The 46,621-nt window shown below is 64.0% G+C and carries 44 protein-coding genes and 1 pseudogene; 34 read left to right on the forward strand and 11 right to left on the reverse strand.

Annotation, left to right across the window (positions count from 1 at the left end):
- Both Q8R73_RS04040 and Q8R73_RS04045 read left to right on the forward strand, forming a co-directional pair.
- Positions 1 to 181, forward strand: a 181-nt coding sequence (locus Q8R73_RS04040) for a hypothetical protein (RefSeq protein WP_305718248.1), incomplete at its 5' end; no start/stop codon positions are given.
- A gap of 151 nt (positions 182 to 332) precedes the next feature.
- Positions 333 to 1,073: a thermonuclease family protein gene (locus tag Q8R73_RS04045; protein ID WP_305718249.1), complete on the forward strand. Its 741-nt coding sequence runs from the start codon at positions 333 to 335 to the stop codon at positions 1,071 to 1,073.
- A 456-nt stretch (positions 1,074 to 1,529) separates the two neighbouring features.
- Here Q8R73_RS04045 and Q8R73_RS04050 read toward each other — a convergent pair whose 3' ends face one another.
- The 3 genes from Q8R73_RS04050 to Q8R73_RS04060 form a co-directional block, all read right to left on the reverse strand.
- A complete protein-coding gene (locus tag Q8R73_RS04050) occupies positions 1,530 to 4,250 on the reverse strand; it encodes an EAL domain-containing protein (RefSeq protein WP_305718250.1) in 2,721 nt (906 codons plus the stop codon).
- A gap of 731 nt (positions 4,251 to 4,981) precedes the next feature.
- Positions 4,982 to 5,293 carry a hypothetical protein gene (locus Q8R73_RS04055; RefSeq protein ID WP_305718251.1) on the reverse strand — a complete coding sequence of 104 codons (312 nt, stop codon included), beginning with the start codon at positions 5,291 to 5,293 and terminating at the stop codon, positions 4,982 to 4,984.
- Positions 5,294 to 5,431: 138 nt separating this feature from the next.
- Entirely contained in the window at positions 5,432 to 6,019 is a 588-nt protein-coding gene (locus Q8R73_RS04060; protein WP_305718252.1) for an N-acetyltransferase, read from the reverse strand.
- A 158-nt stretch (positions 6,020 to 6,177) separates the two neighbouring features.
- Between Q8R73_RS04060 and Q8R73_RS04065 the strand changes: the two genes are divergently transcribed.
- Positions 6,178 to 6,603 (forward strand): hypothetical protein, encoded by a 426-nt coding sequence (locus Q8R73_RS04065; protein ID WP_305718253.1) that lies wholly within the window; start codon positions 6,178 to 6,180, stop codon positions 6,601 to 6,603.
- Positions 6,604 to 6,813: 210 nt separating this feature from the next.
- Complete coding sequence (locus tag Q8R73_RS04070; RefSeq protein WP_305718254.1) at positions 6,814 to 7,203, forward strand: DUF1236 domain-containing protein; 390 nt, start codon at positions 6,814 to 6,816, stop codon at positions 7,201 to 7,203.
- 61 nt (positions 7,204 to 7,264) lie between these two features.
- Here the strand turns inward: Q8R73_RS04070 and Q8R73_RS04075 are convergent, their stop codons facing one another.
- The 3 genes from Q8R73_RS04075 to Q8R73_RS04085 form a co-directional block, all read right to left on the reverse strand.
- A complete protein-coding gene (locus Q8R73_RS04075) occupies positions 7,265 to 7,621 on the reverse strand; it encodes a VanZ family protein (protein WP_305718255.1) in 357 nt (118 codons plus the stop codon).
- 77 nt (positions 7,622 to 7,698) lie between these two features.
- The gene (locus tag Q8R73_RS04080; RefSeq protein ID WP_305718256.1) at positions 7,699 to 8,313 is read right to left on the reverse strand and encodes a thiamine pyrophosphate-dependent enzyme; all 615 of its coding nucleotides are present in this window, start codon (positions 8,311 to 8,313) and stop codon (positions 7,699 to 7,701) included.
- Between the two features lie 8 nt (positions 8,314 to 8,321).
- On the reverse strand, positions 8,322 to 8,879 hold the full coding sequence (locus Q8R73_RS04085) for a thiamine pyrophosphate-binding protein (protein WP_305718257.1): 558 nt from the start codon (positions 8,877 to 8,879) through the stop codon (positions 8,322 to 8,324).
- A gap of 145 nt (positions 8,880 to 9,024) precedes the next feature.
- Here Q8R73_RS04085 and Q8R73_RS04090 point away from each other — a divergent pair, with 145 nt between their 5' ends.
- Positions 9,025 to 10,074: a hydroxyacid dehydrogenase gene (locus tag Q8R73_RS04090; protein ID WP_305718258.1), complete on the forward strand. Its 1,050-nt coding sequence runs from the start codon at positions 9,025 to 9,027 to the stop codon at positions 10,072 to 10,074.
- Here the strand turns inward: Q8R73_RS04090 and Q8R73_RS04095 are convergent.
- Positions 10,029 to 10,358: a hypothetical protein gene (locus Q8R73_RS04095; RefSeq protein ID WP_305718259.1), complete on the reverse strand. Its 330-nt coding sequence runs from the start codon at positions 10,356 to 10,358 to the stop codon at positions 10,029 to 10,031. The two genes, Q8R73_RS04090 and Q8R73_RS04095, sit on opposite strands and share 46 nt — an antisense overlap.
- 140 nt (positions 10,359 to 10,498) lie before the next feature.
- On the opposite strand from Q8R73_RS04095, the gene Q8R73_RS04100 reads away from it, so the two are divergent.
- Positions 10,499 to 10,711 (forward strand): hypothetical protein, encoded by a 213-nt coding sequence (locus tag Q8R73_RS04100; protein ID WP_305718260.1) that lies wholly within the window; start codon positions 10,499 to 10,501, stop codon positions 10,709 to 10,711.
- Here the strand turns inward: Q8R73_RS04100 and Q8R73_RS04105 are convergent, their stop codons facing one another.
- Both Q8R73_RS04105 and Q8R73_RS04110 read right to left on the reverse strand, forming a co-directional pair.
- Entirely contained in the window at positions 10,712 to 12,418 is a 1,707-nt protein-coding gene (locus Q8R73_RS04105) for a thiamine pyrophosphate-binding protein (protein ID WP_305718261.1), read from the reverse strand.
- A 95-nt stretch (positions 12,419 to 12,513) separates the two neighbouring features.
- Positions 12,514 to 13,338, reverse strand: coding sequence for an IclR family transcriptional regulator (locus Q8R73_RS04110; RefSeq protein WP_305718262.1), 825 nt, complete (start codon positions 13,336 to 13,338; stop codon positions 12,514 to 12,516).
- A gap of 182 nt (positions 13,339 to 13,520) precedes the next feature.
- On the opposite strand from Q8R73_RS04110, the gene Q8R73_RS04115 reads away from it, so the two are divergent.
- The 11 genes from Q8R73_RS04115 (at position 13,521) to Q8R73_RS04165 (ending at position 24,248) form a co-directional block, all read left to right on the forward strand.
- The gene (locus Q8R73_RS04115; RefSeq protein ID WP_305718263.1) at positions 13,521 to 14,885 is read left to right on the forward strand and encodes an ABC transporter substrate-binding protein; all 1,365 of its coding nucleotides are present in this window, start codon (positions 13,521 to 13,523) and stop codon (positions 14,883 to 14,885) included.
- Positions 14,886 to 14,993: 108 nt separating this feature from the next.
- Entirely contained in the window at positions 14,994 to 15,866 is an 873-nt protein-coding gene (locus Q8R73_RS04120) for a carbohydrate ABC transporter permease (RefSeq protein WP_305718264.1), read from the forward strand.
- Positions 15,863 to 16,696, forward strand: a complete 834-nt coding sequence (locus Q8R73_RS04125) for a carbohydrate ABC transporter permease (protein ID WP_305718265.1) — start codon at positions 15,863 to 15,865, stop codon at positions 16,694 to 16,696. The genes Q8R73_RS04120 and Q8R73_RS04125 overlap by 4 nt, the downstream gene beginning before the upstream one ends.
- Positions 16,697 to 16,711: 15 nt before the next feature.
- Positions 16,712 to 17,851, forward strand: coding sequence for an ABC transporter ATP-binding protein (locus Q8R73_RS04130; RefSeq protein WP_305718266.1), 1,140 nt, complete (start codon positions 16,712 to 16,714; stop codon positions 17,849 to 17,851).
- An 18-nt stretch (positions 17,852 to 17,869) separates the two neighbouring features.
- Positions 17,870 to 18,193 carry an NIPSNAP family protein gene (locus Q8R73_RS04135; protein ID WP_305718267.1) on the forward strand — a complete coding sequence of 108 codons (324 nt, stop codon included), beginning with the start codon at positions 17,870 to 17,872 and terminating at the stop codon, positions 18,191 to 18,193.
- A 51-nt stretch (positions 18,194 to 18,244) separates the two neighbouring features.
- Entirely contained in the window at positions 18,245 to 19,000 is a 756-nt protein-coding gene (locus Q8R73_RS04140) for an SDR family NAD(P)-dependent oxidoreductase (RefSeq protein ID WP_305718268.1), read from the forward strand.
- A gap of 595 nt (positions 19,001 to 19,595) precedes the next feature.
- A complete protein-coding gene (locus Q8R73_RS04145) occupies positions 19,596 to 20,912 on the forward strand; it encodes an ABC transporter substrate-binding protein (RefSeq protein WP_305718269.1) in 1,317 nt (438 codons plus the stop codon).
- Between the two features lie 71 nt (positions 20,913 to 20,983).
- Positions 20,984 to 21,883 (forward strand): branched-chain amino acid ABC transporter permease, encoded by a 900-nt coding sequence (locus Q8R73_RS04150; RefSeq protein WP_305718270.1) that lies wholly within the window; start codon positions 20,984 to 20,986, stop codon positions 21,881 to 21,883.
- Positions 21,883 to 22,836 carry a branched-chain amino acid ABC transporter permease gene (locus Q8R73_RS04155; RefSeq protein ID WP_305718271.1) on the forward strand — a complete coding sequence of 318 codons (954 nt, stop codon included), beginning with the start codon at positions 21,883 to 21,885 and terminating at the stop codon, positions 22,834 to 22,836. The genes Q8R73_RS04150 and Q8R73_RS04155 overlap by 1 nt, the downstream gene beginning before the upstream one ends.
- Positions 22,833 to 23,579 (forward strand): ABC transporter ATP-binding protein, encoded by a 747-nt coding sequence (locus Q8R73_RS04160; protein WP_305718272.1) that lies wholly within the window; start codon positions 22,833 to 22,835, stop codon positions 23,577 to 23,579. The genes Q8R73_RS04155 and Q8R73_RS04160 overlap by 4 nt, the downstream gene beginning before the upstream one ends.
- A 3-nt stretch (positions 23,580 to 23,582) precedes the next feature.
- Complete coding sequence (locus Q8R73_RS04165) at positions 23,583 to 24,248, forward strand: ABC transporter ATP-binding protein (RefSeq protein ID WP_305718273.1); 666 nt, start codon at positions 23,583 to 23,585, stop codon at positions 24,246 to 24,248.
- Here the strand turns inward: Q8R73_RS04165 and Q8R73_RS04170 are convergent, their stop codons facing one another.
- Entirely contained in the window at positions 24,249 to 24,980 is a 732-nt protein-coding gene (locus Q8R73_RS04170) for a helix-turn-helix domain-containing protein (RefSeq protein ID WP_305718274.1), read from the reverse strand. It abuts the gene before it with no gap.
- Positions 24,981 to 25,321: 341 nt separating this feature from the next.
- On the opposite strand from Q8R73_RS04170, the gene Q8R73_RS04175 reads away from it, so the two are divergent.
- The 14 genes and pseudogenes from Q8R73_RS04175 (at position 25,322) to Q8R73_RS04240 (ending at position 41,830) form a co-directional block, all read left to right on the forward strand.
- Positions 25,322 to 26,548 carry an amino acid ABC transporter substrate-binding protein gene (locus Q8R73_RS04175; protein ID WP_305718275.1) on the forward strand — a complete coding sequence of 409 codons (1,227 nt, stop codon included), beginning with the start codon at positions 25,322 to 25,324 and terminating at the stop codon, positions 26,546 to 26,548.
- A gap of 30 nt (positions 26,549 to 26,578) precedes the next feature.
- Positions 26,579 to 27,448, forward strand: coding sequence for a branched-chain amino acid ABC transporter permease (locus tag Q8R73_RS04180; protein WP_305718276.1), 870 nt, complete (start codon positions 26,579 to 26,581; stop codon positions 27,446 to 27,448).
- A complete protein-coding gene (locus tag Q8R73_RS04185; protein ID WP_305718277.1) occupies positions 27,445 to 28,392 on the forward strand; it encodes a branched-chain amino acid ABC transporter permease in 948 nt (315 codons plus the stop codon). The genes Q8R73_RS04180 and Q8R73_RS04185 overlap by 4 nt, the downstream gene beginning before the upstream one ends.
- Entirely contained in the window at positions 28,389 to 29,135 is a 747-nt protein-coding gene (locus tag Q8R73_RS04190; RefSeq protein ID WP_305718278.1) for an ABC transporter ATP-binding protein, read from the forward strand. The genes Q8R73_RS04185 and Q8R73_RS04190 overlap by 4 nt, the downstream gene beginning before the upstream one ends.
- Positions 29,128 to 29,604 (forward strand): annotated as a pseudogene (locus Q8R73_RS04195) (ABC transporter ATP-binding protein); the annotation flags it as partial. The gene Q8R73_RS04190 and the pseudogene Q8R73_RS04195, both read left to right, overlap by 8 nt.
- Positions 29,605 to 29,877: 273 nt before the next feature.
- Positions 29,878 to 31,329 (forward strand): aldehyde dehydrogenase, encoded by a 1,452-nt coding sequence (locus tag Q8R73_RS04200; protein WP_305718290.1) that lies wholly within the window; start codon positions 29,878 to 29,880, stop codon positions 31,327 to 31,329.
- A 389-nt stretch (positions 31,330 to 31,718) separates the two neighbouring features.
- Complete coding sequence (locus Q8R73_RS04205) at positions 31,719 to 32,792, forward strand: efflux RND transporter periplasmic adaptor subunit (protein WP_305718279.1); 1,074 nt, start codon at positions 31,719 to 31,721, stop codon at positions 32,790 to 32,792.
- A gap of 39 nt (positions 32,793 to 32,831) precedes the next feature.
- Entirely contained in the window at positions 32,832 to 33,512 is a 681-nt protein-coding gene (locus Q8R73_RS04210; RefSeq protein WP_305718280.1) for an ABC transporter ATP-binding protein, read from the forward strand.
- Complete coding sequence (locus Q8R73_RS04215) at positions 33,509 to 34,669, forward strand: FtsX-like permease family protein (protein ID WP_305718281.1); 1,161 nt, start codon at positions 33,509 to 33,511, stop codon at positions 34,667 to 34,669. Before Q8R73_RS04210 ends, Q8R73_RS04215 begins: the two co-directional genes overlap by 4 nt.
- 2 nt (positions 34,670 to 34,671) lie before the next feature.
- On the forward strand, positions 34,672 to 35,859 hold the full coding sequence (locus tag Q8R73_RS04220) for an ABC transporter permease (protein WP_305718282.1): 1,188 nt from the start codon (positions 34,672 to 34,674) through the stop codon (positions 35,857 to 35,859).
- A 349-nt stretch (positions 35,860 to 36,208) separates the two neighbouring features.
- Positions 36,209 to 38,242, forward strand: a complete 2,034-nt coding sequence (locus Q8R73_RS04225) for an ABC transporter ATP-binding protein (RefSeq protein WP_305718283.1) — start codon at positions 36,209 to 36,211, stop codon at positions 38,240 to 38,242.
- Positions 38,243 to 38,336: 94 nt separating this feature from the next.
- The gene (locus Q8R73_RS04230; protein ID WP_305718284.1) at positions 38,337 to 39,926 is read left to right on the forward strand and encodes an ABC transporter substrate-binding protein; all 1,590 of its coding nucleotides are present in this window, start codon (positions 38,337 to 38,339) and stop codon (positions 39,924 to 39,926) included.
- A gap of 57 nt (positions 39,927 to 39,983) precedes the next feature.
- The gene (locus Q8R73_RS04235; RefSeq protein ID WP_305718285.1) at positions 39,984 to 40,940 is read left to right on the forward strand and encodes an ABC transporter permease; all 957 of its coding nucleotides are present in this window, start codon (positions 39,984 to 39,986) and stop codon (positions 40,938 to 40,940) included.
- Complete coding sequence (locus Q8R73_RS04240) at positions 40,937 to 41,830, forward strand: ABC transporter permease (RefSeq protein ID WP_305718286.1); 894 nt, start codon at positions 40,937 to 40,939, stop codon at positions 41,828 to 41,830. The genes Q8R73_RS04235 and Q8R73_RS04240 overlap by 4 nt, the downstream gene beginning before the upstream one ends.
- A 32-nt stretch (positions 41,831 to 41,862) precedes the next feature.
- On the opposite strand, the gene Q8R73_RS04245 is transcribed toward Q8R73_RS04240, so the two are convergent.
- Positions 41,863 to 42,411, reverse strand: a complete 549-nt coding sequence (locus Q8R73_RS04245) for a cupin domain-containing protein (RefSeq protein WP_305718287.1) — start codon at positions 42,409 to 42,411, stop codon at positions 41,863 to 41,865.
- 211 nt (positions 42,412 to 42,622) lie between these two features.
- Between Q8R73_RS04245 and Q8R73_RS04250 the strand changes: the two genes are divergently transcribed.
- The 3 genes from Q8R73_RS04250 to Q8R73_RS04260 all read left to right on the forward strand — a co-directional run bounded on the left by Q8R73_RS04250 (position 42,623) and on the right by Q8R73_RS04260 (position 46,344).
- On the forward strand, positions 42,623 to 43,903 hold the full coding sequence (locus tag Q8R73_RS04250) for an aspartate aminotransferase family protein (protein WP_305718291.1): 1,281 nt from the start codon (positions 42,623 to 42,625) through the stop codon (positions 43,901 to 43,903).
- Between the two features lie 73 nt (positions 43,904 to 43,976).
- Positions 43,977 to 45,242: a D-amino acid dehydrogenase gene (locus tag Q8R73_RS04255; RefSeq protein ID WP_305718288.1), complete on the forward strand. Its 1,266-nt coding sequence runs from the start codon at positions 43,977 to 43,979 to the stop codon at positions 45,240 to 45,242.
- 76 nt (positions 45,243 to 45,318) lie between these two features.
- The gene (locus Q8R73_RS04260) at positions 45,319 to 46,344 is read left to right on the forward strand and encodes a histone deacetylase family protein (protein ID WP_305718289.1); all 1,026 of its coding nucleotides are present in this window, start codon (positions 45,319 to 45,321) and stop codon (positions 46,342 to 46,344) included.
- Positions 46,345 to 46,621: the final 277 nt, after the last annotated feature.

A 46,621-nucleotide genomic window follows, 5' to 3' on the forward strand; every position in this document is an offset into this window, starting at 1 on the left:
TCTCGCCGCGATTGGCGATCAGAATTCGTTTGAACATGGGGCTATTTACTTGCAACCGAAGGGCGGGGTCCAGCCCGGCGGGCCGGCTGTCGAGGGGACGTTTTCTCAGTTCCGTCGTACAGCAAAACTGAACGGAGGCAACGGTTTATGCGCTCCAATTCTGCTTCAGGGAGAGATTTAGCGCGCCGTCCCCGCCGGTCGCCGCTGCCTGGGTTCACCAAGCACCTGGACCGCCCGAAGCTTTCGACGATCAACAGGCCCCTCGATCAACGTGCGAACTTCCCGTAACGTTGCCCGAAATATCGCAAAACCGAACAGAGGCAATGGGCTGGATGCGTTTCCTGATCCTGATACTGGCAGTTCTCTGGGCTGGCCAAAGCTGGGCTGCCGGCGCGGTCGTCAAGGACGGCGGCACCGTCGAGACGGCCGGCGTGACCTACCGGCTCGACGGCATCGATGCGCCGGAACTCGACCAGATGTGCATCGACGAGCACGCCGATCCCTGGGCCTGCGGCGTCGAGGCGCGCGACCATCTGAAAAAACTGATAGGCGACCGCGCCGTACGTTGTGAGGATCTCGGGCTGGCGCCTTACAGGAGCCGGCATATCGGGATCTGCACCGTCGAGGGCGAGCCGGTCACGCTCAACCAACTCCTTGTCCGACAGGGGTTTGCCCTGAATTTCGAACCCTATGCCAGAGGCCGATACAAGGACGACGAGGCGGGCGCCAGGGACAAGCGACTTGGACTCTGGAAGGGATGCTTCGCATCGCCCTACGAATTCCGCCGCGCCCGCAAGGACGGCAAGCTGCTGGGCGATGCCTGCAGGCCGGACAAGGATCAAGAGATCCGTGCGGTGCTGTTTCCCGAGCATCCCGTGATGCCGCCGGGCTGCAACATCAAGGGCAAGCTGGCGGTGCGCGCCCGCGTGACCGGGAATGTCGGCCTTTATCACCTGCAGGGATGTCGAAGCTACCCCGGCACGACGGAGCCGGATCGCTGGTTCTGCACCGAGGAAGATGCCCAGGCCGCGGGATTTCGAAAGGCGTATAACTGCCAGGCCAAGCGCAAATAGCGACCACATTCAGGTTCAAGACCGGCGCGCGTTCTCCGGCCGGGGACCCCTCGCCTTGCGCCCGGGACCGGCGCGCGGAAGCTTCGTCCATGGGGATTTTCGCGCGATCTTCTTCTTGATCTGGGTCCGCTTCTTCGGCGGTTTCTTGCGGCCGCTTTTGGCCGGCCCGATTGCTGCCATCGTCGTCTCCCCGCCTTGAATGTCCGGCTAAACCCGCTTGGGTCTCGGTTGACCCGGCTCCTTGACCGGCTCCGGTTCCGGTGAAGGCGGCTCGATCGGGGGCGGCGGCGGGTCCAGATTGGGGACATCGGGGCCCTTCTCGGGTTCGGGGCCTGATCCTTCGATTGCCATCAGATGATCTCCCTCACTCCGTTTCCGTGAGGGACAATGGCGGTTTCGACGGAATGTTCCAGCAAAGGTCCGGGCTGCAACGCCTTCAGTGCGGGACCGCCGCCCTCACGCCACCTCGGCGGCAGCCTCGCGGCCGCACGCCAGCATGTCGCGGATTTCTTGCGCCGGGCGCGCGGCGCTGAACAGGTATCCCTGCATCTGCGTGCATCCGAGCGACTGCACGGTCTCGCGCTGCTGCTCCGTCTCTACCCCTTCCGCGGTCGTGATCATGTCGCGGTCGGCGGCGATGCTGACGACGGCCCTGATGATGGAGGCCGAACCGGTGCCGTGCGTCAGTTCCTTGACGAAGCTGCGGTCGATCTTGATCTTGTCGAAGGGAAACCGCTGCAGGTAGCTCAGCGACGAATAGCCGGTCCCGAAATCGTCCAGCGCGATGTGGACCCCGAGCGCACGAAGCTGGTTGAGCGCCACCAGCGCCGCGTCGTCATCGGCAATCAGCACCGCTTCCGTGATCTCGAGTTCCAGCCGGCGCGGGTCGAGACCGGCATCGGCGAGCGCGGTGGCAACCTTCAGGGACAGCGTCGGCGACCTGAACTGGACGGGAGACACGTTGACGGCAACGCGGATATCGGCAGGCCAGGCCGCGGCTTCGGCGCAGGCGGTGCGCAGCACCCACTGCCCGATCTCCTCGATCAGGCCGGTTTCCTCTGCCACCGGAATGAAATCGGCCGGCGAGACCATGCCGCGCACCGGATGCCGCCACCGCAGCAGCGCCTCGCATCCGGTGATCGCATTGCTGCGCAGATCGACAATCGGCTGGTAGTGGATCTCGAAGCCGCCTCTGGCGATCGCGGTCCGCAGATCCCGCTCGAGTTCGCGACGGAGGTTGGCGTGCGCTTCCATCGACGGCTCGAAGAAGCGATGGGTCCGGCGGCCGGCCGCTTTCGCCGCATACATCGCGAGATCGGCGCTTTTCAGCAGCCCGAACAAATCGGTACCGTGGCGCGGCGCGATCGAAACGCCGATGCTGGCGTCACCGCCGAGGCTGTGGCCGAGGCAATCGAACGGCGTTCGCAGCGCCTGATAGACCTTCGCGATCAGCGCCTCGACGTCGTCGTCGGAGTCGACGTCGCGCTGCAGGATGGCGAATTCATCCCCGCCAAGCCGGGCGACGAAGTCGCTCGGTCCGACGGATTCGAGCAGGCGTCCCGACACGCCCCTCAGGAACTCGTCGCCGATCAGGTGGCCAAGCGAGTCGTTGATCCGCTTGAACTCGTCGATGTCGATGTAGAGGATGGCGAACTGAACGTCGGCGGTCTGCAACAGCAACCCCTCCGCATGCCGCTGGAACAGCGTGCGGTTCGGCAGGTTGGTCAAGGCGTCGTAATGGGCGAGATGCTCGATCTTGGCCGCGACACGGCGCCGCTCGGTGACGTCTTCCAGCGTGGTGGCCCAGCCACCGTCCGGCGACCGCTTGTAGACCAGCCGGATCATGCGGCCGTCAGGGACCGAAATCACGGTGTCGTTGATCAGGTCATCCTTCGGGTCGAGAAATCTCGCGCAATAGGCGTCGACGTCGCCGACGAAGGAACCCAGATCCTGGCGATGACGGATGAGGTCGCGCAGATGGCAGCCGGGCTTGGCGACGTCAGGCGATACGCCGAACATGTCGATATAGCGCTGGTTGCAGATGACGAGGCGGCCCGAAGCGTCGAACAGCAGCAGTCCCTGGGTCATGTTGTTGATGGCCTGGTCGAGATGCTGGCTCTTCTCGCCAAGCAGCCGCTGGGCGGCTTCGTGCTGACGTTTCAGCTGGCGAACGATCAGGTAGATCGTGGCGACGACGACGATCACGGCGAGAAGGGCGGCGGAAAACTGCAGCTTGCTCTGGGCCCGCCAGTCGGCGAGCGCCGACGAAACGTCGGTTGAGGCCACGATCAGGATCGGGAAATTCGTCAGGGACCGGATCGAACCGATTCTTTCCTCGCTGTGGGCGGTATGCTTGAAGCGCCCGGACGAATTGCCGCCCACCGCCAGCGCCTTCTGGAACGACGGCGATGTGCTGACATTCTTGCCGATCAGACTGTCGTCATGCGGATAGCGGGCAATGACCGTGCCATCGCGGTGGATCATCGAGATCGTGGTGTCGCCTCCCAGCGCCAGGGAAGCGACGAAACTCTGAAAATGCGAGGGTTCGACACCCCGGGTCGCAAAGCCGATCAGTTCGCCGTGGCGGCCGGTAATCTTGCGCGCGAAGATCGTCGTCCATTTTTTCGTCACCTTGCTGACGGCCGGCTCGACGATCACGTCGGGAACCGGCTCGCCCGAGGTAAATTCGCGGAAATAGCGCCGGTCCCTGATATTCACATCCTCCACCGGCCACATCTCCGATGTGTTGATCAATTGTCCCCTGGCATTGAACACGTTCAGACCGCCGACATGCGGAAGTGCCGCGAGCTTGGTGCGCAGCATCTCATGCGCGGCCTGGGTCGACATCTGCCGTTCGAAGCCCTCGGCGGTAGTCGCGCTGCCTGCCTGCATATGTCCGACGACGACGCCATGAACATGCTGGAGATCGGCGAGTTGCTGGTCGAAATGACGGGACAGCAGCAGCGCGCTGTTGGTCAGTTCGCGCTCGCTGACCTCGAGCGCGCGCTCGCGGAATTCGAGGGCGAGATACCCGGTGCCGAGCGCGATCGCGACCACGAGCGCGGCACCGCACAGGATGAGCCACCGGATCGCGCCCGGTCTTGCGCTGGAGCGCGCACCATCGCGCGACAGCGGTCGGCCGTCCGAACTGACACTATCCGATGAACCGCTCGACATGTTCCCGTCCCTGCTCACCCGCATCTTTAGCGGGGCCGGTAACAAGAGGCGGTTAGGAAAACGAGTTATCGGGAGGTTAACAGGCTGACGCAATCCGGCGCCGGCGGCAGCAGATTACCGGGCAGCCTGCGCCCGCGCGGAAAAGGTGACGTCGCCGTCCAGGCTGCGACCCGGCCATCCGACGGGCAAATCACTTCCGGTAATCAGAATTAATGTCAAGCCCTTCACGCAAAAATATTTCTGTTTATCAGAATCTACAACCAGGCTATATCAATGGCCATCCCGTCCCACTCCGAGGGGCGTTGCGCAAGGTCACCAGTGCGGGACGGGGATGCGGTGGACGCGGATGGCGCTCCTGACCCGAGTGCCTGAAACGGATGCGAAATCGTGCGGTCCTGACACCTCGGTGCTGGTGTCAAACTTGCGGTGAGACCCGCAGGTGACGGCGGCAAGAAAGCCGATCGCCGGGGAGACCACGTATAAGCAAAAACCATCGCGCGGGGAGTGCCGGGTGATTCCGGTGTGACCTGACAACGCGTGTGCACTCTACCTCTACCCATTGCACACGTGGCTATCGGGCGCATCGGGCGCCCGGCATTCCCCGCGCCCTCTGATTGCAGAGGGCGGGAAATTTCCGGCAAACCTCGGGCGAAAGCTGCCGCGAGATCGCGAAGGCATGTCTGGAGTTTGAGACATGTCCGGAGCTTGAACTTGCCGATGCCCGCCGTACCCTACAACCCGACAAACCCGCGCAGCTTTGACACGGTTTCGGCGGCATCCTGGGCTTCCTCGGTGGTCAGGACGGTGACTTCACCGCTGCGCCGGTGCAACACGCTGTGATGGATGATCGCGCCGGAAGCGCCGTCCTTTTCCGACTTCACCGCGATGTCGTCGATGTCGGAAAGCTCGAACTCGACCGGCTTCTTGTTCCACAGCAGCAGTTTTTTCTGCAGCGTCGCCTTGCCGTAGTCCTTGTCGAGCGTGAGTGTCGTGGAGCCGGCTTTCAAAACCAGCTTGCCGGGAATTTCCTCGATCTGTTTCATGGCACGTTCCCTCGCTACCTCGAAGTGAACTCGACCGGTCCCCCGCCGGTTGCACGCAGCCCCATGCTTTCTTTTGCCGCAGGCTACCTCCGCGCAGCCGGTGTGTCATCAGGACAATTGGTCTCGGCAGTGCGACACTCAGGGTCGGGGCCGCAGCATCGGCGTCAACACCGGAGACGAGCCGCTCTGAATCCTGCCGATGATCCGGAAGCCGTGGCGTTCGTACAGGGAAATATTGCGCGGGTTCGAGCTTTCGAGATAGGCGGCGATGCCCTGCGCGTCGCAGCGCCGCAGCGCGTGTTTCAGCAGCACGGCGCCGAGACCTCGTCCCATCCAGTTCGGATCGGCGGCGATCAGCGGAAGATACCAATGCGGCTCGCGGGGATGATATTCGGCCATGCCTTTCAGGACGGCGCCGATATCCCCGGCGATCTCGGGGCGCAGGGCTCCCTCCATGACGGCGCCCATTTCCGCATCGTCGGGCTCGACGCCCGGCGGCAGCCAAAGGGCGGCGGCCCGGGCCCCGTCGGTGATGTCCGCTGTGCCATGCTCGAAGGCCCGGCCGCCGAAGGCTTTGACAAATCGAGGCATTATTCTGAGATATTGCGACGAGTCCGGCCAGACCCAGCGAGTCATCGGGTCGGTTGCAAAGCCGAGCACGATGGTATCGATCGCGCTCGCCTGGAGGCTCGCGTCCGCGGATCTCACTTCCGGAACCGCCGACATCGTGTTGCCTCCTTGTTTCCGCTGTTGAACCGATGTTCATCAAGATTAAATTTGCTGGATGGACTTGCGCAACCTCCCTCCGCGGGAAACCTTGGGTTAGGTTACAAGTTGGAAGGCCCGGGAAAATTGGAAGGGTTTTGGACATGAAGAAAGCAATAATGGCGTTAGTGACCGCTGCCGTCGTCGGCTTCTCGGCCATGGCGGCGCCGTCTCCGGCGGAAGCGCATTGGCGGGGAAGGGGTTTTGGTCCCGGCCTGGCGGGCGGACTGATTGCGGCCGCGGTGGTTGGCGGCATCGCCTCCAGCGCCTACGCCTACGGTCCGCGTTATGGTTACGGTTACGGCTATGCGCCGGCCTATTACGGCGGCTATGCGCCGGCCTATTATGGCGGCTACGCGCCGGCCTATCGCTATGCCCCGGCCTATTACGGCGGATACCGGTCGACCTATTACGCTCCGGCCTATTACCCCCGGGTCCGTCGTGTCGTTCGTCCGGCCTACGTCTATTATGGCGGACCGCGATACTACGGAGCCCGCTACTACGGCGGCGGACCGCGGATCCATCGCGCCTATCGTCGTTGGTGATCGCCTGGCGCGACAGGACTGATAACTGATAACCAAAAGGTCGCAGATTTTCTGCGACCTTTTTCATGCATGGGTGCTTCCTGCATGGCGGCTTCCGATACGTGGAACTTCTTCCGCTGAGATACCGGTCCGCGCACTGGAACTGCGAAATGTCGGAACATCGCCGCGGTCCAACGGTTGATAGGCATCACCCATTTCATGGAGGTCAAGATGACCAATCGCCTTACCGCTTCAATCATTGCCGCGTCGCTGCTCGCATCCGGCGCCGCGTTCGCCCAATCCACCACCGTCGAGGGTGCGCGGGGTGGAGCTGCAGCCGGTGGTGCCGTAGCGGGTCCGGTCGGCCAGGCCGTCGGCGGCACGGTCGGTGCTGCGGTCGGTCTCGGGCTCGAAATCCCGAACGCCGTGATCACATCGATCGTGGGCGCGCAGGCGCCATCGGTAACCGTTCGCGAGAGAATCGTGGTCGGGGAGCCGCTGCCGGCCAGCGTGGAACTGCGCACTGTTCCAGATCACACCGAGTATCGCTACGCCGTGGTCAATGACCGCCGGGTGATCGTCGAGCCGCGCACGCGCAAGATCATCAAGATCATCGACTGACCGAGGCAACAGAGCATCCATCAATCCTCGCGGGGAAATTTCCCCGCGGGGTTTTTGCGTCTTACGACAATCCAGCGCGGCGCGATCGCACCATGATCCAGCCGACGCCCGCCGCGAGCAAGAGGCCTGCACAGGCCGCCAGCGCGTCGACGACGAAATCCGACCATCTCGCGTGCCGTCCCGGTGCCCAGAACTGCAGGACCTCGATCAGCCCGATCACCGCGATGGCGATCAGCGTGGTCAGCCAGCGGCGCTGCGGATAGGCCAGACCGAAGGCTAGCCCGATCAGCAGGAAGGCCAGCGCATGCTCGCCTTCCTGCCCAAGCTCGGAATGCGGCCGCAACCCCGGCGGTCCCAGTGTGGCGAAAGCCACAGCGGCGGCCAGCAGCCAGGCTAGTCCTTTGAGGAGAAAGGTCATCGCCACCGGATAACACGTTTGCCGGCCGGATATGCTGCAGATGCGAAGTCGCGAGGTCCCTTGGTTAATGCCTGATTCTACAGCGCTTCCCGGACGCCGAGACCGAGCATGAAGCGTTCCCTGATCTGCACGGGATCCCGGCGGGTGGCGCCGACGCCGGGCTTGTCGTCGATGCGAACCCCGATCAGCGTCGGGCCGGAAGCCGCCAGCGACTGGTCGACCAGACGCTCGAAGTCTTCCTCGTCGGCCGCCCAGGCGCTGTTGGCAAGACCGGAGGCCGCGGCGATGGCGACGATATCCGCCACCGCGGCGGCCGGGGTCGGTTGCGCGCCGGTGATCTGGTAGATGCCGTTGTCCATCACGATCAGGGTGAGGTTCTTCGGCGCCAGTGTCGCGATGGTCGCAAGGCAGCCCATCTGCATCAGCAGCGAGCCGTCACCCTCGAGCGCGAACACGCGGCGCTGCGGCTGCGCCAGTGCCACGCCGAGCGCGATCGGGAAACCAAGCCCCATGCTGCCGAGCATATAGAAGTTCTGCGGGCGATGGCCGGCGGCCCAAAGATCGAAATTGGTATTGCCGATGCCGCCGATCACGGCCTCCTCGTGCTTCAGCTTCGCGACCAGCCGCGAGGTGAGGTCGAACCGGTTCATCACCTTGGTGTTGCGAGCAGGGCTGTTGGCGGCCGTATTCATGGCTTCACTCACTTGTCGAAGACCTTGCCGCCGGTCAGCAGCGGCGACAGGATCAGCGCCACCGGCGCCTGCGTGGTGATGGCCTGCTTGATCGAGCGATCGGCGATGAACTCGAACTCGTCGAGCCGGGTGCAGGTGTGATGCTCCATCGCCAGCGAATCCAGCACCGGCCGCATGGTGCGGCAGACCAGCGCCTGGCCGTAGTTGAATTCGCCGAGCGTGCCGCGTTCCGAAACGAACATGATCAACGGAATCTGGTAGGGGACCGCCAGCGACGCAAGCACGTTGGCCAGCGTGGCGAACCCGGAGGTTTGCATCAGGACGGCGCCGCGCATGCCGGCCATCCAGGCGCCGGAAACGATCCCGACCGCTTCTTCCTCCCGCGCGGTGGGGAACGTGGTGAAGAATGGATCGGCGTGGAGGCCCTTGATCAGCGTCGTCAGGATGCGGTCGGGAACGTAGGGCACCAGCCGGATGTCGTTGCGCTTGAGTGTTTGCAGCACCACCTCTTGCCAGCCCGTCCCCTGAGAAGATGGGGATACTGTCTGTGCCTCGGCAGCCGCCATCGTGCTATCCCCTGTTTCTCGACGATTTTTCGATCGCGACATGTTCGCAGCCGCCCCGTCGTTGCGCCGAAACTTGACGCACTCTCCGGGATTGTCAACATGCGCCGCCGCGACGCTCCATGCTTCCCGAAACTGAAGGCTTACAATGTCCGTGAATAACAAGCGTGTGTTCTACGTGAAATATCTGGCGCATCCGATCTACGCCGAAATACTGGCGGCGCGGCCCGATGTGCGGCTGGACCGGCTGGAGAACGAAACGGCCGAAGACGCCTTCGCGCCGATTCTGGCCGCCGCGCATGCCTATCAGGTCGGCGCCGCGCGCGACGAACTCGCGGACCATTTTCACGTTCACGCCGACCTGCTGAAACGGGCACCGAACCTCCTGATCGTCTCCAGCAACGGCGCGGGCTACGATCCCGTCGATGTCGAGGCCTGCACGGCGGCGGGCGTACTGGTCGTCAACCAGACCGGCGGCAATGCCCACTCCGTCGCGGAGCATGCGCTCGGCATGCTGCTCACGCTGTCAAAACGCATCATCGAGGCCGATCGCGCGCTGCGGCGCGACCCCGATGTGAACCGCAATTCCCTGATCGGCACCGAGGCGCAGGGCAAGACCATCGGCATCGTCGGGCTCGGCAATGTCGGCCGCCGTATCGCCGAACTCTGCAGGGGCCTGCTCGGCATGAAGGTGCTGGCCTACGACCCTTATTTGTCGGCGACCGAGATGGCGGCGCGAGGCGGCGAAAAAGTCGAACTCGACGACCTCCTGCGGGCTTCCGACTATGTCTCGATCAATTGTCCGCTCGCCAGGGATACCCGCGGCATGATCGGTGCCCGCGAATTCGCGCTGATGCAGCCGCATGCCTATTTCATCACCACGGCGAGGGGCTTCATCCATGACGAGGCGGCGCTGTTCGAGGTGCTGCGCGACAAGCGCATCGCCGGCGCGGGCCTCGACGTCTGGGACAAGGAACCGCCGCAGCCGGACCATCCGCTGCTGCAGTTCGACAACGTGCTGGCCAGCCCGCATACCGCCGGGGTGACCAGGGAGGCGCGGGCCAATATGGGCAGGATTGCCGCCGAGCAGATGCTCGGCGCCCTCGACGGCAAGCGGCCGCCCCGCCTGATCAACCCCGAGGTCTGGCCCACCTATGCCAAACGCTTTGAGAGGGCCTTCGGGTTCGCGCCGGGCTGACGAGCGAATCCCGGATCGGATTTCGCGGAGAAGAATTCCATCGTCGGTGTCCAGATCGCGGCAATAAATCCATCGTGAATCGGGGCCCGGGCGATGGACACGTCGCTATTTTCGCCGAGCCCTCGACACGCTGCCAGGGTGCGGCCATTTTCCTTTGCAAGCGCTCGCTGCGGACCGTTGGTTCCATTGGCGCCGAAGGAACTGGCGATCATGCGACAGGTCAACTCATTCTTGCACTCGGCATCGTCCCGGATCGGGCGCCGGCTCAGGCTGATCGTCGCCATCGCAGCCGCCAGCCTGCCGTCGGCCGGCGCCTGAGGCCTTCCGGGCGCCCGATGTCGCCTTGTTGATGCCCGTCAAACCATCTTCCCATGATAGCGTTATATGGAATTGTCTTGGCGCGCGGGCGCGAGAGGAAGGTTCCATGGCGCGATTTGTCGTTCGGTTCATGAAGGACGTGCTCGGCGAGAACGGCCGGCAGGCCGAGATCTGCCAGAGCATCGTGGAAGTTGAAGCTTCCAGTGAAGGTCACGCCACGGAACTGGCCAAGCAGAAATTCTGCGAAAACCAGTCGCTTTGCGACTGGTCGCTGCATGCGGACAGGATTCAGGTCAAGCAGACCGAATTTCCGTCCTGATTACTCGCCCGTAACGCCTTGCGCTTGCCGCTTTTCGGCCGCCACCCGCAGGTTGGTGATGGTGGTGCGCGTCGAGATCTGCTCCGGATCGGTGCATAGTTCGAGCAGCGCCGGACGCCCCGCCGCGATGGCGCGCTCCAGCGCCGGCGCAAAATCCGCGGTGCGGGTGATGCGCTCGGCATGCGCGCCCATCGCCGCCGCCATCGCCACGAAGTCGGGATTGACGAGGTCGGTGCCGACGACGCGGGCAGGGTGCTCGCGCTCCTGATGCATCCGGATGGTGCCGTACATGTTGTTGTTGAACAGCAGGATGATCGGCTTGCCGCCGTGCTGCACGGCGGTCGATATTTCCTGCCCGCTCATCATGAAGCCGCCATCGCCGACGCAGCCGATCACCACCCGATCCGGATGGACCAATGATGCGGCCACCGCCGCCGGCACCGAATAGCCCATCGCGCCATTGGTCGGCCCGATCTGGCGGCCCGGCCGGGCGTAGCTCAGAAAGCGCTGCGGCCAGCCGGTGTGATTGCCGGCGTCGAGCGTGACGATGGCGTCGTCGCCGAGCCGCTTGCCGAGTTCGAGCATCGCGGCGGCGACATCCAGCGCCTGGGTGCAGTCGGGCGGAGCGACGGCGTTGATATAATCGGTACGGGCGGAATGGCGCCAGGCGCTCCAGCGGTCCGCGGCGAACCAGCCGGCATTGGCGAGCTCAGCCATGAAATTATCGGAGGACGACAGCACGGCGATGTCGGGCGTGAACACCTTGCCGAGTTCGTCGGCGTCGGCATGGACATGGATCAGTTTCGGCCGCGCCCTTGGCGAGGAAAGAATGCTGTAGCCCTGGGTGGTCATTTCGCCGAGACGCGCACCGATTACCAGCAGCAGGTCGGCTTCCTTGAAGCGCTGCACCAAAGCGGGCGGCCCCGAGGTGCCGAGGTCACCGGAAAAGCATGACGACCGGTTGTCCATGATATCCTGGCGGCGGAACGAGGTCGCGACCGGAATCCCGTTGGCTTCGGCAAAGCTTCGCAATTGGGCGCAGGCGCGGTCGCTCCAGCCGGGACCCCCGGCCAGGATGATCGGTTTCTTCGCCCCCTCGAGCAGTTCGCGAATCCCGGGGAAGACCTGCGCCGCGGGAGCCGGTTGTGTTGCATGATAGCAAACGGCGTCGCCGGACTGCGTGACCTCGGTCAGCATGTCCTCCGGGAGCGCCAGCACCACCGGGCCCGGGCGGCCCGAGGTCGCAATGTGGAACGCGCGCGCGATATATTCGGGGATCCGCGCGGTGACGTCGATCTGCGCCGCCCATTTGGCGACCGGGCCGAACATCTGGCGGTAATCGATTTCCTGAAAAGCCTCGCGATCCATCATGTCGCGGCCGACCTGGCCGATCAGCATGATCATCGGCGTCGAATCCTGGAAGGCGGTGTGGATGCCGACCGCCGCATGGCATGCGCCCGGTCCGCGCGTCACCATGCAGATGCCGGGCTTGCCGGTCAGTTTGCCATAGGCCTCGGCCATGTTGGCGGCGCCGGCCTCGTGGCGGGCGTTGACGAGCTTGAAGCGGTCGCGCACGTCGAACAGCGCATCCAGCACTTCCAGATAGCTCTCGCCCGGCACGCAGAAGGCCATGTCGGCGCCGTGGATCAGGAGCTGGTCGACCAGGATCTTGCCGCCGGTGCGCGCATTGGAAAAGGGCAGGGTCATCGGATTGTTCTCCAGGGAGAGCGAGGTTTGACATCGCCGTTTGTTGTTATCGCTATAGGCATCCATCTGTTGAGGATGCAAGAGTTCGATGTGATTTAACGCGCGGCGGATTTTGCCTTGCCCGCGACTGACGCGTTGGGCCGATATCCCAAAATGCGCGAGACGTTGGTGGTGGCCTCGAGCAGCGGCGCCACATACACCGTTTCAGCCATCGGACGCAGCCGGAAACGCGGAATGCTGATGCTGGCCGCGGCCACCGCGTTGCCGCGACGGTCCAGGATCGGGGCGCCGAAGCAGAAGATGTCGCGCTCGTTCTCTTCTTCGTCGGTGCTCCAGCCGCGCCGCGCCGCGTCCGCGATCTGCGCCCGCAAGGCGTCGCGCGAGGTGATGGAGTGTCCGGTGACGTCTTCGAGCTTCAGCCGCTGGAGCGCGCTCTCGCGCTGATCTTCCGGTGAGAAGGCAAGATAGGCCTTGCCGACGGCGGTCGTGTGTAGGGGGACCGAGACGCCGAGCGAGCACTTCATGCGGACCCGTTCGCGGCTCTCGATATTGTCGACATAGAGCATGGCGTCATTGCTGAACACAGCCAGATGGACGGTCTCGCCGGTGTCATCGCGCAGCTTCAGGAGATGTTCGTGGGCGATGTCGCGGATATCCATCTGGTCGAGCGCGCGGTGCGCGATCGTGACCAGCGTAGCGCCGAGTTGATAGGTGTGTCCCCCCGAGGATTGCCGCACCAATCCCGCTTCCGTCAACGCCGCCAGCAAGCGGTAGACCGTCGGCCGCGGCAGCATGGTCTGGTCGCTGAGGTCGCGCACCGACGGCGGTACTTCGGCGTCGGCGATCGCGGCGAGGAGCTTGATACCCTTGTTGAGTGCCGCGGCGCCTTTGATGCCATCCGGCGTGGGTTGATCATCCATCAAGAAAACGCTCCGCCCCTTCGGGTCTTTCATTGCGCGGGCGATGCAGCGGCGATCCGCCGCTGCCGCCGTTTCGGCATTGACAGGTCTACAACGCACCCACTAAATTATCAAAAATAGGCTGCGATGTCCACATAGTAATAAAAAATGACATCAGAGAGGTCGCCTTCGGGGAGGATAACATGAAAGCACAGACACTGCGATTGAGGATGACGGCGGGCTTGCTTGGCTGCGCCGTCGCGATGGCTCTCGCCGGAACGGCTACTGCCCAGCCGGTCAAGACGGTGCGGGTCTGGCACACCGAAACCAATCCGGCCTCGCAGAAGGCGGTGGCCGAAATCGTCAAGCGTTTCGAGGCGACCCGTCCGGGCGTCAAGATCGAAGCCGAGGCGCTGGCCTGGAACGATCTCGAGGGCAAGATCATGGCGGCGCTTGCCGCCGGCAGCCCGCCCGAATTATCCCACGGCCAGCCCGTGACTTGCGCAGCACTGCTGTCGCAGAAGCTGCTGCTGCCGATCGACGATGTCGTCAAGGCGATCGGCGAATCCAACATCTGGGAGCATTACAAGAAGCTCTGTTTTGCCGACGGCAAATGGTACGGCCTCGTGCATGCGTCCGGCACCTCGCTGATGATCTATCGCAAGGATCTGGCGAAGAAGCAGGGCATCGAGCCGCCGAAAACCTGGGACGATTTCGTCAAAATCGCGGAAAAGCTCACCATCGACGAGAACAAGGACGGCAAGCCCGAGATCTACGGCCTGACCATGCCGGGCGACAATCTGTTCATCAACATCCTGGTCGGCGAAATGATGGCGGCCAATGGCGGCAAGCTGTTCGACGCCAGGAACCGCCCGCTGTTCGAATCCAAGCAGATGCTGGAGACGCTGGAATACTGGAAGCGGCTGGCGAAGTTCATGCCGCCCGGCTGGGAAGGCCACGGTTATCTCGACACCTTTGCCAATCTGTACGGGCAGAAGGCGGCGATGATGTATGCCGGCTTTGGCCGCGGTGCTTCGCTGATCGAGCAGTATGCGCCGGAAAACATGCGCAATACCGATACCTATGACGTCTGGCGCAAGCCCCATGGTCCGAGCGGCACCGCACCGGCGTCGCAGGTCGATGAAGAAACCTGGATGCTGTTCAAGGGCTCGGCCAATCCGGAACTGGCCAAGGAATTCCTGGCGTTCTTCTACAAGGACGAGAACTACGTCGAGTACATCAAGTCGGTGCCGATCCATTTCTTCCCGATCACCAAGTCGCTGCGCAATTCCGCCGAATATCGCGACATTCCGATGGTGAAGCGCTGGGCCAGCTGGCTGCAGGTGCAGCAGGAAGATCTCGACAAGGATCAGGCGCGTCCGACCCTGATCATCGACTGGGAAGATCTGACCAACAAGCCGTATCTGCTGCAGATCCTCGGCTCCGGCGTGTTGCGCGACATGGTGCTGGACGTCGCGGTCGAAGGCAAGCCGGCGGCGGAGGCGGCCAAGCGCGGCCAGCAGCGCGCCGAGCAGATCGTTCGCCAGGCCGGCGCCGCGAAGTGGTGATGCAGGATTGAACCCGCGCCGGCGGTAATGCCGGCGCGGAATTTGCTTCACCCGATGAAGTTTTACAGTTGAACGTTGCGGATCGGCGCGGCGTGCGGATATCCTGATATGCAAACGCGCGGCCTTCCTGGCCTTCTCCTGGTGTTACCGGCGCTGTTGTTGCTGGTAACGCTGACCTTGTATCCGGTTGGATACGGCTTCTGGCTTAGCCTTCATGCCAAGCACTCGCTGTTTCCCACGCAGACCTTCGTCGGCCTGGATAATTACCTTTATCTGCTGAGCGACCCCGAATTCTGGGAAAGCCTTCGTATCGGCCTGATCTATTCGGTCTCCACCATCGTCCTACAGCTGGTGCTCGGGGTCGCGGCGGCGCTGCTGCTGCATCAGAGCTTTTTCGGCCGCAACATCGTCCGCGGCCTCGTGCTGTTTCCCTACATGATCCCGACCGTGGTCGCGGTGATCCTGTGGAAATGGATGCTCAACAACCAGTTCGGCCTGATCAATTTCGGGCTGGTCTCGCTGGGGATCTCGGACGAGCCGATCAACTGGTTTGGCCGCAGCTACATCATGATTTCGCTGATCCTGGTGTCGGTCTGGCAATTTTTTCCGTTCGTGCTGCTCGCCGTGCTGGCGCGGCTACAAAGCATTCCGACCGAACTCTACGACGCGGCGCGGGTCGATGGCGCGGGACCGGTGGCGCGATTCCTGTACGTCACATTGCCGCAACTGGCGTCGGTGCTGTTCATCACCATCCTCCTGCGCTCGATTTGGATGTTCACCAAGTTCGACACGGTATGGCTGATGACGCAGGGCGGCGGCGCCGAGCGTTATATACGCACCATGCCGGTCTACGCGTACTTGCGGACCTTCAACTACTACGAAGCCGGCATGGGGTCGGCGGTGGCGATCGTGATGTTTTTTATGCTGGTGGGGGCGGCCACCACCTATTTCTTCCTGTTCCGCGGCGAGGACCAGTCATGAGCCGCCGATCGGGATGGCAGCGGCTGGGCCTCGGCCTGGCGGTTGCCGTATTGCTCACCTTCGCGGCGTTTCCGCTGCTGTGGATGGGGCTGACCGCGCTAAAACCGTCCGCGGAAATATTCGCCTGGCCGCCGCGGCTGCTGCCGGAGGCGCCGACGCTCTCCAATATCGGGCGGCTGTTCGAACAAACCCACTTCGTTACCTACTTCAAGAACAGCGTGATCGTCTCCAGCGCCGCGGTGTTGCTCACGCTGTTGCTCGCGGTGCCCGGCGCCTACGGGCTGACGCGCTACCGCTTCTTCGGCCGCGAGATGATCGCAGCCACGGTGTTGTTCACCTACATGTTCGCGCCGATCATGATCATCATACCCTTTTATATCGTGATGCGGACGCTCGGTCTCGCCAACACCCACATGGCGCTGGTGCTGGCCTATTGCGCGTTCAGCCTGCCGTTCGCGCTGTGGATGCTACGCACCTTCTTCCAGTCGATCCCGATCGATCTGGAGGAAGCCGCGATGACCGACGGCGCCAGCCGTTTTCGCGCGGTGATCCATGTGGTGATTCCGATGGCGCTGCCGGGCATCATCGCCACCGGCATCCTGACCTTCATCCTGGCCTGGAACGACTACATCTTCGCGCGGATCCTGATCTCCTCCGACAATCTGAAGACGCTGCCGGTCGGCATCGCCGATCTCTACAATGCCAGCGTGGTCGACTGGGGCATGATCATGGCGAGTGGCTTGCTGGTCATCATTCCCGTCGTCATCGTCTTTTCCTATGTGCAGAAATTTCTGGTCGCCGGCTGGGGCAGCGGCGGCGTCAAGGGGTAATGGGAACCAAGACCAATGGCTGAAGTGAAACTGGTCGGACTGGAAAAGAAGTTCGGGGATGTCAGCGTCATCCACCGCATCAACCTCGATATCGCCGATGGCGAGTTCGCGGTGCTGGTCGGCCCGTCCGGCTGCGGCAAGACCACGACCTTGCGGATGATCGCGGGGCTCGAGGAGACCACTGGCGGCAGCATCCTGTTCGACGGCAAGTCGGTCGAGCGGCTTGAGCCAAAGGACCGCGATATCGCGATGGTGTTCCAGTCCTACGCGCTCTATCCGCACATGAGCGTGCGCGACAACATGGCGTTCAGCCTGCGCATGAAGGGTGTCTCGTCGGCAGAGAAAAAGCGGCTGGTGGGTGTCGCCGCCGAGATGCTCGGGATCACGGATCTCCTGGACCGGAAACCTAAGCAATTGTCCGGCGGCCAGCGCCAGCGTGTCGCGATGGGCCGGGCGCTGGTGCGCGAACCAAAAGTGTTTCTGTTCGACGAGCCCTTGTCGAATCTCGATGCCGCGCTGCGGGCGCAGATGCGGATCGAGATCAAGCGCATCCATCAGCGGCTGCGCACCACCATCATCTACGTGACCCATGACCAGGTCGAGGCCATGACGCTGGCCGACAAGATCGTGGTCATGAACGGTGGCAACATCGAGCAGGTCGGCGATCCCCTGACGCTGTACCGCCGGCCGGTGAGCCGCTTCGTGGCCGGCTTCATCGGTTCGCCGAAAATGAACTTCTTTCCGGCGAAGTTGCTATCCGACGAGAGCGGACTCCATGCCGATCTCGGCGACGGCATCCGGATCGAGATGCCGCGGGAGCGCGACGCCGCGTACCGGCCCTATGCCGGCCGCAGCGTCGAAATCGGAATCCGTCCCGAGCACCTGCTCGACGACGCGAGGCTGATCGACTCCGGCGCCATCGCCATGGACGTCACCATCGACGTGGTCGAACCCTTGGGCTCGACCAGCCTCATCACCTTCGTGCTGGGCGGTACCAGCTACACCGCGATCGGCGATATCGCCCTGATGCGCCGGCCCGGAGCCAAGGTGCGGCTCAAGGCGGCGGCGAAGGATATCTACCTGATCGATCCGGAAAGCGGCAGGGTGGTCCATTCCGCCGAACCTGATTCACCCATTGTCCGCCTCGCGGTCTAACCCAGGGAAATACCAGAGATGCTTTATGTCGATCACCGAACCTACACCTTCAAACCGCTGAAAATGGGCAAGTGGCTAGCGCTCTATGAAGAGTGCGCGCTGCCGGTGCAGCTGAAATATCTCGGTAACCTGATCGGATTCTTTCAGACCGAAATCGGCACGCTCAATCAGGTCGTGCATCTCTGGGGCTTTTCGGATCTCAACGACCGCGCCGCGCGCCGCGCCGAAATGGCCAAGGATCCGGCCTGGCACGATTTTCTGCGCAAGAACGAGGAACTCGCCGCGCTGCTACATCAGGAATCCAAGATCATCGTTCCCGTCAAGTTCTCGCCGCTGCAATAACGCGGCCTGAACGCAACCGAACGCAAAAAATCATAAGGGAAAGAATGAATCGTGGGTAGATTGGATGGCCGGTTTGCGCTGGTGACCGGAGGCGGCCGCGGCATCGGCGCCGCCACGGCAAAACTGTTCGCGCGCGAGGGCGCGACGGTGGGGATCATGGGCAAGGGACAGGAAAGCCTGAAGCGGACCAAGGCGGAATGCCGTTCGGAAAATCTAGACATCGAGACCTTTGTCGGCGACGTCGCGGTCAAGGAGGATGTCGTTCGCGCCATCGACGGCTTCGTCGAGCGCTTCGGCCGGATCGATATTCTCGTCAACAACGCCGGCATGACCATGCCGAGCGCTTTTCCGGACAAGACCGAAGAAGAATGGATGCGGGTGCTTCAGGTCAATCTGATCGGCCCGTTCCTGTGCAGCCAGGCGGCGACGCGGCACATGCGCAAGGCCGGTCGCGGCAAGATCGTCAACGTGACCTCCGTGCGGGCGATCGACCATTGCGGCCGCGCGCCTGTCATGGACTATTCGGCGGCAAAAGCCGGCGTCGTCAACATGACCAAGACGCTGGCAAAGGAGCTGGCGCCCAACATCAACGTCAACGCCGTCGCGCCCGGGCATACCGCCACCGATATTATCAGCGGCCTGCCGGAGGCGACGCGGCAGGGCATGCTGGCCGGCACCCCGCTGGAACGCTTCGCTAGCACGCAGGACATCGCCCATGCGATCCTGTTCCTCTCAAGCGCCGAAGCCGACTTCATCACCGGTCAGCAGATCGTCGTCGATGGCGGTTTTTCGCTGAAGGCGGGGTGAGTTCACGCGGCGCCGCCGCCGCGGCCGCTGAAACCACCCGACGAGACTGGGCAAGAACTCGTCATTTTCGAGAGTTGAATGTACGATTCGTTTTATGACGAATCGTACATTCAAGCCCGGCGAGAGTCGGCACCAGGCCTGTCTTCTTCCTCCGCGGGTTGAAGACTATGTGGGACCGGAGAATCCGGTGCGGGCGATCGAGAGCTTCGTTTGTGCTCTCGACCTTGCAAAGCTGGGCTTCCGGCATGCTGACCGGCTTGGATGAGGCGGGGCAGCCGCCGTATGGCGTAGTGGTCCAACAAGTTCGCTCATACCATCCACAATATTGACGGCACGGCGTATGGGTCCCTGCGTTCGCAGGGACGACGTTTCGAGTTGTTGCGACAGTAAATGGCATCATCTCTGCCCGCCGCCGTGTTGCGGACATCACAAGTTGCAAGTGCGCCCCTTTGATCCGATGAATCCCGCAGGCTGGCCGGCATGGCTTGCGTTTGTGTGCACGACTGGTGCAGAATATCATCCAATAAGTGCGTCGCCGGTGCGAGCCGGAGTTTCAACGAAAACAAGACGTCATAACAGTCTGGGAGAGTGAATAATGAAACGAACGGGCAAGACACTCACATTGCTGGCAGGGGTTTCGCTGCTGCTGGGGGTCCTCGGCGGGCCGGCGACGGCGCAGGACAAGCCGAAGGAACTGAAGATCGGCATCACCACGTTCCTGTCGGGTCCGGCGGCCGTGTTCGGCGAGCCCGGCAAGGCCGCCGCCGAGATGATCGCGGCCGATATCAACAAGAAGGGCGGGATCGGCGGGGTGCCGGTGGCGCTTTCCTTCGTCGACGAGGGCGCCGGCGGCGAAGCCCTGGTGTCGAACTATCGGCGCCTCGTGCAGGACGAAAAGGTCGACGCAACCTTCGCCTCGATCTCCTCGGGGTCGTGCAACCAGCTGGTGCCGCTCGCCGAAGACCTCAAAATGCTGAACTTCATGTGGGATTGCGGCGCCGCCTCGATCCTTGAGGCCAAGAAATACCGCTACAGCTTCCGCACCCAGGCCAACGCCACGCCGGAAATGCTGGCCGTGCTGGTCTATCTCCTCAAGACCAAGCCCAACTTCAAGACCATCGCGGTGGTGAACCAGGATTATGCGTGGGGCCGCGAGAGCTGGGAGATATTCTCGACCGCGCTCAAGCAGATGAAGCCGGACGTGCAGGTGGTCGCCGAACTGTTTCCGAAGTTCGGCGCTCCCGATTATTCGACCGAGGTTTCGCGCCTGATGGCGCTGCGTCCCGATGTGGTGTTCACGACGTCATGGGGCGGCGACCTCGACACCCTGGTGCGGCAGGCCGGGCAGCGCGGCTTGCTGCAACAGTCGACGTTCGTGCTGGCGATCGGCGAATCCTCGGTGCAACGGCTCGGCAAGGACCTGCCCGAGGGGCTGATCATCGGCGCTCGCGGCGATCACTGGTTCATGCATCCGGAGAAAAAGAACGACGCCGCCTTCAAGGCCTTCAACGAGGCGTTCAAGGCCAAGACCGGCAGCATGCCGATCTACCCAGTCTACCACATGGCGCAGGCCTTCGCGGCGCTGCAGGGCGCCTATGACAAGGCGATCAAGGCCAATGGCGGCAAGTGGCCGACCCGCGAGCAGGTGGTCGATGCGGCGCCGAATCTGGAGTTCGTCGGCTTCGGCCGGCCGGTCAAGCTCCGTGCCGAGGACAATCAGGGCCTCGAAGCGCAGCTTGTCGGCGTCACCAAGAAGGCCGACGGCTTCAATCACATGGTGCTCGACAACATGATGATCTTCGACGCCGCCAGCATCACCACGCCGGCGGGCCAGAAATCGGTGGAGTGGCTGAAGACCCTGAAGCCCGACTTTGTCAAGATGGACGTGCCGGTGTTCCAGCACGGCAAGTAAATCAGGATGCATCGTGCGGGGACAGGCATCGCTCGCCTGTCCCCGATCTCACCTCGAAACTCCGTGTCCTGATGAATTCCACGCTCTTCGTTCTCGCCAGCCTCGATGGCCTCTCTTATGCGGCGCTCGTGTTCCTGGTATCCGTCGGCCTCAGCCTGATCTTCGGCGTGCTGCGCATCGTCAATGTCGCGCATGGCAGCCTGTATGCGTTCGGCGCCTATCTCGCGGCGACGCTCAGCCTGCTGGTGACGCCGATTTCGCCGTGGCTCACCTATCCGGCGCTGCTGGTGGCCTCCCTGGTGATCGGCATCGTGGCGGGAGGATTGATCGAGCGGCTGCTGCTGAGCCGGGTCTATGGCCGCGAGGAGGTGCTGCAGCTCCTGATCACCTTCGCCGTCTTCATGATCATGGACAATCTGCAGCGAATGATCTGGGGCGTACAGCCGATCTATGCGGCCGAGCCGCTGAAACTCCTGCCGAACGTCTCGATCTTCGGCGTCAGCTATACGTCCTACCAGGTCATCGTGCTGCCTGTTGTCGCGGTGCTGGCGCTGTTCGGACTTCGCTATTTCCTGCGCAGGACGTTGATGGGATCGGTCATTCTGGCGGTCACCGAGGACCGTGAAGCCGCCACCGCCATCGGCATCAACGCGCAGAAAGTCTATCTGATCACCTTCATCATCGGCGCGACGCTGGCAGCGCTCGGCGGCGCGCTGGCGTCGCCGACCACGTCGCTGGTACCGGGCATGGGCACCGAGATGATCGTGCTGTCGTTCGCGGTCGCGGCCACCGCCGGCCTCGGCCAGATCGAGGGCACCGCGATCACGGCGCTGGCCATCGGCATGGCGCGCGCCTTCGTGATCTATCTGCAGCCGGAATTCGAGGTGCTGGTGCCCTATCTGATCATGGTGGCGGTGCTGCTGGTGCGGCCCGAAGGCCTGTTCGGCGCCACCAAGCTCAGGAAGATCTGATGGCCGGTCGATCATCCGCTCTGACCTGGACGCTGGCCGCGGTGGTCGTTGCCGCCGGCGTCATTCCCATCCTGATTCCGAGCATGGCCACGCTGGTGGTGCTGATTCTCGCCAAGGGCATCGTGGTGCTCGGCATCATCATCCTGCTGCAGGCGGGGCAGGTATCGTTCGGGCACGCCATGTTCTTCGCCGCCGGGGCCTATACCGCAGGCTTCTGGGGCAAGTATCTCGGCGTCGGCGATCTCGTCGTCTATCTCGTGGTCGGTACCGTCTTCGCGACCATCCTGGGTCTGCTGGTCGGATTGTTCGTGGTCCGTTACCGCGAGATATTCTTCGGCATGCTGAACCTGGCGTTCTCGATGGTGCTCTGGTCGCTGCTGGAAAAGATGTTTCATCTCACCAACGGGGCGGACGGCATGCGCGTGCCGCGCCCGACCGTGTTCGGCATGGCGTTTTCGCCGGAGAACTTCCAGTACGTCCTGCTCTATCTGACGCTGACGATCGCCATCGTGGCCACGTTCGTCGTTCAGCGTTTCCTGGAAAGTCCGACCGGCAATATGCTGCGCGCGATCAAGTCCAACGAGACGCGGCTGGAATACCTCGGCGTGTCGGCCCGCCGTATCCTGCTGATCGGCTACGTCATTTCGGCGGCGCTCGGCGGCATCGGTGGGGTGCTGGTGGCGGTCGCCCAGCAGATCGCGACGCCGGAATTCGCCTACTGGACCAAGTCGGGCGAGTTCGTCTTCATTGCGATACTCGGCGGCGTCGGCAATGCGATGGGAGCCTTCGCCGGATCGGCGGTGTTCGAACTCGTTCGCTTCTATGCGTCGGCCCAGCTGGCCAATTCGTGGCAATTGATCCTCGGCGTCGTGCTGATCGCCATCATTCTGTTCGCGCCGAACGGTCTGATCGGCCTGTGGAAGCGTCAACGCGCCGCGAGGGATGAGTCATGACAGCGATTGTGCTGCTCGAGGCGAGGGGGCTGGCGATTCGCTTTGGCGGCGTCGTCGCCGCCGATGGCGTCGACCTCGACGTGCTCGAAGGCGAGAAGCTCGCCATCATCGGGCCGAACGGCGCCGGCAAGACCACGTTCCTCAACATCGCCACCGGCTATCTGAAGCCGCAGGCCGGCACGGTAAAGTTCTTGGGTAAGGAAATCACCGCGCACCGGCCGCGCGACATCACCCGCTTCGGAATCGCGCGCGCCTTCCAGATTCCGCAATTGTTTCTCGACCACACCGTGATCGAGAACCTGCTGATCGCGGCGGCCGGGCACAGCGGGCGCACCACCCTGATGCGGTCGCTGCACGATCTGCCCGAGCGTTCCGAAATGGAGAGTCTGCTCGATCTGGTCAGCATCCGCGACGTCGCGGACCGCAAGGCCGGGGAACTGCCCGAGGGCAAGCGGAAGCTGGTCGATATCGCGGTGGCGTTGGCGCTGAAGCCGCGGCTCTTGCTGATGGACGAGCCGACCTCGGGGGTCGCCTCCTCGGAAAAATTCGCGATCATGGACATTCTGGTGGCGGCGCTGGAAAAACAGCGTGTCACCTCGGTGTTCGTCGAACACGACATGGACATGGTCACACGCTATGCGGATCGGGTCGCGGTATGGAGCGCCGGCAAGATCCAGATCAGCGGACCGCCGGCCGAGGTGCTCGCCGATCCTGTGGTCCGCGAGCAAGTGATCGGGATCTGAGACATGCTCAGTTTCAACAAGGTCAATGTATGGATCGCCGGCGTGCACGTGCTGCGCAACGTCACGTTCGACCTGCGCCCGGGCGCAACGGTGGCGCTGATCGGCCGCAATGGCGCCGGCAAGACCACCATTGCCCGCACCACCATGGGATTCACCGACATGGAAGGCGAGGTTCGGCTCGCCGAGGTCGATCTCGGCAAGGTCGCGCCGCACCAACGGCCGGGGCTGGGGATCGGTTATGCGCCGGAAGACCGCCGCTTGTTCTCCGCTTTCACCGTCGAGGAAAACATCCTGCTGCCGGCCCGCGTCGGCAAGCTCGATGCCGCCGAGACGAAGCGCCGGCTCGATCGCGCCTATACCGTGCTGCCGGAACTGGCAGAGCTGCGGGCGCGTCCGGCCGGCTCCTTGTCGGGCGGGCAGGGCAAGATGGCCGCGCTCGGCCGCGCGCTGATGCTCGGCACCAAGCTCGTCATTTTGGACGAGCCGTTTCAGGGCCTGGCGCCGGTGCTGGCGCAGCGCTACGCCGAGGCGCTGCGGCGCCTGCGCGCGCAGGATGCCGACATCACCCTGCTGATCACGGAATCAAATCCGAAACTGCTGGAGACCTTCGCCGACACCACCATCACGATCGAGCGCGGCGAAATCGAAGTGGCCAGCCAGGCTGCGTGATTACGGCCATGCCGCATAGAACGGTCCGCGCTTGGCCTGCTCGGCCCGGGCGCGACGTCGATAGGCGCCGGGCGGCATGCCCTGATGCTTTTGAAAGAACCGGCTGAAATAGCCTGAATCGCGAAAGCCGAGGCCATAGCCGATCTGCTCGACCGGCAGATCCAGTTGCTGCAGGCGGGTGCAGGCTTCGTGAAACAACCGTCCATGGACGATGGCGCGCGGGCTGCGCGCTTTCTCGCGCTTGCAATGCGCATGCAGCCGGTCCTCGGTGACCCCAAGCGCCGCCGCGTAGCGCGAGATCGGCCAGCCGTCGCGGTAATGCAGCTCGACCAGTTGCAGAAAATTCCCCACCAGCCGCGGTCCGTCGCCGCGCAACGTGTCGTCGCTGCCGGATTCGTCCGAAACGGCGGATCGCCACAGATGCAGGCAAAGCTGCAGCAGGTGGGATGCGATCATCGTCATGCTGCCGCGCTGCGGCACGCGCAGCTCCCGCACCAGCATGGAACAGGAATGGGTGACCGCGCCGAGCGCGCCATCGATTTGCGCGCCGCTCATCATCACCAGGCGATCGGTGGTCCGCCGCAGATGCAGCGCCTCGGCGCTGCCGGCTACGGTTCGGGTCAGCAGGTCCTCCGAAATGGCGATGAAATACCCCCGCGCTCCGGCCTCGACCTGAATGTCGCCCTCGAGCTCGCCTGGTAACCAGAGCAAGGCAGGGGCTTCGAATTTCACGGCTGTTCCGCGCAGGGCCGCCGAGCCGCTCCGTGTTTCGACAACGACCAGGTGCGCGCGCGGGATATGATCCTGCTCGACGACCCAGTGACGTGGCGAGAGACCGCCGGAAAAACCTTCCGCGTGCAGGGCCGAGCCCGCCTGTTCGACGAAGCTGGCAGGGCGAGAAAGCGGTATGGGGCTGTAGACCTGAGACAATCCGTCGCTCACATCCAAATGAGATTGACGAACTAGTACAATCTTTGCCCGGTTCCGTCCAATTTATTGTCGGAACTGCTCGACTAGTCTCCGCGCGTCGAACGCCATCCAAGGCGACGGACAGAATGCTCTGGGAGGAGAACATGTTTTCATCAGTCACACGCCTGGCAGCGGGATTGGTCGCGATCGCCGGGGTTGCCAGCTTTTCGGCGGTCGAGCCGGCCCTGGCTCAGACGTCCATCAAAATCGGTTACGCCCTGTCGCGCACCGGACCGAATGCCGGCGGCGCCGCGGTGACGACGCTGCCCAATTATGAAATGTGGGTGAAGGAAGTGAATGCCGCGGGCGGCCTGAAGCTCGGCGACAAGCGGGTGCCGATCGAGGTCGTGCAATATGACGATCGCTCCAGTGCGGAAGAAGCAGCCAAGGCGCTGGACCGGTTGATCACCCAGGACAAGGTCGACTTCATCCTGCCGCCCTGGGGCACCGGCCTCAATCTCGCGGTGGGGCCGATCCTGAACAAGGCCGGCTATCCGCATCTGGCTTCCACGGCGGTCACCGACCGCGCGCCCGAACTGGCGAAGCGCTGGCCCAATAGTTTCTGGTTGCTCGGCACCAGCGCGGGCGCATCCAATACGCTGGTCGAACTGCTGGTCAAGCTGCGTGGCGAAGGCAAGATCGGCGACACCGTCGCGATGGTCAGCGTCGCCGACGGCTTCGGTATCGACCTTTCGGCCGCGGCGCGGCCGGCGCTCGCCAAGGCCAATTTCAAGCTGGCCTATGACAAGACCTATCCGGTCGGCACCCAGGATTTGAGCCCGCTGGTGAACGAGGCCAAGGCGCTCAACCCCGACGTCTTCATCGCCTTCAGCTATCCGCCGGATACGCTCGGGATCACCGAACAGGCGAGGATCGCCGGTTTCAATCCAAAAATATTCTACACCGGCGTCGGCACCGCGTTCCCGCTCTACAAGGGCAAGTTCGGCGCCAACACCGAAGGCGTGATGGGGATCGGCGGCTGGAGCGGCGATAGCGCTGCGATCAAGGATTACCTGGCGCGCCACAAGGCGGCGTCGGCCAATGGCGCCGAGCCGGACCGCTGGGCCAGTGCCGTGACCTATGCCAGCCTGCAGATGCTGCAGCAGGCGATCGAACGTGTCGGCAAGATCGATCGCGCCGCGGTCATCAAGGACCTGCAGACCGGGACCTTCGACACCGTGATCGGCAAGGTCAAGCTCGAGAACAACCTGCCGACCAAATACTGGTGGGTCGGACAGTGGCAGGGCGGCGACTTCTACGGCGTCGGCCCGGCCAGCAACGAAGGTGCGCGTGCGCCTGTTGTTCCCAAGCCGGCATGGAAGGCGCCGTGATCTCGCGATTGCTGCGGCACACCTAACGGAATGACCAACGCCATCTTCACCGGCCTCATGCTCGGGGGCATGTATGCGCTGATCGCCATGGGCCTGACCCTGCAATATGGCGTGGCGCGCATCATGAACCTGTCCTACGGCGAGTTTCTCGTCGCAGCGTCCTTTGCCTCCTACTGGCTGTTCACGGGATGGGCATTGAATCCGCTGCTGGGGCTGGCGATCGTCGTTCCCATCGGCTTCGGCGTGAGCATGATCCTGTATCGCGTTCTGCTCACGCCGCTGGTGCGCCGCGCGCCGACGCGCGACGCCCTCGAAGTGGACAGCCTGCTGGCCACCTTCGGCATGATGTTCATCGTCCAGGGCATAATGCTGACGATGTTCGGCGGCGCCTATTTCAGCTATTCGTTCCTCGCCATTCCGGTCACGCTGTTCGGCGAGACCCTGGCGTTGAACCGGCTGATCGCGTTCGGTCTTGCGGTGGCGTTCGGGCTGGCCTTGTATCTCGCGCTGACCCGCACCCGGTTCGGCACGGCGATCCGCGCCGTGGCGGTCGATCCCTCGGCCGCGCGGCTGGTGGCGATCGACGTCACCGCGATATCGGCTTTCGCCTTTGCGCTCGGCGGCGCGATGGTGGCCGCCGCCGGCGTGCTGGTCAGCATGTTCCTCACCTTCAATGCGTCCTCGGGCGTCATCTTCACCATGAAGGCGCTGATGGTGGTGGTAATGGGCGGCGTCGGCAATCTGCTCGGCTGCCTGGTCGCGGGACTTGCCCTCGGCCTCAGTGAATCCCTGGTGGCGACCTTCGTCGATCCCGGGCTGACGCTGGCGGTGAATTTCGCGCTGTTTCTCGGCGTCCTGCTGGTCAAGCCGGCAGGCCTGTTCGGAAGGGCGCAGCGATGAGCCCGACGCAAATCGCGGCGCTGTTGGCCGCAGGCCTGGGCCTGGTGGTGCTGGCGCTGCTGCCGTACTACGCCGATGCCTATTATCTCTCGCTCGCGATCAGCCTGCTGCAATTCACCGTGCTCGCCACCGCGTGGGGAATGTTTTCCGGGCCGACACGTTACGTCTCGCTGGCGACCACCGCATTCTTCGGCGTCGGCGCCTATACCGTGGCGGTGCTCGGCGAGGTGCTGGCATGGCCGCTGGTGCTGCTGATCGCGACCGCGATCGGCGCGCTGATGGCGATGGTCGTTGGCATCTCCACGTTGCGGCTCAGCGGCCTGCATTTCGTCATTTTCACCTTCGGCCTCGCCGAACTCGTCCGCCAGCTCGTGATCTGGTACGAGGTCAACAAGACGCGGGTGCTCGGCCGCTACGTGTTCGTCGACATTACCCAGAACGACATCTACTGGCAGTTGCTCGCGCTCGCGGTCGCCGTGTTCGCGATCGGCTGGCTGATCGCCCGCTCGCGCCTCGGTTTTGCATTGCGCATCATCGGCGAGGACGAGACCGTTGCAAAACATTGCGGGATCAACGTCACGCTGGCCAAGGTGACGCTGTTTGCGATCAGCGCGGTATTCATTACTTTGGTCGGCGCGATCATGGCGCCGCGCTGGACCTATATCGAGCCGTCGATCGCGTTCAACCCGACGATTTCGTTTCAGGTCGTGATCATGGCGCTGCTCGGCGGCGCGCACCGGCTGTGGGGGCCGGCGGTCGGCGCGATCCCGCTGACGCTGCTGTTCGAGTTTCTGTCGGCGCGCTTTCCCTCTACCTCGACCCTGATCATCGGAATCGTGTTCCTGCTGATCGTCTATGCGCTGCCATCAGGCGTGGTCGGGCTATGGGAACGCGTCAGCCGGCGGAAGCCCGAACCGCCGGCCGCGCCACAGGTGCAGACATGACGGCTGCGTCCTCGGCTCCCGTGCTCGAGGTCTCGGGATTGACCCGCGCCTTCGGCGGGCTCGTCGCGGTCAACGCCGTCGACCTTGCGGTGCAGCCCGGCCAGATCGTCGGACTGCTTGGTCCCAATGGTTCGGGAAAAACCACGGCGCTGAATCTGATTTCGGGCGTGCTGCGTCCGGACTCCGGCAGCATCCGGTTTGCCGGGCAGGCCATCGAGGGCATGCCGGCCCATCGCATCGCGCGTCTCGGGCTGGCGCGGACGTTTCAACTGGTCCGTGTCCTCAACGGCATGAGCTGCGCCGAAAACGTCAAGGCAGGCCTCGCATTCCATCGTCCGCCGCTGTCGCGCGGCGAGATCGACGAATCCGTCGACCGGCTGCTGCGGCGTGTCGGGCTGGCGAACCGTGCCGGGCTGCCGGCATCGGGGCTGACCTATATCGACTGCAAGCGGCTCGAGCTGGCGCGCGCGCTGGCGTTGAAGCCGCGGCTGCTGCTGCTCGATGAATGGCTCGCGGGGTTGAACCCGTCAGAGCTCTTGATCGGCATCGAACTGATCCGCTCGCTCAAGGACGAGGGACTGTCGGTGCTGCTGGTCGAGCATGTCATGGATGCGATCCGCTCGCTGTGTGACCGCTGCGTGGTCATGAACAGCGGCCGCCGTATCGCCGAAGGCCGCCCCGACGAGGTGCTGGCCGATCCCGCCGTCATCGAGGCCTATCTCGGGGTATCGACCGATGCTTGAGGTCTCGGCCGTCAGCGTCGCCTATGGCCAGCACCGCGCGCTGAGCGACGCGGCGCTGAATGTCGACCGCGGCGAGATCGTCGTGATCCTCGGCGCCAATGGCGCGGGCAAGACCTCCCTGATGAAGGCCATCGCCGGTATCATCCCGAGCCTGCCCGGCAAGCGCGTCGCGCTTTCCGGCCGCGATATTTCGCGCCTGCCGGCGCACGAGATCGTCGAGGCGGGCCTCGCCTCGGTGCCGGAAGGACGCGGCATCTTCGGCGAGTTGACCGTTTCCGAAAACCTGCTGCTGGGCGCCAATCCGAAACGGGCGCGGGGCAGCGAGGCCGCGCGCCGCGCGCAGGTGCTGTCGCTGTTTCCCCGCCTCAACGAACGGCTGGGCCAGATGGTCCGCACCATGAGCGGCGGCGAGCAGCAGATGGTGGCGATCGGCCGCGCGCTGATGTCGAACCCGGATATCCTGCTGCTGGACGAACCCTCGCTCGGCTTGTCGCCGCTGCTGGTGCGCGAGTTGTTTTCGGCATTGCGGCAGGTGCGCGAAACCGGCGTCGGGCTGTTGATGGTCGAGCAGAACGCCCGCGAGAGCCTCGCACTGGCCGACCGCGGCTATCTGATCGAGAACGGCAGGATCGTCGGCAGCGGCACGGCGCAGGCGCTGCAGTCCGACCCCGCGGTACGGCGGGCCTATCTCGGCGGCATCGAAACCGGTGCGAAGCCTGAAAATCATGGAGAGGAAACCGCGATGAACAAGATCAACCTGTTGCTTGAAAACCAGGATGTCGAGGCGATCGACGGCGTCACCTTCGAACGCCTCAACCCGATGACGGGCGAGGTTGCCACCCGCGCGGCGGCGGCAAAGATCGCCGACGTCAAGCGCGCCGCCGACGCGGCCGCCGCGGCGTTTCCGGCATGGTCGGCGACCGGCCCGAGCCAGCGCCGCATGATCCTGCTCAAGGCCGCCGACGTGCTGGCGAGCAAGACGCCGCAATTTATCGAATTGATGGCGGCGGAAACCGGCTCCACCGCCGGCTGGGCCGGCTTCAACGTCCATCTCGCCGCCGGCATGCTGCGCGAGGCGGCGTCGATGACGACGCAGATTTCCGGCGAGGTGATCCCATCCGACAAGCCCGGATGCATCGCGATGGCGATCCGCCAGCCCGCCGGCGTCGTGCTCAGCATCGCGCCCTGGAACGCGCCTGTCATCCTCGGCGTGCGCGCGATCGCGCTGCCGCTGGCCTGCGGCAATACCGTGGTGCTCAAGGCGTCCGAAATCTGCCCCGGCACCCACCGGCTGATCGCGGAATGTCTACGCGAGGCCGGCCTGCCGCCTGGCGTCCTCAACGTCATCACCAATGCGCTGGAAGACGCGCCGGCGCTGATCGACGCGCTGATTTCCCATCCCGCCGTGCGCCGCATCAACTTCACGGGCTCGACGCGGGTCGGGCATATCATCGCGCAGACCGCCGCGAAATATCTGAAGCCGGTGCTGCTCGAACTCGGCGGCAAGGCGCCGCTGCTGGTGCTCGACGATGCCGATCTCGATGCCGCGGTCGCAGCTTCGGCCTTTGGCGCCTTCATGAACCAGGGGCAAATCTGCATGTCGACCGAACGGATCGTGGTCGACAACAAGGTCGCCGATGCCTTTGTCGCCAAACTGGCCACCAAGGCGGAAACGCTGGTGGCCGGCGATCCGCGCAAGGGCAATACCGCGCTCGGCTCCCTGATCGGTGTCGAGGCCGCCAGCCGGCTTCAGGGCCTGATCCAGGATGCGATCGGGAAGGGCGCGCGCGTCGTGGCCGGCGGCAAGGTCGACGGCACGCTGATGTCGGCGACGGTGGTCGATCATGTGACCTCGACCATGCGCATCTATGGCGAAGAGTCGTTCGGCCCCGTGGTCTCCATCGTCCGCGTCAACGGCGTCGACGAGGCGGTGCGGGTCGCCAACGATACCGAATACGGATTATCGGCCTCGGTGTTCGGACGCGACATTGCGCGTGCGCTCGATGTCGCCAAGCGGATCGAGTCCGGCATTTGCCATGTCAACGGACCGACCGTGCATGATGAAGCCCAGATGCCGTTCGGCGGCGTGAAGGCATCCGGTTACGGCCGCTTTGGCGGCAAGGCGGGGATTGCCGAGTTCACCGAATTGCGATGGATCACGATCGAGACCGGACCGCAGCATTACCCGATCTGAGGTGTTCCAGGGGCGACTGACCACATGCTTGCCCGTCGAGCCCTCCGCATATCGCCGCATATGGGGGGGAAAGGTATTTATATACCAGATTAGCTGCGCCATCCGCGGCTTGGCGGCGCTGGTCCTGTTGTTCCGTGATGACGGTGGAGCGTAACTCCCGCCCCCAATAGGCCGGAAATTGCCTGCAGTCTTTCGTTAAGACAAATATAACTCCGCCTGAGCGCGCCGAGTGCGATTCATGACCTCGACTGTCGGATCATCGGGGTGATGAGCGTCTTAAAAGTGTGGCGCGACACACCGGCAAATATGAAAGGTATCAAGCAGGCGGGACAAGGTATCACGCAGCGTCCATCAGGGCCGGCGTTCCGAACTGCCTGATCATCGGGGTAATGACGGAAGAAAAGACCAAATTGCTGAAGTCGCTGGCGATCGACCGCAGCGCGAGCGCGGAACCGGTTGCATCCGGCGGCCGGTCCCGCTGGCCGCTCGCGGCGGGCGCTGGCGTTATTGTCATTGCAGCGGCAATGGTGTCCGTATTCGGCTTGCCCGAATTTCACGGCTTTCGTGGCGCCGAACCCGTCGCCGCACCGTCGCCGGTAGCCGTCTCTCCGCAACCGCCGCAGCAAAGCATGGCGAAGAGAGATACCGGAGCGCTGGCCGCGTCCGGATACGTGGTCGCCCGCCGCAAGGCCACCGTTGCCGCCGAGATTACCGGCAAGGTGGTGGAAGTCCTGATCGAGGAGGGCATGACCGTCACCGAGGGTCAGGTGGTGGCGCGGCTCGACAGTGTGCTCGCCGAATCGGACCTGGCGCTGGCGCGCTCGCGCGTCGAAGCGGCGGAGGCGGCAATCGGTGCCATCTCCGCCGATCTGGAGGATGCGACCCGGATACTTTCGCGTGTCAAGACGCTGGCGCAGAAGAATTTTGCAACCGATGCCGAACTGACCAGGGCGCAGGCGCGCGTTGGGGTGCTGAGCGCGCAGCTGCGCCAGTCGCAGTCGCAGCGCGATACTGCGCGGCTCGACGCCGAACGCAGCGCCTCGGTCCTCGACAAGTACATGATCCGTGCGCCTTTCAGCGGGGTCGTGATCGACCGCAGTGCGCAACCGGGAGAAATGATCTCGCCGATGTCGGTGGGCGGCTTCACGCGGACGGGCATCTGCACCATCGTCGATATGGATTCGATCGAGGTCGAGGTCGATGTCAACGAGGCATTCATCGGGCGCGTCGTCGCCGGCGGTCAGGTCAACGCCGTGCTGGATGCCTATCCGGACTGGTCGATACCGGCGTCCGTCATCGCCATCGTGCCGACCGCCAATCGGGAAAAGGCGACCGTCAAGGTCCGTATCCTGTTCGAGCGGAAGGACCCGCGCATCCTGCCAGATATGGCGGTGAAGGTGACATTCCTGCGCGAAGCGAACGCGGGCGCGCTGGCGCCGAACGCAACCGCTTCCGCCAACTGAATTCGATCGGGGAGAACAGAAGTGGCGTCGGAAAATCCAATGGTTGCCCTGGCTGGCGTAAACAAGCGTTTCGTCAAGGGCAAGGAAACGATCACGATCTTCGATCATCTCGACCTCGTCATCCCGCGCGGCGATTTCGTCGCGGTCATGGGGCCGTCCGGTTCGGGCAAGACCACGCTGCTGAACCTGCTCGGCGGGATCGATCACGCCGATGGGGGCGAGGTCCGCATCGCCGACAGCCGCATCGACGGCATGTCGGAGGGCCAGCTGGCGAACTGGCGCGCGGCCAACATCGGCTTCATTTTCCAGTTCTACAACCTGATGCCGATGCTCACCGCTGCGCAGAATGTGGAATTGCCGCTGCTGCTGACCAATCTGCGCAAAAAGGAGCGGGCGAGCCGCGTCCAGACCGCGCTGTCGGTGGTCGGCCTGGCCGATCGCGTCAAGCATCATCCGCGCGAAATGTCGGGCGGCCAGCAGCAGCGCGTCGCCATCGCGCGCGCCATCGTGTCCGATCCGAGCCTGCTGCTGTGCGACGAACCGACCGGCGACCTCGACCGTCAATCCGCCGACGAGATTCTCTCCATCCTGCAGCTGCTCAACAAGGAACTCGGCAAGACCATCGTGATGGTCACGCACGACCCGGCGGCGGCGCGCTATGCGCAGCGGACGCTGCGCCTCGACAAGGGCCAATTCGTCGAACAGGAGCTGGCGGCGTGAACGACTTCGACCTGGTGCGGAAAAACCTGTTCCGCCGCAAACTGCGCGCGATATTGATGATCGTGTCGATCCTGATCGCGTTCATGATCTTCGGCGTGCTCGCCGGATTCTACCGCGCCTTCACGGCCGGCGAGGACCGCGCCGCCGCCGATCGTCTCATCACCGTCAACAAGATCAACTTCACCCAGCCGCTGCCGATCGCCTATTTCAATCGCGTGCGCGCGATGGAAGGGGTGCGGCAAGTGACCTTCGCCAACTGGTTCGGCGGATACTACCAGGAGCCGAAAAATTTCGTGATGTCGCTGGCGATCGAACCGGCGACCTATTTCGATGTCTACCGCAGCGAATTCGAGGTCTCGCCCGAGCAGCTTCAGGCCTTTGTCCGTGACCGCGGCAGCGCGGTGGTCGGTGAATCGCTGGCAAAAAAATGGGGCTGGAAGGTCGGCGACCGTGTGCCGCTTGCGAGCAATATCTTCACCCAGCGCAGCGGCGGGCATACCTGGGACTTCACCATCGCCGGCATCGTCAAGGGCAAGGCGGAGCACGTCGACACCAACTTCATGCTGTTTCAGTACGCCTATTTCGACGAGACCCGCTCGTTCGGCAAGGACACCATCGGCTGGATGATTCTCCAGACCGACTCGCCCGCGAACAACGACCGCGTCGCAAAAGCCATCGATGCGATGTTCGCCAATTCGACCGCGGAGACCTCGACCGATACCGAAAAGGCCTTCGGCAAGGCGTTCGCGGCCCAGTTCGGCAACATCGCCCTGATCGTGTTCCTGGTGGTCGGCGCCGCCTTCGTCACCATCCTGATGATCGTCGGCAACACCATGGCGCTGTCGATACGGGAACGTACCAGGGAGATCGGCGTGCTGAAGACGCTCGGCTTCTCGGGCGGGCGGATTTTGCGGATGGTGCTGGGCGAATCGGTGTTGCTGGCGCTGCTCGGCGGTTTGCCGGGCCTGGCGATCGCCGCGCTGATCACGATGGCGTTGCGCGAAAGCCTGTCCAGTATCGCGCCGGCCTTCGCCGTGTCGCCGGTCATCGCGCTGCAGGGCGTGGCACTGATGATCGCGCTGGGCCTGATCACGGGAATCATTCCGGCGCTCAATGCCATGCGGCTCAAAATCGCAACCGCGCTCGGACGGGGATAATCATGCGCTCGCTCTTGCTGCAGGTCATGGCGGTCACCTCGATCAATCTCAGGAGCATGGGGCAGCGCCGCTGGCTGTCGCTGTCGACCGTGATCGCGGTCGCGCTTGTCGTGGTCGTGCTGCTCGCCTTTCTGGCGATGGCCAACGGGTTCCAGCGCACCATTGCCGGAGCGGGCACCGATGACATCGCCATCGTGCTTCGGGCCGGCTCGCAGGCGGAGATCAACAGCACGGTGAGCCGCGACCAGGTGCGTCTGATCGAGGATGGGCCCGGCATCGCGCGAGGCAGTGACGGCAAGCCGCTGATCTCGCCCGAACTTTATCTCGTGGTCGACGGCCTCAAGCGTTCCACCAGAACCAAGGCCAACCTGCCGCTGCGCGGAATCGGCGACCAGGGCGCGACGCTGCGCAAGGGGGTTGCCATCACCTCCGGCCGCATGTTCAGCCGCGGCAGCAACGAGGTCGTGGTCGGCAAGGCGCTGTTGCGGGAATTCGAGGAGTTCGAACTCGGCAGCACGGTCGCGTTCGGCGCCACACGCTGGACCGTGGTTGGCGTGTTCGAAGCCGGCGGCAGCGTGTTCGAATCGGAGATCTGGGCGGACCTGCCGGTGGTGCAGAGCCTGTTCAACCGCAACAATATCGTGCAGACCGTGCGCGCGCGCCTCACCGCCCCGGCGGCGCTGAACGAGCTGAAGAGCTACAGCGACAACGATCCGCGGCTGAAGCTCGACGTCAAATCGGAAGCCGCCTACTTCGCCGAACAGGCGTCGCAAACCTCGGACCTGATCCAGAAGCTCGGCTGGCCGCTGGCGATCGCGATGGCGCTCGGCGCGCTCGCCGGCGCGCTCAACACCATGTACTCCTCCGTGGCGGCCCGCGCGACGGAAATAGCGACGCTGCGCGCCATCGGTTTCGGCGGCTTTCCGGCCTTCGTCGGCACGCTCGCGGAATCGCTGACGCTGGCGGCGATCGGCGGGCTGCTCGGCGCCGCCGCGACCTATCTGATCTTTGATGGCGTGACGGCTTCGACGCTGGGCGGAAACTTCACCCAGGTGGTATTCGACTTCAAGCTCTCGGGATGGCTGATCGCCGAGGGTGTCGGGCTGGCGCTGGTGGTCGGATTGATCGGCGGACTGTTTCCGGCGATCCGCGCGGCGCGAATGCCGATCGTTGCGGGACTGTACGCGTGATCGTTCGCCCGCGAATGCCTTTGTTCCCGGGCAGGTTGACGGCGCGCGGCGATTCGAAGCGTGAAAACAGCGGCCGGATGGATGGCCCGGCACGGGCCGTCAAGCCCGTAATAATCTTGCCGTAGCGCATTGTGGCCAATAGGATGCCGGTTCGGCCGCCGGCATAATCAAAAAGAACGGCGGCATACCAGGCACTGGAGGGTTCCTGGGCATCGGCAACGACGAAACGACATCGTCGATTTGCGCCGACCCCGCTTCGCGGGCGAGGACGGATCGTGGATGTCGACGAGGCGCTGACGGTGCGGTTTCGGGGGGAAAGCGGTTGAGCGTTGCCGATACGAGCGATGATTTGCGTGCACTGCGGGACGCACGGCCGGAGGTGGCTGCGCCGCTGCTCGAGGTCGATGACCTGCATACCCAGTTCGCCACCGCACGCGGCATCGTTCGCGCGGTAGAGGGCGTCAGCTTCACCGTTGATCGCGGCGAAGTGGTCGCCATCGTCGGTGAGTCCGGGTCCGGCAAGTCGGTAACCGCGCTCTCGATCATGCGGCTGCTGCCGCGCCTCACCGGAAAAATTCCGAAAGGCCGGATCATGTTCGACGGCCGCTCGCTGCTCGATCTCGACGACGAGCAGATGCGCCAGATTCGCGGCCGCGACATTTCGATGATCTTCCAGGAACCCATGACATCCCTGAATCCGATCCTGACGATTGGACTTCAGATCAAGGAGCCGTTGCAAATCCATCTCGGCATGACCGACAAGGAAGCGCAGGATCGCTCCATCGAGCTGCTGCAGCTTGTCGGTATCACCGACCCCGAGCGCCGGCTCGATCAGTATCCGCATCAATTCTCCGGAGGAATGCGTCAGCGGGTGATGATCGCGATCGGGCTGGCCTGCAATCCCAAGCTCATTATCGCCGACGAACCGACCACCGCACTCGACGTCACCATTCAGGCGCAGATTCTCGAGCTGATGAAGAATTTGTCGCGCCAGCTCGATATCGCGCTCATCATCATCACCCACAATCTCGGTGTCGTCGCACGCTACGCCGACCGGGTCCTCGTCATGTATGCCGCGCGCGTGGCCGAGCAGGGGGCGGCCGAAGCGGTGTTCCACGACCCGCGTCATCCCTACAGCATGGGCCTGCTGCGCTCGGTGCCGCGGCTCGACCGCCCGCGCGGCGGCAAGCTGGAAACCATCGAGGGCCTGCCGCCGAATCTGGCGGATGCCTCGACCGCCTGCCGTTTCGCGCCCCGCTGTCCCTTTCGCATCGCGGTCTGCGACCAGGAGCCGCCGCTGTTCGTCACCGATACCGGCAGCCTTTCGCGCTGTCACCGGCACGAGGAGATCGCCTCCGGCAAGATCACCTGGTCGGCCGCCGGCGGCGCCGGATTGAACTTCGCCGCCAACACGACGGCGCCGGTGTTGTCGGTGCGCAACTTGACCAAGAATTTCGCCGCCGCCGGCGGCCTGCGCAGTTCCGCCGGCACGGTGCGCGCGGTGCAGGACGTCTCCTTCGACATCTATCCCGGCGAAACGCTCGGGCTGGTCGGCGAATCCGGCTGCGGCAAGACCACCGTCGGCCGGCTGATCCTGCGCCTGGAAGAGCCGACCTCGGGCGAGATTCATTTCGAGGGCGTCAACCTGTCGACCGCCTCGCCGGCGGAACTCAAGGCGATGCGCCGCAAGGTGCAGGTGATCTTTCAGGATCCGTACTCATCGCTCAATCCGCGCATGACCGTCGGCCAGATCATCGGCGAGCCGCTGCACGTTTACAAAATCGTCGACGGACGCGGGCAGGTCGAGGCGCGCGTCGCCGAATTGCTGGAGAATGTCGGGCTGCGGCCGGAAATGGCCGAACGCTATCCGCATCAGCTTTCCGGTGGACAACGCCAGCGCGTCGGTATCGCGCGCGCGCTGGCGATGGAGCCCTCATTCATCGTATGCGACGAGGCGGTATCGGCGCTCGACGTTTCGATCCAGGGCCAGATCATCAATCTGCTCGAGGAGTTGCAGCGCAAGTTCAAGCTCGCCTTCCTGTTCATCGCCCACGACCTGGCTGTCGTGCGCCACATCTCCGCCCGCGTGGTCGTGATGTATTTCGGCCGGATCATGGAAGTCGCGGACCGCGACACGATCTACGGGGGATCCCTGCATCCCTATACCAGGGTCCTGCTGGACGCCGCGCCGGTGCCGGATCCCTCGATCGAAAAGCAGCGTGAGCCGCGCCTGATCAAGGGCGAACTGCCGAGCCATCTGGCGCCGCCGACAGGATGCGTCTTCAGCACGCGCTGCCCGCAGGTCAGCCAGGAATGCCGGGAGGTGGTTCCGCCCCTCGAGGAAAAGAGACCGGGGCACTTTGCGGCCTGCATCAAGGTCTGACGGCCAGCGCTTGAGAACCGGGAAGACGACCCAATAAACCAAGAAGACGATCACACAGGGAGGATATGCGATGAAGATAACGAGAAGGACGGCCTTGCAAGGTACTGCCGGAGCGCTCGCCCTCGGTTTGGGCGGGTTCAATTTCGACTTCACCAGGGCCACGGCGCAGGCGCCCGCGGTCAAGCGCGGCGGCAATTTGAACTTCGCGATCAGCGCCGAGGCGCCGCATTACGATCCGCACGCCAGCGATACCTACGCCACGCTGCATCTGGCGGCGCCGTTCTATTCGACGCTGCTGCGCTTCAACCTGTCGAAGTTCCCGGCGCTCGAAGGCGATCTGGCGCAGTCCTGGACCGCGGCGCCCGATCTCATGACCTATACGTTCAAGCTGCATCCGAACGTCAAGTTCGCCGACGGCACGACACTCACCTCGGCGGACGTGAAGGCGACCTACGATCGCATGCGCGACCCGCCGCAGGGCGTGGTCTCGACGCGCAAGGCGACCTTCGCCGACATCGGTTCGATCGAGACCCCGGATCCGCTCACCGTCGTCTTCAAGATGAAGGCGGTCAACGCGGCGATGCTCGAACACTTCGCTTCGCCGTGGAACGTGATCTACGCCGCCAAGGACCTCGCCGAGAATCCGGCCCTTCCGCGCACCAAGATCAACGGCACCGGGCCGTTCACCTTTGTCGAGCACGTCAAGGGCAGCCACATCGCCGGCAAGAAGAACGAGAACTACTTCAAGAAGGGTTTTCCCTATCTCGACGGCTTCAAGGGCATCTTCACCCTGCAGGCCGCCGCGATGCTCAACGCCGTGCAGGGCGGGCAGGTGCTGGGCGAGTTCCGCGGCATCTCGCCGGCGGAGCGCGACCGCCTGGTGCAGACCATGGGCGACAAGATCCGGATCGAGGAGTCGAGCTGGACGCTCAATCTTCTGGTCTGTTTCAACGTCGACAAGAAGCCGTTCGACGACGTGCGCGTGCGCAAGGCGCTGCTGATGGCGATCGACCGCTGGGGCGGCAGCCAGGGCCTGTCGAAGATCTCCACGCTGCGTTCGGTCGGCGGCGTCGTTCGTCCCGGCTCGCCCTATGCGACGCCGGAAGCCGAACTGGTGAAACTGCCGGGGTTCTCGAAGGACATCAAGAAATCACGCGAGGAGGCGAAGAAGCTGCTGAAGGAAGCGGGCCATGAAAACCTGTCCTTCGTGCTGTGGAACCGCAACCTCGCGATGCCCTACACGCCGGCCGGAATCTTCCTGGTCGACCAGTGGCGGCAGATCGGGGTTACGGTCGAGCACAAGCAGTCCGACACCGGCGCGTATCTCGCGACCATGAACGCCGGCAATCACGACGTGGCGATCGACTTCTCCAACCTGTTCATGGACGATACCAGCCTCGGTCTCGCCAAGTACCTCTCGGTCACGCGTTCGCCGGAAAACCGCTCGCGTTCGAAGGACGAGGCGCTCGACAAGCTTTATGACGATCACATGCGCGAACGCGATCCGGCGAAGCGCAAGGCGATCGTTCGCGCTTTCGAGAAGCGCCTGTTCGAGCAGGGCTACCAGCAGCCGCTGCTGTGGTGGCACCGCATCGTGCCGACCCACAAGACGCTGATGGGCTGGAAAATGTCGCCGAGCCACAATCTCGGTCAGCAGCTCGAGGACGTCTGGATCAACGCTTAGGCAACAGCCTCACTTGCCTCTCCCCGCCCCGGCGGGGAGAGGCCGCAAAGGGATTCCATGCTTCGCTACACCATCAATCGCGTCCTGCTGATGATCCCGACCCTTATCGGGGTCGCAGTGCTCGTGTTCTTCCTGCTGCGCGTCGTACCCGGCGACATCGTCGAGATCAAGCTGCGGGGCGACGGCGGCAGCGTCACGCAGGAAACCATCGACATGGAGCGCAAGCGGCTCGGGCTGGACCGGCCGCTGCTGACCCAGTTCGGCGACTGGATGGTGGGCATGGCCACGCTCGACTTCGGCAACTCGATGTGGACCGAGCGGCCGGTGGTGACCGAGATCGCCGGCCGCCTCGAACTGTCGCTGCAGGTCGCCATCATGGCGACCTTTGTCGCGGTTCTGCTCGCCATTCCCATGGGGACCATGGCGGCGCTGTTCCGCGACAGCTGGATCGATTACGCGGTGCGGATTCTGACCATCGGCGGCCTGTCAATTCCGTCGTTCTGGTTCGGCATGCTGATCATGCTGACCTTGCTGGCCCTGTTCAACTGGCTGCCACCGATCACGTTCACGCCGATCTATGTCGATCCGATCGCCAACCTCACGCAACTGATCTGGCCGGCTCTGGCGGTCGGCTACCGCTATTGCGCGGTGGTGGCCCGCATGATCCGTTCTTCGCTGCTCGAGGTGATGAACGAGGACTACATCCGCACCGCGCGCGCCAAGGGCGTCTATGAGCGGCTCGTGATCTCGCGGCACGCGCTGCGCAACGCGCTGCTGCCGGCCATCACCGTCATCGGGCTGGAGTTCACCTTCCTGATCGGCGGCCTGGTCGTCACCGAGCAGGTGTTCAATCTCAACGGCATCGGCCAGCTGTTCGTCCAGAGCGTGTCGCGCAACGACTTCACGCTGATCCAGGGCATGGTGATGCTGATCGCCGCCTTCTACGTGTTCGTCAATCTCGTGATCGATCTGCTCTATGCCGTGTTCGATCCGCGAATCCGGTACAACGCATGACGATGGACTCCCCGAGCCTTCCCGCCGTGAAGCCACGTCAGTCGAACGTGTATCTCGACTTCTGCCGCCAGCAGCCGCTTGGCGCCGTGAGTTTCGTCATCATCGTTCTGATGATGTTTGCGGGAATCTTCTCGCCGCTGGTGGCGCCCTACGACCCGCTGACGATCGATTTCGCCTCGCTGCTGGCGCCGCCGTCCGCCGACCACTGGTGCGGCACCGACGCCTACGGCCGCGACATCTGCTCGCGCCTGATCTACGGTTCGCGCACGGCGCTGGTGATCGGCTTTACTTCGTCCTTCGTCGGCTCGACGCTCGGCGCCATCCTCGGCATCGCCTCGGCCTATTTCGGCGGCAGGATCGACGACTGGATTCAGCGTTTCGTCGACATCCTGCTCGCGTTCCCGCTGATCGTCCTCGCGCTGGTGGTGGTGGCGGCGTTCCGCAAGTTCTCGGTGGGCGGTGTCGACGTGAACCTGATTGTCGCCATCGCCATCCCGATCCTGCCGCGCGTCGCGCGCGTGGTGCGCTCGGCCGCGCTGTCGGTGCGCGTGATGCCCTATGTCGATGCCGCGCGCGCCGCCGGCTACTCGCACACCCGCATCATCTTCCGGCACATGGCGCCGAACGTGGTGGCGCCCTATCTCATCATGCTGACCGCCTTCATCGCCCAGGCGATCCTGGCGGAAGCCTCGCTGTCCTTCCTCGGTCTCGGCGTGACCGAGCCGACCGCGGCTTGGGGGCTGATGCTCTCGGGCAACGCCGCCGACTTCTACCGGCAGGCGCCCTGGATGATCCTGTTCCCGGGCATCGCGATCAGCCTGGCCGTGTTCGCCTTCAACCTGTTCGGCGACAGCCTTCGCGACTTCCTCGATCCGCGTTTCAAACTATAGCGGCGCCGGCCGCGTCGCAGTCACCGCTTCCGTCAAAACGTCGGCGGCGTGCAGGCGCTGATCAGTTCGCAGGGGCTGGCGCCGACGCAGCGGAATCGATGCGGCCGGCGGCTCTCGAAATAATAGGCGTCGCCGGGTCCGAGGATGCGGCGCTCGCTGTCCACGGTCACCTCGAGCCGGCCGCTGAGAACGATGCCGCCTTCCTCGCCATCGTGTACCAGCAGGATACGTCCGGTGTCGCCACCCGGTTCGTAACGCTCCTTCAGGATCTGGAGCGCGCGGCCGAACAGATTGTCGCCGACCTGACGAAAGGAGATCTGGCCTTTGCCGATCTCGCTCAACTCGTCGGAGCGGTAGAATGCCTTGCGCGGCCGGTCGGGTTCGAGGGCGAAGAATTCCGCCATTCCCATCGGGATGCCATCGAGAATGCGCTTGAGCGCGCCGACCGAGGGATTCATCTGGTTGGATTCGATCAGCGAGATCGTCGAGTTGGTGACCCCGGAACGTTTGGCCAATTCGCGCTGCGACAGCTTGTTGCGGCCGCGGACGAAACGGAGCCGTTCGCCGACATCGATGCTCATCGTCGCCCCAATGGTTGCGGGTTGGCTGTTGTGAGTGTTGCGGATCGATGGAATATTACCGCTGGAATACAATGAAATCAATGGCTTGGTCTGGGCAAGAAAAGGCCTTGCTGCATTTTCATGAACATGTGTCGATGCGGGCAGCCCGCAGGAGGAGTCGCCCGTGACCATTCATCAGATCCCGAACACCGCCAGCCTCGATTCTTTCTGGATGCCGTTTACGGCCAACCGGCAGTTCAAGGCCGAGCCTCGCCTGATCGCCTCCGCCGAGGGCATGTACTATACCTCGGTCGATGGCCGTCAATTGATCGATGCATCGGCCGGGTTATGGTGCGTCAACGCCGGTCACGGCCGGCGCGAGATAGCGGACGCGGTTCATCGCCAGCTCACAACGCTGGACTACGCGCCGTCATTCCAGATCGGCCATCCCTTGGCGTTCGATTTCGCCGAGAAGCTGGCGGCGGTCGCGCCCGCCGGCCTCGATCGCATCTTCTTTACCAATTCCGGCTCGGAGTCGGTCGACACCGCGCTCAAGATCGCGCTGGCCTATCATCGCGCGGTCGGGCAGGCGACACGTACCCGTTTCATCGGCCGCGAGCGCGGCTACCACGGCGTCGGTTTCGGCGGCATGTCGGTCGGCGGCATGGTCAACAACCGCAGGGCCTTCGCGACGCATCTGCCGGGCGTCGATCATCTGCGCCATACCCACGATCTCGACCGCAACGCCTTCTCCAGAGGCCAGCCCGCGCACGGCGCGGAGCTTGCCGACGATGTCGAGCGTCTGGTCGGGCTGCACGGCGCCGACACGATCGCCGCCGTCATCATCGAGCCGGTCGCCGGCTCGACCGGCGTGCTGATCCCGCCGCAGGGCTATCTGCAGCGCCTGCGGGCGCTGTGCGACAAGCACGGCATCCTGTTGATTTTCGACGAGGTGATCACCGGGTTCGGCCGGCTCGGCGCGCCCTTCGCCACCAACTATTTCGGCGTCACGCCCGATCTCATCACCTCCGCCAAGGGGATCACCAACGGCGTCGTTCCGATGGGCGCGGTGTTTGCGAGCCGCAGGATCCATGATGCGCTGATGACGGGACCGGCCAGCCAGATCGAGCTGTTTCACGGCTATACCTATTCCGCGCACCCGGTGGCCTGCGCGGCCGGGATCGCGACGCTGGAGATCTACCGGAAAGAGGGGCTGCTGACGCGCGGCGCCGAGCTCACCGGGTACTGGCAGGACGCGATGCATTCGCTGCGCGGCCTGCCGAACGTCATCGACGTGCGCGCCATCGGTCTTGTCGCGGGTGTCGAGCTGTCGTCGCGGCCGGATGCCGTGGGAGCGCGCGGCTACGACGTCATGGTCGACTGCTTCAACCGCGGCCTCGTGCTCCGCAACTCCGGCGACTCCCTCGCGCTATCGCCGCCGCTGATCGTCGAGCGCAGCCACATCGACGACATTGCGGCGATGCTGGGCGATGCGTTGAAGCGTGTGGCCTGAAGTTTGCAAAGCTCTTGACCGCCAGTATTTTCGTAGCGATGCGACAGCGGCCACGGCAGGAGCATAGACGATCGTGAAGGTTCTGGTTCTGGGCGGCGGTGTCATCGGCGTGACATCAGCCTACTATCTCGCCAAGGCCGGCCACGAGGTCACCGTGGTCGACCGCCAGGCCGAGCCCGGGCTCGAGACCAGCTTTGCCAATGCCGGCGAGGTGTCGCCCGGCTACGCTTCGCCATGGGCCGGCCCCGGCGTGCCGGTGAAGGCGATCAAGTGGCTGCTGATGAAGCATGGTCCGCTGGTGATCCGGCCCAGGCTCGATCCGGCGATGTGGCTGTGGTTGCTCAAGCTGCTGCGTAACTGCACATCGGCGCGCTATGCCGTCAACAAGAGCCGTATGATTCCGGTCGCCGAATACAGCCGCGATTGCCTGCGCGCGCTGCGCGCGGAGATCGCGATCAAGTATGACGAGCGCAGCCAGGGTACGCTGCAGCTGTTCCGCACCCAGGCGCAGCTCGACGGCACGGCCAGCGATATCGCCGTGCTCGAGCAATATGGCGTGCCGTTCGAATTGCTCGATCGCGATGGCTGCATCGCCGCGGAGCCCGCGCTTGCTACCGCAAAGCCCGAGATCGTCGGCGGCCTGCGGCTGCCGCAGGACGAGACCGGCGACTGCCATGTGTTCACCCAGGCGCTCGCCGTTCACGCCGAAAAGCTCGGCGTCCAGTTTCGTCTCGGGACCACGATCGAGGGGTTGATGGCGGACGCCTCGGGGATCACCGGCGTCGCGACCAGCGCGGGGCTGTTGCGGGCAGATGCCTATGTCATGGCCCTCGGAAGCTGGTCTCCGCGGCTGCTCAGGCCGCTCGGTATTTCGATCCCGGTCTATCCGGTCAAGGGCTATTCGATCACCGTGCCGATTGCCGATTACGATGCGGCGCCGGTCTCGACGGTGATGGATGAAAGCTACAAGGTGGCGATCACGCGGCTCGGCGACCGCATCCGCGTCGGCGGTACCGCCGAAGTGTCAGGCTATTCCGACACGCTGCATCCGGCGCGGCGCGCGACCCTGGATCAGTCGCTGACCGATCTGTTCCCGCGCGGCGGGGTTATGGACCAAGCCACGTTCTGGAGCGGGTTGCGGCCGATGACGCCCGACGGTCCGCCCGTGATCGGCGCAACGCGATTCGCCAACCTTCACCTCAATACCGGTCACGGCACGCTGGGCTGGACCATGGCGTGCGGTTCGGGACGCGTACTGGCGGATCTGCTGTCGGGCCGCAAGCCCGACATCGACGCGGCCGAACTCGCCATGACCAGATACGATCATCGTTTTGGCTGATCCCGGGGGCTGACTCGGAGGCCAGGTGGTGCGACGCTGCCGCACCTGGATCTGTGTCGACCATGGGAGCATCCGCGTGAAGGCTGTCTACAGCGAACTACATCGAAGCCACGATCCGCAATTCTTCCTGGTTCGCGGCGTCGTCAAGCGAACCACCGAGCAACCCGAACGCGCCGACCGGCTGCTGGCGGGGCTGAAGGCCGGCAAGCACGATCTGGTCGAGCCGACCGTGTTCGGGCAGGGGCCGCGGGCCAGGGTGCATAGCCCGGAATATCTCGGTTTTCTCGCCGAGGCATGGGATGCCTGGGCGGCGCTCGGGGATTCAGGTCCCGAGATGATCGCCAACATGCATCCGGTCCGCCATGCCGGGACCTATCCGACTCACATCGTCGGCCGGCTCGGCTGGCACACCGTCGATACGGGCTGTCCGATCGGCCCCGGCACCTGGGCGGCCGTCTGCGCGGCCACCGACGTGGCGACGACGGCCGCCCAACTGGTGCTGGACGGCGAGGACGCGGCTTACGCGCTCTGCCGCCCACCCGGTCATCACGCCTATCGCGATCTCGCAGGTGGGTTCTGCTTTCTCAACAACAGCGCGATCGCGGCGGCGCATCTGCGCCTGAAGCATGAGCGCGTGGCGATCCTCGATGTCGATGTCCATCACGGCAACGGCACGCAGGGCATCTTCTACGAACGGCCTGACGTTCTCACGGTATCGATCCATGCCGATCCAGCCCGTTACTATCCCTACGTCTGGGGCTATGCCCACGAGCGCGGCACCGGGCAGGGGGAGGGCGCCAATCTCAACATTCCGCTGCCGATCGGCACCGGCGATGACGGCTATCTGCAGGCGCTCGGCACAGCGGAGAAGACGATCCGGGCTTTTGCACCCGGCGCGCTGGTGGTGGCGCTCGGCCTCGACGCGTCGGAGCATGACCCGCTCGCGGGGCTCGCCGTGACCACCGACGGATTCCGCCGCATCGGTGCGGCGATTGCGCGGCTGGGGCTTCCCACGGTCCTTGTCCAGGAAGGCGGATACCTGTCGGATATTCTCGGCACCAATCTGACCGCGGCTCTCGCCGGATTCGAAGCGGCTCGCTAATTGCAACCCGATCCCGACGAGCAATGCTGCGCTGTCGTGGCGAGGTTGGCCTGACCCGACGGGATGCGACAAATCAACCCGTCGGGTAGAATTTCGCTTTTCCGGAAACCCGAAACACCGGTATGACTCATCCCATCCTGTTCCTGGGGAAGGGGCGTTGGCCATCGTCACCGAACGTTGGGACAGGATGCGGTGGACGCTAAGGCATCGGGCGCGCGATGGATTGCAGGGCGGGATAAACTCCGTGAGCGATCACAGAACGGGCAGACGAGCGGTG

The organism is Bradyrhizobium sp. (assembly GCF_030697065.1).
Taxonomy (GTDB): Bacteria; Pseudomonadota; Alphaproteobacteria; order Rhizobiales; family Xanthobacteraceae; genus Bradyrhizobium.

Excerpts from the sequence above, each read along its gene's own strand:
- Q8R73_RS04110 (WP_305718262.1), bottom strand. The coding sequence starts at position 13,338 with ATGGATGATCAACCCACGCCGGATGGCATCAAAGGCGCCGCGGCACTC.
- Q8R73_RS04240 (WP_305718286.1), top strand. The coding sequence starts at position 40,937 with ATGACGATGGACTCCCCGAGCCTTCCCGCCGTGAAGCCACGTCAGTCG.
- Q8R73_RS04135 (WP_305718267.1), top strand. The coding sequence starts at position 17,870 with ATGCTTTATGTCGATCACCGAACCTACACCTTCAAACCGCTGAAAATG.
- Q8R73_RS04120 (WP_305718264.1), top strand. The coding sequence starts at position 14,994 with ATGCAAACGCGCGGCCTTCCTGGCCTTCTCCTGGTGTTACCGGCGCTG.
- Q8R73_RS04205 (WP_305718279.1), top strand. The coding sequence starts at position 31,719 with ATGACGGAAGAAAAGACCAAATTGCTGAAGTCGCTGGCGATCGACCGC.
- Q8R73_RS04070 (WP_305718254.1), top strand. The coding sequence starts at position 6,814 with ATGACCAATCGCCTTACCGCTTCAATCATTGCCGCGTCGCTGCTCGCA.
- Q8R73_RS04060 (WP_305718252.1), bottom strand. The coding sequence starts at position 6,019 with ATGTCGGCGGTTCCGGAAGTGAGATCCGCGGACGCGAGCCTCCAGGCG.
- Q8R73_RS04200 (WP_305718290.1), top strand. The coding sequence starts at position 29,878 with ATGAACAAGATCAACCTGTTGCTTGAAAACCAGGATGTCGAGGCGATC.
- Q8R73_RS04085 (WP_305718257.1), bottom strand. The coding sequence starts at position 8,879 with ATGGCGGCTGCCGAGGCACAGACAGTATCCCCATCTTCTCAGGGGACG.
- Q8R73_RS04115 (WP_305718263.1), top strand. The coding sequence starts at position 13,521 with ATGAAAGCACAGACACTGCGATTGAGGATGACGGCGGGCTTGCTTGGC.
- Q8R73_RS04145 (WP_305718269.1), top strand. The coding sequence starts at position 19,596 with ATGAAACGAACGGGCAAGACACTCACATTGCTGGCAGGGGTTTCGCTG.
- Q8R73_RS04235 (WP_305718285.1), top strand. The coding sequence starts at position 39,984 with ATGCTTCGCTACACCATCAATCGCGTCCTGCTGATGATCCCGACCCTT.
- Q8R73_RS04125 (WP_305718265.1), top strand. The coding sequence starts at position 15,863 with ATGAGCCGCCGATCGGGATGGCAGCGGCTGGGCCTCGGCCTGGCGGTT.
- Q8R73_RS04245 (WP_305718287.1), bottom strand. The coding sequence starts at position 42,411 with ATGAGCATCGATGTCGGCGAACGGCTCCGTTTCGTCCGCGGCCGCAAC.
- Q8R73_RS04210 (WP_305718280.1), top strand. The coding sequence starts at position 32,832 with ATGGTTGCCCTGGCTGGCGTAAACAAGCGTTTCGTCAAGGGCAAGGAA.
- Q8R73_RS04175 (WP_305718275.1), top strand. The coding sequence starts at position 25,322 with ATGTTTTCATCAGTCACACGCCTGGCAGCGGGATTGGTCGCGATCGCC.
- Q8R73_RS04090 (WP_305718258.1), top strand. The coding sequence starts at position 9,025 with ATGTCCGTGAATAACAAGCGTGTGTTCTACGTGAAATATCTGGCGCAT.
- Q8R73_RS04185 (WP_305718277.1), top strand. The coding sequence starts at position 27,445 with ATGAGCCCGACGCAAATCGCGGCGCTGTTGGCCGCAGGCCTGGGCCTG.
- Q8R73_RS04050 (WP_305718250.1), bottom strand. The coding sequence starts at position 4,250 with ATGTCGAGCGGTTCATCGGATAGTGTCAGTTCGGACGGCCGACCGCTG.
- Q8R73_RS04220 (WP_305718282.1), top strand. The coding sequence starts at position 34,672 with ATGCGCTCGCTCTTGCTGCAGGTCATGGCGGTCACCTCGATCAATCTC.
- Q8R73_RS04165 (WP_305718273.1), top strand. The coding sequence starts at position 23,583 with ATGCTCAGTTTCAACAAGGTCAATGTATGGATCGCCGGCGTGCACGTG.
- Q8R73_RS04105 (WP_305718261.1), bottom strand. The coding sequence starts at position 12,418 with ATGACCCTGCCCTTTTCCAATGCGCGCACCGGCGGCAAGATCCTGGTC.
- Q8R73_RS04095 (WP_305718259.1), bottom strand. The coding sequence starts at position 10,358 with ATGGCGACGATCAGCCTGAGCCGGCGCCCGATCCGGGACGATGCCGAG.
- Q8R73_RS04250 (WP_305718291.1), top strand. The coding sequence starts at position 42,623 with ATGCCGTTTACGGCCAACCGGCAGTTCAAGGCCGAGCCTCGCCTGATC.
- Q8R73_RS04055 (WP_305718251.1), bottom strand. The coding sequence starts at position 5,293 with ATGAAACAGATCGAGGAAATTCCCGGCAAGCTGGTTTTGAAAGCCGGC.
- Q8R73_RS04045 (WP_305718249.1), top strand. The coding sequence starts at position 333 with ATGCGTTTCCTGATCCTGATACTGGCAGTTCTCTGGGCTGGCCAAAGC.
- Q8R73_RS04100 (WP_305718260.1), top strand. The coding sequence starts at position 10,499 with ATGGCGCGATTTGTCGTTCGGTTCATGAAGGACGTGCTCGGCGAGAAC.
- Q8R73_RS04075 (WP_305718255.1), bottom strand. The coding sequence starts at position 7,621 with ATGACCTTTCTCCTCAAAGGACTAGCCTGGCTGCTGGCCGCCGCTGTG.
- Q8R73_RS04160 (WP_305718272.1), top strand. The coding sequence starts at position 22,833 with ATGACAGCGATTGTGCTGCTCGAGGCGAGGGGGCTGGCGATTCGCTTT.
- Q8R73_RS04180 (WP_305718276.1), top strand. The coding sequence starts at position 26,579 with ATGACCAACGCCATCTTCACCGGCCTCATGCTCGGGGGCATGTATGCG.
- Q8R73_RS04065 (WP_305718253.1), top strand. The coding sequence starts at position 6,178 with ATGGCGTTAGTGACCGCTGCCGTCGTCGGCTTCTCGGCCATGGCGGCG.
- Q8R73_RS04080 (WP_305718256.1), bottom strand. The coding sequence starts at position 8,313 with ATGAATACGGCCGCCAACAGCCCTGCTCGCAACACCAAGGTGATGAAC.
- Q8R73_RS04130 (WP_305718266.1), top strand. The coding sequence starts at position 16,712 with ATGGCTGAAGTGAAACTGGTCGGACTGGAAAAGAAGTTCGGGGATGTC.
- Q8R73_RS04155 (WP_305718271.1), top strand. The coding sequence starts at position 21,883 with ATGGCCGGTCGATCATCCGCTCTGACCTGGACGCTGGCCGCGGTGGTC.
- Q8R73_RS04190 (WP_305718278.1), top strand. The coding sequence starts at position 28,389 with ATGACGGCTGCGTCCTCGGCTCCCGTGCTCGAGGTCTCGGGATTGACC.
- Q8R73_RS04150 (WP_305718270.1), top strand. The coding sequence starts at position 20,984 with ATGAATTCCACGCTCTTCGTTCTCGCCAGCCTCGATGGCCTCTCTTAT.